At 61.1% G+C, this 52,565-nt stretch carries 36 protein-coding genes and 1 tRNA gene; 28 read left to right on the top strand and 9 right to left on the bottom strand.

Annotated elements, in window-relative coordinates; all coding sequences use genetic code 11:
* Nucleotides 1–33 precede the first annotated feature (33 nt).
* From B3C38_RS04300 to B3C38_RS04320, 5 genes are all read left to right on the top strand, one after another.
* On the top strand, nucleotides 34–3,210 hold the full coding sequence (locus B3C38_RS04300; RefSeq protein WP_286725677.1) for a SusC/RagA family TonB-linked outer membrane protein: 3,177 nt from the start codon (nucleotides 34–36) through the stop codon (nucleotides 3,208–3,210).
* A gap of 29 nt (nucleotides 3,211–3,239) precedes the next feature.
* On the top strand, nucleotides 3,240–4,907 hold the full coding sequence (locus tag B3C38_RS04305) for a RagB/SusD family nutrient uptake outer membrane protein (RefSeq protein ID WP_022332806.1): 1,668 nt from the start codon (nucleotides 3,240–3,242) through the stop codon (nucleotides 4,905–4,907).
* Between the two features lie 28 nt (nucleotides 4,908–4,935).
* Nucleotides 4,936–7,371: a hypothetical protein gene (locus B3C38_RS04310; protein WP_286725680.1), complete on the top strand. Its 2,436-nt coding sequence runs from the start codon at nucleotides 4,936–4,938 to the stop codon at nucleotides 7,369–7,371.
* Nucleotides 7,372–7,452: 81 nt separating this feature from the next.
* Nucleotides 7,453–9,519 carry a S8 family serine peptidase gene (locus tag B3C38_RS04315; protein ID WP_278808713.1) on the top strand — a complete coding sequence of 689 codons (2,067 nt, stop codon included), beginning with the start codon at nucleotides 7,453–7,455 and terminating at the stop codon, nucleotides 9,517–9,519.
* 14 nt (nucleotides 9,520–9,533) lie between these two features.
* A complete protein-coding gene (locus tag B3C38_RS04320) occupies nucleotides 9,534–10,007 on the top strand; it encodes a lipocalin family protein (protein WP_022332809.1) in 474 nt (157 codons plus the stop codon).
* Nucleotides 10,008–10,188: 181 nt separating this feature from the next.
* Here B3C38_RS04320 and B3C38_RS04325 read toward each other — a convergent pair.
* Nucleotides 10,189–10,261, bottom strand: a tRNA-Phe gene (locus B3C38_RS04325).
* A gap of 338 nt (nucleotides 10,262–10,599) precedes the next feature.
* Complete coding sequence (locus B3C38_RS04330) at nucleotides 10,600–11,589, bottom strand: NAD(P)H-dependent flavin oxidoreductase (protein WP_022332810.1); 990 nt, start codon at nucleotides 11,587–11,589, stop codon at nucleotides 10,600–10,602.
* Between the two features lie 147 nt (nucleotides 11,590–11,736).
* Here B3C38_RS04330 and B3C38_RS04335 point away from each other — a divergent pair, with 147 nt between their 5' ends.
* Entirely contained in the window at nucleotides 11,737–12,777 is a 1,041-nt protein-coding gene (locus B3C38_RS04335; RefSeq protein WP_022332811.1) for a nucleoid-associated protein, read from the top strand.
* A gap of 386 nt (nucleotides 12,778–13,163) precedes the next feature.
* A complete protein-coding gene (locus B3C38_RS04340; RefSeq protein WP_130065668.1) occupies nucleotides 13,164–13,400 on the top strand; it encodes a helix-turn-helix domain-containing protein in 237 nt (78 codons plus the stop codon).
* A 42-nt stretch (nucleotides 13,401–13,442) separates the two neighbouring features.
* On the opposite strand, the gene B3C38_RS04345 is transcribed toward B3C38_RS04340, so the two are convergent.
* Entirely contained in the window at nucleotides 13,443–14,180 is a 738-nt protein-coding gene (locus B3C38_RS04345) for a GNAT family N-acetyltransferase (protein WP_256166050.1), read from the bottom strand.
* Nucleotides 14,181–14,297: 117 nt separating this feature from the next.
* On the opposite strand from B3C38_RS04345, the gene def reads away from it, so the two are divergent.
* The 12 genes from def (at nucleotide 14,298) to B3C38_RS04405 (ending at nucleotide 37,891) form a co-directional block, all read left to right on the top strand.
* Nucleotides 14,298–14,885: a peptide deformylase gene (gene def / locus B3C38_RS04350; protein ID WP_022332814.1), complete on the top strand. Its 588-nt coding sequence runs from the start codon at nucleotides 14,298–14,300 to the stop codon at nucleotides 14,883–14,885.
* 677 nt (nucleotides 14,886–15,562) lie between these two features.
* Nucleotides 15,563–18,637 carry a SusC/RagA family TonB-linked outer membrane protein gene (locus B3C38_RS04355; protein ID WP_055203684.1) on the top strand — a complete coding sequence of 1,025 codons (3,075 nt, stop codon included), beginning with the start codon at nucleotides 15,563–15,565 and terminating at the stop codon, nucleotides 18,635–18,637.
* A 13-nt stretch (nucleotides 18,638–18,650) separates the two neighbouring features.
* Nucleotides 18,651–20,498, top strand: coding sequence for a RagB/SusD family nutrient uptake outer membrane protein (locus tag B3C38_RS04360; protein WP_286725708.1), 1,848 nt, complete (start codon nucleotides 18,651–18,653; stop codon nucleotides 20,496–20,498).
* A gap of 46 nt (nucleotides 20,499–20,544) precedes the next feature.
* The gene (locus B3C38_RS04365) at nucleotides 20,545–22,203 is read left to right on the top strand and encodes a DUF1735 domain-containing protein (RefSeq protein WP_286725710.1); all 1,659 of its coding nucleotides are present in this window, start codon (nucleotides 20,545–20,547) and stop codon (nucleotides 22,201–22,203) included.
* Between the two features lie 157 nt (nucleotides 22,204–22,360).
* Entirely contained in the window at nucleotides 22,361–23,728 is a 1,368-nt protein-coding gene (locus B3C38_RS04370; protein ID WP_141405413.1) for a M60 family metallopeptidase, read from the top strand.
* A 69-nt stretch (nucleotides 23,729–23,797) separates the two neighbouring features.
* Nucleotides 23,798–25,108, top strand: a complete 1,311-nt coding sequence (locus tag B3C38_RS04375) for a M60 family metallopeptidase (protein ID WP_055203691.1) — start codon at nucleotides 23,798–23,800, stop codon at nucleotides 25,106–25,108.
* A 5-nt stretch (nucleotides 25,109–25,113) separates the two neighbouring features.
* Nucleotides 25,114–26,142 carry a hypothetical protein gene (locus B3C38_RS04380; RefSeq protein ID WP_277092735.1) on the top strand — a complete coding sequence of 343 codons (1,029 nt, stop codon included), beginning with the start codon at nucleotides 25,114–25,116 and terminating at the stop codon, nucleotides 26,140–26,142.
* A 39-nt stretch (nucleotides 26,143–26,181) separates the two neighbouring features.
* Nucleotides 26,182–28,221, top strand: a complete 2,040-nt coding sequence (locus tag B3C38_RS04385) for a hypothetical protein (protein WP_286725720.1) — start codon at nucleotides 26,182–26,184, stop codon at nucleotides 28,219–28,221.
* 15 nt (nucleotides 28,222–28,236) lie between these two features.
* Complete coding sequence (locus tag B3C38_RS04390) at nucleotides 28,237–30,210, top strand: glycoside hydrolase family 97 protein (RefSeq protein WP_286725723.1); 1,974 nt, start codon at nucleotides 28,237–28,239, stop codon at nucleotides 30,208–30,210.
* A gap of 24 nt (nucleotides 30,211–30,234) precedes the next feature.
* A complete protein-coding gene (locus B3C38_RS04395; protein ID WP_018694915.1) occupies nucleotides 30,235–31,980 on the top strand; it encodes a right-handed parallel beta-helix repeat-containing protein in 1,746 nt (581 codons plus the stop codon).
* Between the two features lie 13 nt (nucleotides 31,981–31,993).
* On the top strand, nucleotides 31,994–33,463 hold the full coding sequence (locus B3C38_RS04400; RefSeq protein ID WP_286725727.1) for a sialate O-acetylesterase: 1,470 nt from the start codon (nucleotides 31,994–31,996) through the stop codon (nucleotides 33,461–33,463).
* Nucleotides 33,464–33,847: 384 nt separating this feature from the next.
* Nucleotides 33,848–37,891 (top strand): hybrid sensor histidine kinase/response regulator transcription factor, encoded by a 4,044-nt coding sequence (locus B3C38_RS04405; RefSeq protein ID WP_286725730.1) that lies wholly within the window; start codon nucleotides 33,848–33,850, stop codon nucleotides 37,889–37,891.
* Here B3C38_RS04405 and B3C38_RS04410 read toward each other — a convergent pair.
* Nucleotides 37,866–39,242: an MATE family efflux transporter gene (locus tag B3C38_RS04410; RefSeq protein ID WP_286725731.1), complete on the bottom strand. Its 1,377-nt coding sequence runs from the start codon at nucleotides 39,240–39,242 to the stop codon at nucleotides 37,866–37,868. The genes B3C38_RS04405 and B3C38_RS04410 overlap by 26 nt on opposite strands.
* An 80-nt stretch (nucleotides 39,243–39,322) precedes the next feature.
* Nucleotides 39,323–39,886, bottom strand: coding sequence for a Crp/Fnr family transcriptional regulator (locus B3C38_RS04415; RefSeq protein WP_286725733.1), 564 nt, complete (start codon nucleotides 39,884–39,886; stop codon nucleotides 39,323–39,325).
* 234 nt (nucleotides 39,887–40,120) lie between these two features.
* Here B3C38_RS04415 and B3C38_RS04420 point away from each other — a divergent pair, with 234 nt between their 5' ends.
* From B3C38_RS04420 to B3C38_RS04445, 6 genes are all read left to right on the top strand, one after another.
* Nucleotides 40,121–40,558, top strand: a complete 438-nt coding sequence (locus B3C38_RS04420) for an Hsp20/alpha crystallin family protein (protein WP_286725736.1) — start codon at nucleotides 40,121–40,123, stop codon at nucleotides 40,556–40,558.
* 171 nt (nucleotides 40,559–40,729) lie between these two features.
* Complete coding sequence (locus tag B3C38_RS04425) at nucleotides 40,730–41,470, top strand: (Fe-S)-binding protein (protein ID WP_130065679.1); 741 nt, start codon at nucleotides 40,730–40,732, stop codon at nucleotides 41,468–41,470.
* Nucleotides 41,467–42,858 carry a lactate utilization protein B gene (locus tag B3C38_RS04430; protein ID WP_130065680.1) on the top strand — a complete coding sequence of 464 codons (1,392 nt, stop codon included), beginning with the start codon at nucleotides 41,467–41,469 and terminating at the stop codon, nucleotides 42,856–42,858. The genes B3C38_RS04425 and B3C38_RS04430 overlap by 4 nt, the downstream gene beginning before the upstream one ends.
* Nucleotides 42,851–43,432 carry a LutC/YkgG family protein gene (locus B3C38_RS04435; RefSeq protein WP_286725740.1) on the top strand — a complete coding sequence of 194 codons (582 nt, stop codon included), beginning with the start codon at nucleotides 42,851–42,853 and terminating at the stop codon, nucleotides 43,430–43,432. The genes B3C38_RS04430 and B3C38_RS04435 overlap by 8 nt, the downstream gene beginning before the upstream one ends.
* A 124-nt stretch (nucleotides 43,433–43,556) precedes the next feature.
* Nucleotides 43,557–44,291 carry a copper homeostasis protein CutC gene (locus B3C38_RS04440; RefSeq protein WP_286725742.1) on the top strand — a complete coding sequence of 245 codons (735 nt, stop codon included), beginning with the start codon at nucleotides 43,557–43,559 and terminating at the stop codon, nucleotides 44,289–44,291.
* On the top strand, nucleotides 44,288–45,469 hold the full coding sequence (locus B3C38_RS04445) for a transglutaminase-like domain-containing protein (protein WP_286725743.1): 1,182 nt from the start codon (nucleotides 44,288–44,290) through the stop codon (nucleotides 45,467–45,469). The genes B3C38_RS04440 and B3C38_RS04445 overlap by 4 nt, the downstream gene beginning before the upstream one ends.
* Nucleotides 45,470–45,640: 171 nt before the next feature.
* On the opposite strand, the gene B3C38_RS04450 is transcribed toward B3C38_RS04445, so the two are convergent.
* Both B3C38_RS04450 and B3C38_RS04455 read right to left on the bottom strand, forming a co-directional pair.
* Complete coding sequence (locus B3C38_RS04450) at nucleotides 45,641–46,312, bottom strand: GNAT family N-acetyltransferase (protein WP_286725745.1); 672 nt, start codon at nucleotides 46,310–46,312, stop codon at nucleotides 45,641–45,643.
* A gap of 13 nt (nucleotides 46,313–46,325) precedes the next feature.
* Nucleotides 46,326–47,405: a 4Fe-4S dicluster domain-containing protein gene (locus B3C38_RS04455; protein WP_286725746.1), complete on the bottom strand. Its 1,080-nt coding sequence runs from the start codon at nucleotides 47,403–47,405 to the stop codon at nucleotides 46,326–46,328.
* 88 nt (nucleotides 47,406–47,493) lie between these two features.
* Here B3C38_RS04455 and B3C38_RS04460 point away from each other — a divergent pair, with 88 nt between their 5' ends.
* A complete protein-coding gene (locus tag B3C38_RS04460) occupies nucleotides 47,494–48,180 on the top strand; it encodes a SagB/ThcOx family dehydrogenase (RefSeq protein ID WP_286725748.1) in 687 nt (228 codons plus the stop codon).
* A gap of 184 nt (nucleotides 48,181–48,364) precedes the next feature.
* Here B3C38_RS04460 and B3C38_RS04465 read toward each other — a convergent pair whose 3' ends face one another.
* Both B3C38_RS04465 and B3C38_RS04470 read right to left on the bottom strand, forming a co-directional pair.
* Nucleotides 48,365–49,036 carry a DUF421 domain-containing protein gene (locus B3C38_RS04465; RefSeq protein WP_018694929.1) on the bottom strand — a complete coding sequence of 224 codons (672 nt, stop codon included), beginning with the start codon at nucleotides 49,034–49,036 and terminating at the stop codon, nucleotides 48,365–48,367.
* 137 nt (nucleotides 49,037–49,173) lie between these two features.
* A complete protein-coding gene (locus B3C38_RS04470; protein WP_055211016.1) occupies nucleotides 49,174–49,731 on the bottom strand; it encodes an NUDIX hydrolase in 558 nt (185 codons plus the stop codon).
* Nucleotides 49,732–49,804: 73 nt separating this feature from the next.
* Between B3C38_RS04470 and B3C38_RS04475 the strand changes: the two genes are divergently transcribed.
* On the top strand, nucleotides 49,805–51,091 hold the full coding sequence (locus B3C38_RS04475) for a serine dehydratase subunit alpha family protein (protein WP_286725754.1): 1,287 nt from the start codon (nucleotides 49,805–49,807) through the stop codon (nucleotides 51,089–51,091).
* Complete coding sequence (locus B3C38_RS04480) at nucleotides 51,085–52,374, top strand: histidine-type phosphatase (protein ID WP_414630899.1); 1,290 nt, start codon at nucleotides 51,085–51,087, stop codon at nucleotides 52,372–52,374. Before B3C38_RS04475 ends, B3C38_RS04480 begins: the two co-directional genes overlap by 7 nt.
* Nucleotides 52,375–52,565: the final 191 nt, after the last annotated feature.

Here is a 52,565-nt window from a genome sequence, read left to right on the forward strand (position 1 = left end):
TTTTATTTTAAAATTAATTTAAAATTAACGCTTATGGTAAGAAAAATTGTACTATCGTTAATTGCCGTTTTGGGGATTTGCGCCGTTGCAATGGCCCAGAACCAGCAGGTTTCCGGTACAGTTACCGATGCCGCCGGTGCTCCGGTGGCTGGAGCCACAGTCATGGTGGACGGAACGACGGTCGGAACGACGACGAGTGCTGACGGCGCTTACTCGATTTCTGTTCCCAGGGAGGGTGTTCTGCTGGTGACCTTCATCGGCTATGAGCCCCAGCGTATTGCTGTCGCCGGAAAAACCCGTGTGAACGTCGTGATGAAGGAGGATACGCAGGCGATCGACGACGTGATCGTGGTAGCATACGGTACGGCCAAAAAAGAGGCCTTTACGGGTTCTGCTTCCGTGATGAAGGCCGAGGATATCGGCAAGCGCCAGGTATCCAACATTTCGAACGCCCTGGCGGGTGCCGTGGCCGGTGTGCAGGCTGTTTCGTCGAACGGACAGCCGGGTGAGAGTGCCAAGATCCGTATCCGTGGTATTGGCTCCATGTCGGCGAGCAGTGCTCCGCTCTATATCGTGGACGGGGCCCCTTACGACGGGTCGCTCTCGTTCCTGAACAGTGCCGATATCGAGTCGATCACGGTGCTGAAGGATGCCGCCGCGTCGGCCATCTACGGTGCCCGCGGTGCCAACGGCGTCGTGCTGGTCACCACCAAGCGCGGCAAGTCGCAGGATGCGACCGTGACCTTCGACGCCAAGTGGGGTACCAACTCCCGCGGTGTGCCCAATTACGACGTGATTTCCGATCCGGGACTGTATTACGAACTGGGCTACAAAGCTTTGTACAACAGTAAGTTCTATGCCGGGAGCTCGGCGGCGGATTCGCGCGCGTTTGCCAACTCCGCCCTGTTCGACTCGACGAACGGCGGTACGGGTTACAACGTCTACACGCTTCCCGAAGGCCAGACGCTGATCGGTGCCAACGGCAAACTCAATCCCAACGCCAAACTGGGCTACTCCGACGGGCAGTATTACTACACCCCCGACGATTGGTACGACGAGCTGTTCGGCAGCGGCAACCTGCGCCAGGAGTACAACGTCTCCGTCGCGGGTGCTTCGGAACGCCTCAACTACTACCTCTCGGCCGGTTACCTCGACGATTCGGGCATCATCAAGAATTCGGGCTTCACCCGTTATTCGACCCGTATGAAGGCCGATTACCAGGCCAAGAAGTGGCTGAAGGTCGGTGGCAATATCGGTTTCTCGCACGCTATTACCAACTCCCCTACGGGGCAGACCGACTGGGGTTCGTCGGGCAACCTGTTCTACCTGGCCAACATGATTGCCCCGATCTACCCGATGTATGTGCGCGATGCCGATAAGAAGATCATGTACGACGAACACGGCAATAAGATCTACGACTCGGGTGTGAATACCAACCAGATACGCTCGTTCTCGGGCGGTGCCAACCCCATGATCTCGATCGACCTGGATCGCCACCGCACCTATACTGATGCGATCAACGGCAACTGGTTTGCGACCGTGACGCCCGTCGAGGGGCTGAACGTCACGGCCAACATCAGTGCCAGCGCCATCAACCGCCGTGCGAACCACCTTTATAACTCCTACTACGGTTCCTATATCGGCAAAGGTTCGGTCTCCGTTGCGCAGTCGCGTACGTTCGGCGTCAACCAGCAGTACCTGGCTTCGTACAAGAGAACGTTCGCCCAGAAGCACAACTTCGACGTGCTGGTCGGCTTCGAGAACTATTCGCTGAAGATGCAGTACCTCTCGGGCAGCAACACCGACCTTTACAATCCCAATGTAGGGGAGCTGGACAACACGATCTATGAGACCCCGCAGGTTTCGTCCTACACCGATACCTATTTTACAATGGGTATTCTCTCGCGTGTGCAGTACGACTACGACGGCAAGTATTTCTTCTCGGCATCCTACCGCCGCGATGCTTCGTCGCGCTTCCATCCCGACCACCGCTGGGGTAACTTCGGTTCCGTGGGTGGTGCATGGCTGCTGACCAAGGAGAACTTCCTGAAGGATGTGAAGTGGCTCAACATGCTGAAACTGAAGGCTTCGTATGGTATCCAGGGTAACGACGACCTGCTCGATCCCAGCGGTTACAGCAACTACTATCCCTACCAGGATCAGTATTCGGTAGGCCGTGTCGACGGCGATTTCTCGTTGACGCTCAACTACAAGGGTAATAAGAACATTACGTGGGAGTCCTCGCACTCGCTCAACGTGGGTGTCGAGTTCGGCCTTTGGGACGACCGCCTGAGCGGTAGCGTCGAGTATTTCTCGCGCAAGACCTCGGACATGCTCTACTACAAACCCGTACCTCCTTCGCTGGGTTACTCGCGGCAGCCTATCAACGTGGGTTCGATGCGCAACGCCGGTGTCGAGATCCAGCTGTCCGCCGGGTTGCTGCGCTATAAGAATTTCTCGTGGGATCTGGATCTCAATATGACGCACTACAAGAACAAGATCCTCTCGCTCGACGGCGACGTGCCCGAGACGGGACTGGTTTACTCGATGGCGATCCGCGAGGTGGGCGGCTCGATGTACGACTCCTACCTGAAGACCTATGCGGGTGTCGATCCCAACACCGGTAAGTCGCTCTGGTACGTAGACCCCGACAACGGCGATTATTCGACCACGGATGTTTACGACAACGCCCGCCAGGCCCGCCAGGGCAGCACGCTGGCCAAGGTGAGCGGCGGCTTCGCCACTTCGCTGAGCTTCTACGGCGTGGATATCTCGGCACAGTTCGCTTACCAGCTCGGTGGCAAACTCTACGACAACACCTACCACGAATTGATGCACTACGGCGATAACCTGGGTATGAACTTCCACAAGGATGCCCTCAAGGCCTGGACGCCCGAGAACCCCAACACGAATGTCCCGCGCCTGAACTCGTCCGACGATTCGAACCAGAAATATTCGTCGCGCTTCCTCGTAAGCTCCGACTACCTTTCGGTCAACAATGTGACGGTAGGCTATACCCTTCCCAAGAAGTGGTCGAACAAGATCGGCCTGGGCAGCATCCGCATCTATTTCTCGGGTGACAACCTCGCCGTCTTCTCCGCCCGCGAAGGTCTCGACCCCCGCATCGTATTCGGCGGTACGGGTACTGCGGACAACACCTCCTATTCGGCCCTGCGTACCATTTCGGGCGGTATTAACCTGACGTTCTAATTTTGGCACAATCAAATAACAACGTGTATATGAAAGCAATCAATAAAATATGGGTATTTGCCCTGGGGACGGCGGTTATGGTCTCCTGCTCCGACCTCGATACGTTCCCCGAGAGCGGTATTGTGACCGAGGATCAGAAAAAGGAGGTCGTGGAGGACAACCCCGAACGTCTGCAGGCGGATATCAACACCCTGTCTTCGATCTTCACGAAGCTCCTGCCCAACTGGGCCGGAGGTAGCGCCACGCCTTTCCACAACGACTTCAGCTATCCTGCCGTATGTATCGCCACCGACGGCAACGGTGCCGACATGGTATCGGACAACAGCGACTACGAGTGGTTTTCGGTTGCGTTCGAGTATTCGGATCGCAACGCCAACTATGCCGTGCCCATGTTCACCTGGAATTTCTGCTACAAGCTGAACAAGCAGGCCAACGACATCCTGGCTACGATCCCTGCGGATACCGAAAACCAGACGCTTATCCACTATCGCGGCCAGGCTCTGGTGGCGCGTGCGTTCGCCAACTTCACGCTGGCGCAGCGTTTCCAGTTCACCTACAAGGGCAACGAGGACAAACCGACGGTACCCATCGTGACGTGGGACATGCCGGCCGAGCGTGCCGGTGCGAACCCCCGTGCCACCAATGCCGAGATCTACAAGCTGATCTACGACGATCTGACGCAGGCCATCGCCGACCTCGAGGGTTTCCAGCGCACGAGCAAGGCCGCCGCCGACCGGAACGTGGCTTACGGAATGCGTGCCCGCGTGAACCTGGTGATGAACAACTGGGGCGAAGCTGCCACCGATGCCGAAGCTGCCCTGAGCGGCTACACGTTCCTCTCCAAGGACGACGTGTCGGCTCCCGGTTTCAACAGTGCCAACTCCCCGTCGTGGATCTGGGCCGGCATCTACAAGGCTGCCGACACCCCCGCCAACTACCGCAATATCACCTGGGGCGGACACCTCTGCTCCTTTGCCCGCGGTTATACCACCAGCCAGGGTTTGTATAAGCGTATCAATTCGCTGCTTTACAACATGATCCCCGATACGGACGTGCGCAAGGGATGGTGGATCAACGCCAGCCTCGAATCGCCGCTGCTCGACCACATGGACTGGGACGGCGTGACCGGCTCGGCCATCAGCTCGCTGGCGATTCCCAATGTCAAGCGTGCCTTCCAGCCCTATACCAACGTGAAGTTCGCGCCTTATGAAAATAAGTGCGGTACGGACATCAACGCGGGCGACTGGTGTATCATGCGTGCCGAGGAGATGCTTCTCATCCAGGCCGAGGCCATGGCCATGGGCGGCAACCTCGGCGGCGGCAAGTCCCTGCTCGAGAATTGGGTCAAGACCTACCGCGATCCTTCGTATTCGTGCGCCGCCACGACTCCCGAGGCTTTCCAGAGCGAGATCTGGTGGCAGCGCCGCGTCGAGTTGTGGGGCGAGGGCCATGCCTATACCGACATCATGCGTCTGAAGAAGAACCTCGTGCGGTGCACGACGGACGGCAAGTCGGACTTCCCCGATGCCTGGGCGTTCAACATCGCGGCGACGGACGGTATCCTGCTGATGCGTATCCCCACCGGGGAGACCAACGCCAATGCGGCTATCGACCCTGTCAAGGATAACAACAACGAGGGTACGTTCCCTGTTAACGGCAGCGGAGCTGGTTTGACCGACGGATGCGTAGTTAAATAAGTTTTGAACCGGATAACATCGACAAAATATGAAAACACTCAAGAGTTTATTATATGTGTTCCTGGCGGCGTTCCTCTTCGTGGGGTGTAACGACGACGAGAACTTCAACCCCGGGGAACCCGAAGATCCCGATTGTTACAGCGTCTATTTCCCTACGCAGGAGAATATAGGTTCCAAGGAACTCGACCCCGCGGCTCCGACCGAGATGACGTTCACCGTACGCCGCCTGAAGAGCGAGGGTGCGATCGTAGTTCCCGTGGCCGTAACGTCGAGTGAGGAGGGAATCTTCGTTCCCTCGCAGATCGAATTTGCCGACGGGCAGGAGGAGACGACCTTCAGCATTCAGTTCCCGCAGGCCGAAATCGGTACCACCTATAAATGCGAGGTCAATATCGAGGACAAGAAGTACGCCTCCGTCTATGGTGAAAAAGCCACGGGCTTCGCCTTCAGCGTGACCCGCGTGAAGTGGAACAAACTGACGGGCAAAGGCGGCGAGACCAAGGGCAAGTGGCGCGACGACATCATTTCGACGCTGTTCAATACCGCCAACCCCAACGCCGAGGTCGACGTGGAGATTTACGAGCGGGCCGACAAACCCGGTTACTACCGCATGAATCCCTTTACGCAGGATTTGATCCGGGCCCTCTTTAACGGAACCGCACAGGCTTGCACCGAACCCAATATCATTATCGACGCCACCAACCCCGATGCCGTGTGGATCCCTTACCAGACGACGGGCGTGACGCTCGGAGGTGACGGCGAGATCGAAATTGCTTCGAAGGTCAATGCCAACTTCTCCTCCGTGAGCGAGTCGGCCAGCCTCTACGGTACGCTCAAGGACGGTATCATTACCTTCCCGGCCACCGGCATCATGGTGAACTTCACGGTCTCCGGCGGGTGGTACGGCGCCAACGGCAGCGGTCTGCAACGGATCATGCTTCCGGGTGCCAAGGCATACGACTATACGCTCGCACTGACGAACACCGAGCCTGCGGCCGGTGTGGTCAAGGTCGGCTTCAAGTTCGGTGCGGACGTGGCCAAGGTGAAATACGCGTTCTTCAACGGCTCGATGAGCGACGCGTTGGCCGACGTCCGTTCGGGCGAGATCGAATCGGGTGAGACCCCTTCCACCGAAATCACGGCTTCCGGCACGGTTTCCGCTTCGTTCGACGATACGGGCGTTTATTCGGTCGTCGGCAATATGTACAACACGGCCGGCGAACTGGTAGGGCGTTCGTTCCTCTCGTTCGGGTACGTCAAGTCGGGTGAGGAGTCCCAGAATGCGGTTATCCTTTCGGTAAGAACCGAACTTTCCTGGGAAAAAGAGGCGTTGGGCTATACCCCCGAGAATTCGATCAAGGCGATCCTGTTCGGACAGAATATCCAGTCGGGTTATTGGGGTTTGTTCAAGACTTCCGACCTGGCAGGCCTGAGCACGGCACAGTTGGGACAGGTTGCCAAATCCTCGGGCGATGCGTTCACGGAAGAAGAGCTCGCGAAGATCAACGGCAAAGAGTCTTTGGTTCCGTTCCTCGTCGGCCTGAACAGCGGTACGAGCTATACGCTCCTGGTGTCGGCTTTCAACGGGTATTTCTCCAAGGTCTATGCCGTCGAGCAGACTACCGCCGGTAAGGAAGACCCCATGCAGCAGAAGTATAAATTCGACGACGTCAAGGGTGAGGTGAGCAAAGACGATCTCTTCAATACGACGTGGAATTACTATGCCGTGGATGCATTCGACGAAAATGATGCCACCAACCGCCAATACCTCGGCAAGGTCACGTTCAGTGAGAATGCTGACGATCCTAATTACGTCAAAGTCAAGGGACTTTCGTCCTACCTTGCTTCGAATCTGGATACGAAAGACGACACGTTCCTGGCAAAGTACAACGGACTGGTCAGCCCGATGCCGACCTGCCACATCGGTATGTTCAAGACCTATCATGTCGGCAACATGTTCACCTACGAAGAGAATCCCACGGGAATAAATGGCAGCCAGGGTTGTCTCTATGCAGGCTATGTCGATGACGGAATCCTTGCATTCGTTCCGAACCCGAATTATGTGACGCAGGGCTACACCTTCAAAGGTATCTATTGGGGTGGTTTCGGCAATTATGATCCAACCACGGGCAAATTCACGAATTTGGCTGCCGATCTGGTACAGTTCGACTACCTGATGCTGATAAATCCCGCAAACGACCCCAATGCGGTAACTGCCGCGGCTGTTGCCCGGGAGCTTGAGGTACGGCCGGCCAACAATTTCGTCGAACTGCGCGGGCCCGAATTGATTCAGGTACTTTGGAGCGAGCAGACCGGCAAACCTGTCAACCGTGCAACATTCGGCGGTTACGGTATGCAGCCCGACCTGGGCGTGGCCGATGCGGTCGCGACCTTCAGCGAGGGCAGTATGCCCCAGGCTCCGGGGGCGATCGTGATGATCGGCAAGAAGGTATCCTTGAAGTAACCGATTCCGGCAATGTTGGAATAATTATCGGGAGGAGCCGGCTCTGAGGGGTCGGCTCCGCCCTCTAAAAACCGATAGACTATGGCTGATAAAAAAATCCTACTTTTCGCCGTGCTGTTGCTGGCGGCGTGTACCGCCGATCCGGCGATGGATGGTGCCGACGGCGGGAATTCTTCTGCGAATACCGCAGCCGCCGCGAAGCTGATCAACACGCCTTACGATGCCAAGCAGGGGTCGCTGATCGTTTGTTTCGACGATGCTGCCGTGCCGACCATCGAGGCTACGGCGGCTTCCTTCGCCGCAACGCGCGGCGATGCCGGGGACGCTGCAGTACTGACCCGTTCGGGCATTGCCCCGGTCGACGAAGTGTTGCAGGGGCTTGAAATCACCTCCCTGCGCCGTGTATTCCCCTACACACCCCGCCATGAGGAGCGTACGCGTGCCGCAGGCCTGCACAAATGGTATGTCGTGACTTTCGACGAGCAGGCCGACCTCGAAGCCGCCGCCCTGAAACTGGCCGCCGTGGCCGAAGTCCGGAATGTCGAGTTCAACACGAAGCTTTATGTGACCTCGGTAGGGCCGCGCCGACCGCTGACGGCTGCCGATATGGCTGCCACCCGCGCCGCAGCCGCGGGGCGGTTCAACGATCCGCAGCTTTCCCGCCAGTGGCACTACAACAACAACGGCGACAAGACCGTTGCCTCGACGTCCCGCGCCGGGGCCGACATCAACGCCCAGGATGCCTGGGCGATCACGGCCGGTAACCCCGGCGTGGTGGTCGCCATCGTGGATCAGGGCGTGAAATATACGCACCCCGACCTTGCGGCGAACATGTGGATCAATACGCAGGAGAAAAACGGGGCTACGGGTGCCGACGACGACGGGAACGGCTATATCGACGATATTTACGGGTATAACTTCGTCACGCGCGGTGCCGTCTCCTGGGATCGCGAGGTCTGGGTCGGCGGCGAGAACAAAGGCGATTCGGGGCACGGGACACATGTGGCCGGTACGGTGGCCGCCGTCAATAACAACGGCGTCGGTGTTTGCGGCGTGGCTGGCGGCACGGGGCGCAACGACGGGGTGAAACTCATGTCGTGCCAGATATTCTCGGGCAACGACGCCACCTCGGGGGCTATCACCACTTCCGCCGAAGCCATCAAGTATGCCGCTGACAACGGAGCTGCGATCATCCAGTGTTCGTTCGGAAGCAAGGCCGGAACCTATACTTCGGACAGCGCCTATGAACGCGGCTCGGGCGTGCAGTACAATGCCATCAAGTATTTCATCGAATCTCAGAACTGCGATGCCGTCGACGGCGGCGTGGTCATCTTTGCCGCCGGCAACGATGCTACTGCCATGTCGGGCTACCCGGGGGCTTACCACGATTATATCTCCGTGACCTCCTTCTCGCCCGATTACCTGCCGGCCTATTACACCAATTACGGCCCGGGCTGCAATATCTCGGCTCCCGGCGGCGACTATAAGATCAGTGCCGATGCGGCCAAGACCTACGCCGAAGTCCTGTCGACGGTTCCTTCCGAGTTGTCGGAATACAACGGTGCCGATTACGGCTTCATGCAGGGTACGTCGATGGCCTGCCCGCACGTTTCGGGCGTCGCGGCGCTCGGGCTCTCCTATGCGCTGGAAAAGGGAAAGAAATTCACGCTCGACGAATTCAAGACCATGATCCTCACCTCGGTGAATGATATGGAAACCTATCTCGATGGTTCGAAAACCGGCCTTGTACTGGCCGACTACCGCAAGAAGATGGGTACCGGGTCGATCGACGCGTACCAGCTGCTCATGCAGGTCGAAGGGACACCCTGCCTGCGGGCCAAGGTCGGCACCAAGCAGCTCGTGGCCCTGACCAAATATTTCGGCGGCTCGGCTTCGAACCTGACCTATCTGCGGGTCGAGATGACGCGGGAGAATATGGATAAGCTCGGCATCACCGAGGCTCCTTCGATCTCCTACGGCAAACTGATGATCCACTGCACCAAACCCGGTGTCGCCAAGATCTCCGTCACGGCTATTGCCGGCGGCGGGAGTGTGGGCGGCGGCAGTTCGATGGGCGGTCAGGAGATCACCAAGGAATTCGCCGTCATCGCCCGCGCGACGGAAAATGCGAACGGAGGTTGGTTATAATAAACGATAAGATCATGAGAAAAACTCTTTATACCTTATTCGCCGTGCTCGGTTTGTGCATGTTCGCCGGCTGCGGCTCTTCGTCGAAAGGCGACGACGCTTCGCCGCTGGCCAAGCAGCTCGTGGGCGAATGGCACCTCGTTTCGTGGAACGGGGCAGCCCCCGGCGTATTCGATGCTTACGTGTCGTTCGCTTCGGATAAGACCTTCGAAATCTACCAGCAGATCGAGCAGGTCGGATACCAGAAATACACGGGTTCCTACCTGATCGGCAACAAGATGCTTTCGGGTAAATACAGCGACAATACGCCCTGGGGCAGCTCTTACGAAGTGTCGTTCGATGAGTCGGGCAATACGCTCACGCTGGTGAGCGATCCTTCGGTGGGCGAAGTGAGCGTCTATACGCGCGCTTCGATACCCGTGTCGGTCAAGGGCGGAGCCACGGTCATGAAGGCCTCTTCCCGCGCCGCCGGCCCGCTGCTGTTCTGACGACCCGGTTTTTCTGTAAAACTTTCTGGAAATGCCTTCTGCAATTCGCAGAAGGCATTTCCCATGTTGCGGACTTGTGCGGGTTTTACTTGAAAATAGGCACCGAAACATCGCTTGTTTTGCCCTGGGAGAAACAGAAACCCTTGATTCCAAACGGAATCAAGGGTTTCTGTTTCTTTTGTGGTACCACCAGGAATCGAACCGGGGACACAAGGATTTTCAGTCCTTTGCTCTACCAACTGAGCTATGGCACCATCCCGATAATTGCGGTCGGAAGCACTTCTTTCCCGTATTATCGTGGTGCAAAGGTAAACAAAATTTCCAAACGTGCAAAATATTCTCCGAATTTTTGCGCATTATTACACTTCCAGGCTGATCCTGGGCACATACAAATGTCCTGTACTCCTGCCTGCCGAGTCTTGTCGGACAGGGTCTGATTGAAAATATTGCCGGGACTTGCCATTTCCATCCTTGGCTGCCCCGATTCCGGAGGGCTGGACCGATAATAAACCATTTTCATTCGACCTCACTTACGGGGCATTCGGAGTCTGGATGCCGGTTCTGAAACCCGGTCCGGCGGGAACCCACCGGATTACCGGGCGTACCCTTGCTCATCGGCCGCAAGGGCTGCTCCCTGCCCGGCTTGCCTTACAAGTCCCTGCAGCCCGGCCTCGTATTCCGCAATGGTTTCGCGGACGATTTGTCCCGCCGTCGGCAGCTCGCGGATCAGCGAGGCTGCCTGCCCGATTTCCAGTTCGCCGTCCGTCAGGTCGCCTTCGAAGATGCCCCGTTTCGAGCGTCCGCGTCCAAGCAGCTGCTGTAACTCTTCGGCCGTCGCACCCCTGTTCTCCGCCTCCTCGACCGCACGGAAAAAGTCGTTGCGGATCAGGCGTGTCGGACTGAGTTTCTTCAGCGCGAGCATCGTGTCGCCCTCCTGCAGTCCGATACAGAGTTTCTTGAATGCGTCGCTGGCGGAACTCTCCTCCGAAAGCGCGAACCGCGTTCCCATCTGGATGCCCTCGGCTCCCAGCGCGAACGCCGCCAGCATACCGCGCCCGGTGGCGATGCCGCCTGCGGCGATCAGCGGTATCGCCACGGCCTGCCGCACCCGGGGTACGAGCACCATCGTCGTGGTCTCCTCGCGTCCGTTGTGGCCGCCGGCCTCGAAGCCCTCTGCTACCACGGCATCGACCCCTGCCTGCTGGCTTTTCAGGGCGAACTTTGTGCTCGAAATCACGTGCGCCACCTTGCATCCCGCTTCGTGCAGGCGGGCCGTCCATGTTTTCGGGCTGCCCGCCGAGGTAAACACTGCGGGTACGCGTTCCTCCATGATGACGCCCATGATCTCTTCTGCGTAGCGGTACATCAGCGGGACGTTCACGCCGAACGGTTTACAGGTCGCCGCGCGGCATTTGCGGATATGCTCGCGCAGCAGGTCGGGCGTCATCGAGCCGGAGCCGATCAGCCCCAGTCCGCCTGCTTCGCTTACGGCTGCGGCCAGCCGCCAGCCGCTGCACCAGATCATGCCGCCCGCGACGATGGGGTAGCGTATGCCGAACAGCGAAGTGATTCTGTTTTCCATGGTTTCAGGTATTTGTCGTCCTGCAAAAATAGGCAAATTATCGGGAGTGCAAACGGCCTGCCACGGGAAATAACGGCCGTATTCCTTGGCCGGGGCTGAAAATTTTGCCACCTTTGTCCCGCGTTTTACGAATAACCGTTCACAGCCATGTTATATACGGAAGATACCCGGATCGCGGCGCTGGCCGTGCATATCGTCGGGAACAAGGCCAAGGACGAGCCCCTGCTCGTCGCCCCCGCATTGTCCGGCCAGGTCGGCGACACCGGCCTGATGCAGACCCTGACCGCCTATTTCGCCGGAGGTTTCAAATCCGAGGAGTACTACAACCTCCACCACGAAACCGACCTGGCTTGCAACGAGGTCTATAATTTCGTCTGCAAGGTGTTCGACGACCGGGAGACGTTCTACGACAACTCCGTGGGCCTTGCCCGGCACCTTTACGAGACGGGCACACACCCGCAGATCAAGGGCGGCGAATTTTACGTCGTCTATTTCACCGGCTGCCGTTTCGGGGGCGAGGCGGTCGATGCCGTCGGGCTTTTCAAGTCCGAGACCCGCGATACGTTCCTTGATGTCGGGGAGCAGGACGGGCAGCTGCATATCTCCTCCTGCCAGGGAATCAACGTCGACAAACTGGACAAAGGGTGCCTCGTGTTCGATACCGAGCGCGAAGAAGGCTTCGCCGTCTGCGTCGTGGACAACACCAACCGGGCGGAAGCGCGTTACTGGATCGACGATTTCCTGCATGTCCGCCCGCGGCAGGACAACTACCACAACACGCACAACGTCCTGGCCATGTGCAAGAAATACGTGACCGGGCACCTTCCCTCGGAGTTCGACGTGTCGAAGGCCGACCAGGCCGAGATGCTCAACGAGACGATGAAATACTTCCGGGAGCAGGACTGTTTTTCGCTCGACGACTTTTCCGAAAAGGTGATCCGCCAGCCCGAGGTCATGGAGAGCTTCTCTCGCTACAAACAGGAGTACGAGCAGGAGCGCGAGATCCGTATCGAGGATGAGTTCGCCATTTCCGATTCCGCCGTCAGGAAACAGGCGCGCGCCTATAAGAGCGTCATCAAGCTCGACCGCAATTTCCATATCTATGTCCACGGCAACCGCAATCTGCTGGAGCAGGGCGAGGACGAGAAGGGCAAATTTTACAAGGTCTATTACCAGGAGGAGCAATAACATTCCTTCCCGGGCGGGATTGCCGCACCGGCAAGGCGGGTTGCACGACGCAGCCCGCTTTTTTTGCGTTGTGCCGAATAACCGGATTTTGAATTCCCGTCGCCGGGATCAAATAGTCGCTTATTGTGTATATTTGTATAGGAAGTGGGGATTCCGAAAGGTACGATAGGTTGCTGCGTTATCTTGCACGGCTTGATTTTTTGGTACATTTTAACCTGGTGAAGGCCGGGGCATCGGTTACGGGATATTCCGAAACGGTGCGATTGTGGTGCATTCGGGCTGAAATCGGCGGATTATCCGTCACAGGACTTCAGTGGAAACGGTATCATCCTGTCAACTACTTATTTGTAGTTATAAATCAGGGTATAAATGCGGTAATTTGCACTATGAAAAGGCAGCGGCAAAATGACTTTTTTGTCGGGCAGGTTGCAGACAGGCTGGCCAAGGCCAGACGGAGGCTAAACCTGACTCAGGAAGTCGTGCGTTTCGATACCGGACTGAATGTCGGCCGGATCGAAGCCGGATATACCGATATCACGCTGTCGACCTTGGCTGACCTATGTGATTATTATGATATTTCTCCCGGGGAGTTGTTACAGGGTATAGTGACGCACTCATCCTGAAGAGGGAACCGGCCGTATGGCCGGTTCCCTCGTTTTATGCCCTCATGTCCCGAGGGGTTTCTCGAATGCCAGCCGTTCGCCGCTCCGGTAGCGTACCTTGCCGCAATAGACGAACCCCAGCCGTCCGAGCATGCGCAGCATGTAACGGTTGTCGAAATTGGTGTCGACGCGCATACTGCCCGTGCCGCGCCCGTGCGCCATCGCTTCGACGCGCCGCATAAACTCCGTCGCCACCCCGCGGCCTTTCTCACCGTCGGCCACCGCCATGCGGTGCAGTACGACATACTCTCCGTCGGTGAGCCATGCCCCTTCGATGGCGTCGTAAGCGGGTTCCCCGTCGAAAACCACGGCCCCGTAGGCGATGACGTTGCCCTGTGCCGCGGCCGCTTTTGCAGGCTCTGTTTCTCCTCGTCCTCCCGCTTCTCCCGCTTTTTCCGCCTCTTCCGCCGCCGCTGCCGTTTCGTCAGCGCCGGATACTCCTGTTTTGCCGGCCGCCTCCGTGCCCGTTGTTTTCCCCGCGGCAGCCGTTACAGCCCGGAACCCCGCAGCCCCCGTGCCGTCGGTTCCCCGTGCATCCGTGCTCTTTCCCGCCTCCGGTTTCTCGAAGACCCATCCGTAGCCGCAGGCGATATCGTGTCCGATATCGGCCGTTGCCGGGTAGCCGTCCTGCCATTGCAGGCTTCCCAGTGCCCGCATCTGCGCCTGCGCCTGCCGGATGATCTCCATGATGCGCTCCGTGTCGGCGGGGCGGGCGCGCCGGAACAGTAATTTTTCGTTCATACGGCAAATATAGGATAAAATGCCGTGATACGCTACTGCACGGTAGAATATCGGTGCGGCGGAATTTCCGCCGTACTGCATTTTTCGCTACCTTTGATCTGCCATAACATACCTTCCATGAAGAATCTGCTTATCGTGTGCCTGTGCCTTGCGGCCTCATGCAGTGCCCTGCGGGGCTTTACCGATGCCGAATGCGGCGTGATCGCCTCGCAGCAGGGGCACATCATGCGCCTGTGGACGGTCGCCGACCCCGGCGATTCGCTGTTCCTGCGCCGCAAGGCTGTCCCGCTGGGGCGCGAGGAGTTGCAGTCCGCCCATTTCCGGATGCTCAAGGAGGGGATGCTGGCTACGGTGTGCGACACGACCGACCGGGGCGTGGGGATCGCCGCGCCCCAGGTCGGGGTGTCACGCAGGCTGATCGCCGTGCAGCGTTTCGACAAACCCGGTGAGCCGTTCTGCTTCTATGTCAACCCCGAAATCGTCTGGTATTCCCAGACCCGGCTTCCGGGTTCCGAAGGGTGCCTTTCCATCCCCGGTGTCTCGGGCAGTGTCCTGCGTTCGGAGAGGATCGTCGTCCGGTACCTGGACGAGGAGTCCCTGCGCATGGCCGCCGATACGGTCGAAGGGTTCACGGCCGTCATTTTCCAGCACGAGGTCGACCATCTGGACGGCGTGCTGTTCATCGACAGGCTGCTGCCGCGGTAGTCCCTGCCCGGTTGTTGCCCGGTCTATTCCGGTAGCCCTCGTCTGTCCCCTGTTATCCCCGTTCGCTTCCGGTACTCCTCGCTTGCGCTCCGGTTATTCCCGGCTGTTTCCGGGAACCTTCGGTTGCCCTCTTCCTCCACACACTCGCTCTTCTGTTATCCCTGTATAGTTCCCGGCAGCCGTGCAATCTTTTCCCGGCTGTCGCCCGCAGGACACGCCGATGGGGTAGCGATGGCCGCTCCGTTGGCCGCCTGACCGTCGGGGACGAATAATACCGCAGCGGGCGGAGCGGAACGCTTCTTCCGCTCCGCCCGTTTTTCGCTGCCCTGCCGGGAATTTCCGGCAGCCGGTTTCGCACCGTTTTCCGTGGTGCGGCTTTTTTGTCCCTCCCGCCGCCCGGACGGGATGCCTTCCGCACCTTTTTTTACGATGCTCCGTGCGTATCCTGCAAAAAATTCCGGGATAAAATCGTACATAATAGGCAAAAATCGTAGCTCCAGACCCCTGGTTGTGTCCTGCGGACTTTTATCCCGATACCCCGTCCTAAATTCGCTATTAGCGGGACAGCCCTTCTGCGGGGCGTCCCCCGGGATACCAACCAAACCTATTTTTTAACCTTAAAATTAGTGTGTATGAGTTTTTCTACTAACCGTTTTTCCCGGAAAGCACTATTACTTGTGACAGCCGTGTTCTCTGCGTCGTTGCTGTGGGCGCAGACCACCGGCATCTCCGGACGTGTGCTCGATGAGACCGGTGCGCCGGTCATCGGTGCGACGGTCATGGTCAAAGGTACCACGATCGCCACGGCGACCAATGTCGACGGTACCTTCAACCTGAAGAATACCGACCGCAACGTCACGCTCGTCGTGTCGTATGTCGGTTACGAGGCGCAACAGGTGTCGTCCAAAGGCGCCGGGTCGGTGACGATCACGCTCAAGCCCGAGGCCATCGGCATGGAGAGCGTCGAAATTGTCTCCGTGGGCTACGGTACCCAGAAACGCGAATCGGTCGTGGGGGCCATCTCCACGATCCGGCCCGAGGAACTGCGTGTCCCCGTGCGGTCGCTGAGCCAGACGCTGGCCGGTAACCTGGCGGGCGTCGTCGCACTGCAAACCTCGGGCGAGCCGGGCAAAGACGACGCCCAGTTCTGGATCCGCGGTATCGCCACCTTTACGGGCAGCCCCGATCCGCTGATCCTGGTCGACGGCATCGAGCGTCCGCTCAACGATGTCGACCCGCTGGAGATCGAGTCGTTCAGCGTCCTGAAAGACGCCAGCGCCACGGCCGTATACGGCGTACGCGGTGCCAACGGCGTTATCCTTGTCAACACGCGCCGCGGTTTCGACGGCCCGGCCCGGATCGACCTGCGTTACGAGCAGGGCTTCTCGTTCGCCAGCAAACGCCTGTCGTTCGTCGACGCCGCTACCCGCTCCGAAATGTTCAACGAGGCGGTGGATGCCGTGAATGCCTCGGCGGCACTGAAATACGGCGCCGACGAGATCAAGGCCATGCGCATGCAGACCGACCCCGAGGTCTATCCCGATGTCGACTGGCAGAAGCTCCTTATGAAAAAGGTGTCTCTTTCCGAGAAGGTGAGCGCCAACATCTCGGGCGGCGGCAAGTTCGCCCGCTACTTCACGGCCCTCTCCTTCTACAACCAAGAGGGGCAGTATGCTGTCAAACCCGGCGAATATTCATGGGTGAGCGACAAGATCGGCCGTTACGGCGAGAATGTCAACTACAAGCGCTATAACTTCCGCTCCAACGTCGACATGGACATCACCAAGACCACGGTGGTGAACCTCGGCGTGCAGGGCAACGTGACCGAGAACATGGAGCCCGTCGAGGGGTCTGCAGCCATCTACCGCGACATCATCAACGCGGCGCCGAACGCTTTCCCCGTCCGCTTCAAGGACGGCGAGCTGGCCGGCCGCGACGGCCTGAACAACCCCTATAACATGCTCACGCAGCGCGGTTGGAAGAAGACCACCGGCAATACGCTTCGCGCCAACCTGACGATCAATCAGGATTTCTCGTTCATCACCCCGGGTCTTTCGGCCAAGGTGAGCTACGCCTACGACGCCGTGAATTATTCGGTGGAGGAGCGTGCGCGCAACATCAACTTCTTTGAGGCCACGGGACGCGATCAGGACGGCGAACTGATCCGCACCGAGTGGCAGGCCGACCAGAAACAGGAGTACCTGAATTACAAACAGTCCGGCAACGGTTCCCGTACGCAGTATGTCGAGGCGGCGATCAATTACAGCCGGACGTTCGGCGAAAAGCACGAGGTCGGCGGCCTGCTGCTCGGCTTCGCCAAGGATTACCGGTTGCAGGAGGCTACGAGCGATTACCTCAAGTCGCTGCCCAACCGTTCGCTCGGCCTTGCCGGCCGTCTTACCTATGCCTACGACAAGCGTTACCTGATCGAGGCCAACATCGGTTTCAACGGTTCGGAGAACTTCGCCAAGGGCAAGCGCATGGGCGTATTCCCCGCCGTGGCTATCGGCTGGGTGGCCTCCGAGGAGAGCTTCCTGCGCAACAGCGAGGTGCTGACGTGGTTCAAGATCCGTGCGTCGGTCGGGCAGGTCGGCAACGACCAGATTCCCAGTACGCGTTTCATCTACCTGGCTACGATCAACAGCGGCGCCAACGGTTACGGCAACCTCGGCGTCAACTTCGACCAAGGAGCCGGCGGTATCGGCGAAGGTCGCATGGCCAATCAGGACGTGACGTGGGAGGTGTCGACCAAATACAACGTCGGTATCGAAACCGGGTTTTTCAACGAGTTGAAAATCAATGCTGACTTCTTCTACGAGCGGCGTGAAAACATCTTCCTCGCACCCCAGTTCTCGGAGATTTCGGGGCTTCCCAAGGATTATACCAACTACGCCAACATGGGTCTGATGGAGAACCGCGGCTTCGAGGTTTCGGCCGAATACGTCAAGCGTTTCAGCAAAGACCTCACCGTCTCCGTCCGCGGAAACTTCACCTTTGCCCGCAACAAGGTGATCGACGACGGCAAGTACTATGCCTATCCGTGGCAGGATCAGCGCGGCGTGCGTTACGGACTGACCATGGGCTACCGTGCCATGCACCTCTTCTCGCAGGAGGAGCTGGACAACATGCCCGACTACTATACGCAGTTCGGCCTGGACAAGCAGCAGCTGCGTGCCGGCGACATCCGCTACGAAGACCTCAACGACGACGGCAAGATCACCGAGGCCGACATGACGTGGATCGGCAACCCCGCGATGCCGGAGATCGTCTACGGTTTCGGTGCGTCGCTCAACTACAAGGGCTTCGACTTCTCGTTCCTCTTCCAGGGCGGAACCAACCGTTCCTCCTACCTGAGCGGCGGCTGGTATTTCTACCCGTTCCAGGCAGATCGCGGCCCGAAGTTCATGGGTAACGTGATGACCATGTTCAAGGATCGCTGGACGGTGGACAACCCCGATCCGCACGCCTTCTCGCCCCGTCTCTCCTACGGCGCCGATGCCAACAACTACAAGACTTCGACCTGGTGGCAGCGCGACAGCGGCTACCTGCGCCTGAAGAATGTCGAGATCGGCTATACGCTGCCCTCGGCCTGGGCCAGCAAGCTCCGGTGCAGCTCGCTGCGCATCTATGCCACGGGTGTGAACCTGTTTACGGTCAGCAAATTTATCTCCGACTACTGGGATCCCGAGACGGGTGCCGATGCCTATCCCATGCAGCGCCAGGTTTTCGTCGGTGTGAATTTAACCTTCTAATACAGCCTAAAGAATGAAAAAGAATATCGTATATTTAATGCTCGCGTCGCTCCTTTTGTTTACCGGCTGCGCCGACTATCTGGATCAGGATCCCGAAGACCTGAACTCGATGGACAAGATCTTCTCGTCCAAGATCGAGACCACCAAGTGGTACAACCGCATTTACAGCGACGATTTCATGGTGCAGGAGATGCATTACAGCGGCCAGATTCCCTATTTCTGGTGCACCGACGAATCGGCCTACATTCTCGAATCGCACGTGCGCAATATCGCCGAGGGGAAGATGAGCCCCGACAACTACTACGGCTATACGGGCTACAACCTCTATTTCTTCGTGCGTTACTACCAGGCCATCCGCCATTGCAACCTGTTCCTTGAAAACGTGGACAAGTGCGCCGAACTGGGCGAGATCGACCGCCGCACGATGCGTGCCGAAGCCCGCTTCATGCGTGCCTATTACCACTACCTGCTGCTGCGCCTCTACGGCCCGATCCCCATCGTAGAGACCAGCCGTTCGGCCGACCAGATCGGGGCTTCGCAGGCGCGCAACACGCTCGGCGAATGCGTCCGCTGGATCAACGGCGAGATCGACTGGGCCTGTGAAAACGGCATGCCCGCCGCCCGCGACGAGAAATTCACGCTGGGGCTCCCCACCATCGGTGCCGCCCGGGCCATCCAGTCGCGCATGCTGCTGATGGTCGCCAGCCCGCTCTTCAACGGCAATTCGGCCTACAAGAACTGGACGAATCACGACGGCACGGTGCTCATGCCCCAGACCTATGACAAGGAGCTGTGGAAGGATGCCGCCGATGCCGCCAAGACGGTCATCGACATGACCGAATACCAGTTGCTCAAACCGGCCGCTGACGCTACGTTCGATGAGATCGTGGATAACCTCCGCGCCGTGACGACCACCTGGGGCGCCGGCAAGAATACCGAGATCATCTGGGGGCACCCCAACTCGGTGCAGTGGTACGGCATGTGCGCCCTGCCGGCGCGCTGGTACGGCTGGAACGGCCGCTATTCGCTGGCCATCGGCATGATCAACGATTTCTTCATGGCCGACGGCAGCCCGAGCCGCCCGCTCGAAGAGTGGTTCGCCTCCAAGAAGTTCTCGGCCGAAGCCGGCAACGGCACCATCGCCAATACGTTCTGGATGTTCGTCGACCGCGAGCCGCGGTTCTATGCCTCGGTTCACTTCCCCAACCAGCGCCTGTCGTACGCCTACGAGAACAAGACCGACAGCTACCAGGATGCCGACGGCTACGGCGTGGTCGATTTCTGGTACTCGGGGCTGAGCGGCAACGGCAGCACCCCGGGCGACAAGAACACCTCGGGATTCTCCGTGCGCAAGAACCTCCCGCTGGATTACCGCAGCAACAAGCAGACCAGCGAGGCGACGCGTATGCTCAACGTGCCTTTCCCCATCATCCGCCTGGGTGAGGTCTACCTCAATTATGCCGAGGCCCTGAATGAGTACTACGGCACCTCCCGGCAGGACGAAGCGCTCTATTACCTCAACGAAATCCGCACCCGTGCCGGCATCCCGGCCTATGAGGGCACCTATTCGCAGGACGAGATGCGCGGGATGATCCGCCACGAGCGCAAGATCGAGCTGGCGTGGGAGTGCAACCGCTATTTCGACGTGCGCCGCTGGTTCACGGCCCATGGCCCCGACGGCGAGTTCAACCACGACGAATACGGACTGGACATGTCGCGCGGTACGGGTGCCACCGACCCGGCGTTCTTCACCCTGACCAAGGTGGCCAACAAGCGCTTCGACATCCAGCACTACTTCCTGCCCATCAAGTCTTCGGAGATCATGCTCAACACGCAGCTGGTGCAGGCGCCCTACTATTGATGGCCGCAGCCGGACACATGTTAAACTTAAAAATGGAAAATTCGCTATGAAACAGTTTTTTAAGATACTGGCGCTCGCGGCCCTGGCGCTGCCTTTCACCGGCTGCGACGTGGAGTATTCGGACATAAATATTCTGCCCGACCCGGTTTTCGAACAGAACGGGCTGTACACGGTCAATACCATATCCATCTATGACGACTACGAAACCGTCATCAATGTTTCGAGAACTGCCGGTCTGTCGAAAGAACTGGAATTGGATATCGTGGTGGACGAAACGCTGCTCGCCGAATACAACGAATTGTACAACACCGACTATAAACTGCTGGAAGCACAGTTCTACGACATTCCGAAGAATGCGCAACTTGCAAGTACGGTCAAGTCCGTCGATATTTCCGTGCGGATACATCCCAAAGCCCTGATTGCGGCCAAAGGCATGGCTGCGGCCAACAACATGCTGCTCCCCATCCGTATTTCCAATGCCTCCACGCCCGTCGAGGACGGCGGTTCGATGATGCAGGCGCTGTTGCGTTTGAGCATCGTCGAGCCGATTGTGCAGGTGGAGATGCCAGAACAGATGCCGCAGCTGGAGTTCATTCCGACCATTCCGCTGCCGCAGGAAATTACGCTGAACGCCACGGCCAATTTCAACACGCTGGAGGTGGCGAAAATCGGCTATCGGGTCAATGCATCGAAAGTCGATGCCTATAACGAGGAGCACGGCACCTCTTACCAGCTGTTGCCCGAGCAGTATTATAAAATCAAGGAATCGGATTTCGATACGGAAACGCTGGAAATCGAGAGCCGCATCGAATTCGATTGCGCTGCAATCGGCGGTGAGGGCACCTACCTGCTGCCGCTCGAAATGCATTCCGACGACTATTCGGTCGTCCAGCGGGAGCCGGTTTATGTCTTGATTCAGATGTCCGAACTCAAAATATGGGTAACGAACGTCGCTGACCTCGCAAAAACGTCGGGCAAGGGAAAAATCAGGGTACAGATGAACTCCCCGATGACTGTCGGCCAGCCTGTCGACTTCGTATTCGAACCGGAGAAGGTCGAAACCTACAACACGGAGCACGGGACTGCATTCAAGACGCTGGATGCCGCCAAGGTGGTCGTTACCCCGACTGAAATTCAGGCCGGCAGCCAATACGGCGAACTCTCGTTCGAGCTCGATCTGTCGGAATTGGATTACGACGGCGCCGATAAATACATGGTTCCGCTGACCCTCAAGAGCAGCGAACTGGTGGACGGCACGATCGTAACGGGCCCGTCGACATTCTACATCGAGGTGAACAAGACGCTCAAGGGCACCTACGACAAGGAAGTCTGGGGCGAAGAAAAAAGCAACCGCGTTCTGAAACCGGCTATTTTCATCGCAGGACAGGACGGCTATGCCGAGTCGCGGAATGCGAAGAAGCAGAAGTACATCATCAATTACAACCAGACGTGGACAGGCGGCCTGATTTACTTCAATATTTCGGACGAAACGGTCGCAGGACATCCCAATCGGCGGGTACTCGTCGATTTCTCGGATCGTCCCAACGAAAGAGCTGACGGTTATGACCAGATTGTCGATTCCGGCAGTTATCTGGACACTGACACGGGGGATATTTATTTCAACCTCCGGGTTATGGACGGTGCGTACGGCGCGACGGGCGGATTCGGTATCGAAGTGGTACTGTCCAACCGTGCAGACCTTTGACGGTCTGGCAGGGCCGATGGCCGGGGGTACACAGGGTATCCCCCGGCCATCGGCAACCGCTGCCCTGCTGGCAGGGGGCTGCTCCGGCCTGTAACCTTTCCGGCACAGATCGCCGCGCTGAAAACCCTGAAATGATTGAATTTTAAATATACCGATTATGAAAAAAATGCGATTCTTTTTGTGCGTAGTCCTGTCGGCCGCGGCGCTTTGGTCGTGCGGCGGCGACGGTGACGGCGAGCCCGGGCCCGAACCTCCCGTGCCGCCCGTCGTGGATCCCAATGCCGTCGAGGTCGTCAACAGCGGCTTCGAAAAGGGGCTCGAAGGCTGGACGCGCGTCGATTTCCACAACGGCGGCAAGGTGACGGTCGAGGTGGTCGAGGGTGCCGGCGTCAACGACAGCCGCTGCATCAAGATCCAGCAGTTCCCCGAGAACGGCCGTTGCGGCGTGGGCATCAAACAGAAGCTTACGGGGCTGGAACCCGACCAGATGTACCGCATGTATGCCAAGGTCAAATATTCGGACATTCCGCAGGACGAGGGGCGCGGCGCCATCCTGTTCGACATGTCCCAGAAGCAGTTCTGGGGCGCCTCGAAATTCCTCTACGGCACCAACCTCAGGAACTGGACGTCGCTCCATTTCGACTTCCTTTCGCAGGACGACGGGACTGCCGAGATCGTCTGCTCGCTGGGGTTCCGTTACGGCGGGACGACCAACGGCGGCTATTCGACCGGCACGGCCTACTTCGACAACGTGAGCGTGGTGAAGGTCACCGACGAACTTTTCATGCAGGAAGGCGAGCATATCCGCCTCTTCGTCGAACCCTCGCAGGTCTACGCCTCGGCGTCGCAGATCACCGAGTGGATCGCCAACCTGGACAGGATGTACGAGTCGTATGCCGACCTGGTGGGGGCGACCCCGCACGAGGGGCGCAAGCTGGCGATCCTTTCGTCGCGCGGGCTCGAAAGCGGTTATTGGGCGCTGGCGGGCTATCCCATCCTGTGGAGCAGCAACTATTCGGCCGTCACCTCGACCTTCGAGGAGCTGGCGCAGCACGGCACCTGGAGCTTCGGCCTGATGCACGAACTGGGGCACGTCTTCAACCTGGGCAATTCGAGCTGGAACTGGAACGACGAGATGTTCGCCAATTTCCGGATGCAGTACGGCCTGGAACAGAACCAGGGCAAGGTCTGGATGGACGAACGGGTCTACACCGGGCGCGAGATTCTCGACATGTACAAGAAGGATTACGACAATACGGTCTACACGCAGGTCAACGACAACGGCATCCATTACATGCTCGGTCGTCTGGCCGGCCCGGGCGGCATCGGCTGGGAACCTTTCAAGGCCGCTTTCCGCGAACTGACGACCACGGGCGGCGCGCCCTCGGGTAAATACGACAAGTTCGAATACCTGCTTTCGCTGCTTTCCAAGCACGCTACCCGGCTGACCGGGCGCGACGTGGATGTCAGAGCGCAGTATTTCACCGAGGCCGAGCTGGCTTCGATCCGCAAACAGTTGCAATAATAACCGCCGTATCCCGTCGCGGGGCGATGCGTCGCCTCTGCCGGGCGGCAATTAATACCCAATGCGAAAATGAAGAGAGTGGTATTTCTACTCGCCGCCGTCGCAGCGTGCGTGCTGTGTCTGTGCGCCTTCGGCTCGAAGGTCAAGGTCTTCTCCGACAATTTCGACCGGCCCGAAAGGTTCGCGCGCTACTGGAACCATAACGCCGGGGAGGTGCCCGGCACGGTCGAATACCTGCCCGAAGGCGGTGCCGACGGCAGCGGATGCGTGAAGATCGCCAGCGCCGAAAAGACCGCCCTGGCCATCAAACACAAACTTACGGGGCTGCATCCCGGCAAGCTCTACCGCCTGAGTGCGCTGATGAAGTGCGACAGCGTGCAGGACGGCCGCGGCGCCGTGCTCTACCTCGACCCCGAGGGACTGGAACAGTCGTGGAATGCCTCGGAGTTCGCCTACGGCACCAACGACTGGACGGAAGTGTATCTGGATTTCGTGCCCGACCGGCAGGGCGAAGCCGTCGTCTGCTGCGGCCTGGGATTCCCCTGGGGCACCTACAACGGAGGCAAGGCCTCGGGGACGGTATGGTACGACAACGTGAAGGTCACGCCGGCGCCCGAGGAGGCCCTCTATACCCGCGAGGGCGAACACATCGTGCTGAAACTCGACCGCGACAAGGTGACCGTCTCCGATGCCGACATCGACGCCTGGCTCTCGAAGCTCGACCGCACGTACGAGGCTTACCGCGACCTGGTGGGCGACGTGCCCTTCGACGGGCGCAAAATCATGATCCTCAACACGCCGGGCATCGAACCCGGTTACTGGGCGCTGGCCGGCAACCCGATCCTGTGGAACAGCCACGTCGCCGTGTCGAAGCTGCTCGACCGCACGGTCGAGTTCGGCGACTGGGGCTTCGGCATCATCCACGAGATCGGCCATGTCTTCTCGCAGGGAAACATTTCGGGTACGGGACGCTGGAACTGGAACGACGAGATTTTCGCCAATTTCCGCATGTCCTATGCCCTCGAAGCGTGCGACGGTACGATGTCGCAGCGCGACATCTGCTACCGGGGTGCCGATGTAATCAACTACTACAAGATTTTCTACGACGAAACCATCGGCGCCGGCATCCCCAAGAACAACGGCGATGCCCTGCATTACACCTTCCTGCGCATCAAGGAGCGTTACGGGTGGGACGTCTACAAAAAGGCGTTCCGCGAACTCTACGCGCTCGGCGACTCGGGGCAGGAAGGGCTCGAGACGCCCTACGACAAATTCCTCTTCTTCCTCTCCTACGTTTCGAAGGCCGCGGGCGAAGATGTCGTGGCGGCGACCTATACGCCCGGGGAACTGGCCCTGATCGAGGAATCGCTTAGAAACTGATGCCGATGAATACCTTGCGAACAGCCCTCCTGGCCCTGGTCGTGGCCGCCGCGTTCCGCGCTGCCGCACAACCGGTCTATACCTTCCGCGTCAAGGTCGGCATCGACCGCGAATCGGTCGATTCGCTGGGCGGGCGCGACCGGGTCGTGCAACTGACCGAAGATATGTTCCGGCGCGTCAACCGTGCTTTCAACTACGGGGCGCAGCTGCGTGCGGTCTACGATTTCGTGGTGGATTGGGACGCCTTCTACATCTACGACGGCGTGTCGGCCGACCAGATCCGCAAGCCCCATCCCGACCACGATTATCTGGTGGTGATGGACGGTTACAAGTCCGATCCCCGCGAGACGGGCGGCGGCTGGTACGGCGACGGGATCCAGGCCATCTACCATTCGCGCACGCACAACGACCGTTTCAACAGCCCGTTCGAGAAGAACGCCATCGACGGCATCATCCACGAGTTCGGTCATGCGCGGGGCGTCCCCGACATCTATGCCATGAAGGTCGACGCGGACAAGAACCCCGTCAACGGACAGGCGTTTTCCGGCGTGCGGTGCATCATGAATTATCCCTATGGCGAGGAGCTCTGGAGCGACTATGCCGTCCACATGATCGACCATGCCGCCGACCGCAACGTAGACATCGACGACCTGGTGGCGGGCGTGTTGCCCGACCGTATCCGGATCGAGGTGGCGGATGCCGACGCAAGCCCGGCCAAAGGGGCTGTCGTGCGGTTCTATCCCGTGCGGTGGTACACCTATACGGTGACCGCCGAGCCGCAGGCCGGGGCCGCGACCGACCGCCGCGGACGCTGTACGGTTCCCGTTGCGCGAATTTTCGAACCCGAGGAGGAGTTTGGCGTGCGTTATTGCAACTGCCTGGTCGAGGCGGAATACGACGGCGTGAAAGCCTATGGCTGGCTGCCGCTCTACGAGTTGCAGAACGCCCGTTTTGCCGGGCAGCGGGAGCATACGCTCCGGTTGCGGCTCAAACGCGGCTGCGGACTGGTGCGCACCGTAGGAATTGACGAATAATTGCTATCTTTAGGGCTCTCAATCACTAAACACCGAACTATGACCCGAAGAACCTTACTGACTTGCATTTTCATGCTGTCCGCAGTTGCCGTATGCGGACAACGCTGGCAGATCGCCCCTGACGGACGGGGCATCGTGTGGAAGGTCGGCAGCGATATCCCGCACGACGACCACATCGAGATGAGCGGCGAGCGGATGGCCTTCGTGCTCCGCTGGGGCGTCGACTCGCGCGGGGCGTTCCGCCAGGAACGTTCGCTCGTCTTCCCCCTGCTGCGCACCCTGCCCAACAACACCCACGCCAGCCTGATGTACCGCATGGCCGCGGACATCCCTTCGCTGCTGGGCGTCAACGGCCTGGCTTTGCAGGACGAACGGGTCGGGCAGGTGGCCATCGACGGTGCGCTGGAGGTACGGAGCCTCTGGGGCGTGGGCAAGATGAACGTCGGTTCGGCGCGGGACATGAAACCCGAGCCCGTCGTGGAGATGACGCGTACGATCTTCCCTTCGCGCACGCTGCCGCTCATGTGCGAGCGCTATATGCTGCGTAACGTCGGGGCGAAGCCGCTGACGGTTTCCGTACCCGAATTCTCGCAGGTCATAACGACCGACCCGGCCAAGGGCGTCACGGGCAGCTATGTTGTGCGGGGCGACATCGCGGGCAGCGGCACCTTTACGCTTGCCGCGGGGGACTCGCTTGCGTTCGACGCCGTGTTCCAGGCCTACCCGGGCGGCGGAGAGCCCCTGCACCCCGACGTGGCGGCCGAGTTCGCCGCCCGGAAGGCGTTCGTCAGGGAGTGCATCGACGCGAACCTCGTGCTCGAAACCCCCGACCCGGTGATCGACACCCAATTCCGCTATGCCAAGCTGCGGGCCGCCGAGAGCATCGTTGCGACCAGGGGCGGCTACATGCACGCCCCCGGCGGCGAATCCTACTATGCGGCCATCTGGGCCAACGACCAGGCCGAATACGTCAACCCCTTCTTCCCCTTTCTGGGCTACGGGGTGGGCAATGCCTCGGCGCTCAATTCGTTCCGCCATTTCGCCCGCTTCATGAACCCCGCATACGAACCGCTGCCCAGCTCGGTCATCGCCGAGGGCGACGACATCTGGAACGGCGCGGGCGACCGCGGCGACGCCGCGATGATCGCCTGCGGGGCGGCACGCTACGCCCTTGCGCGCGGCGACCGTGCCGAGGCTGCCGAGCTGTGGCCGCTCGTCGGGTGGTGCCTCGAATACTGCCGCCGCCAGCTTACGGCGGACGGCGTCGTGGCTTCCGACACCGACGAACTGGAGGGGCGTTTCCCCACCGGCGATGCCAACCTCTGCACCTCGACGCTCTATTACGATGCACTGCTGTCGGCCGTGTCGCTCGGCCGCGAGCTGGGCGTGGAATCCGCCAAGACCGCCCGCTATGCCGCACAGGCCGGGGCGCTCGCCCGAGCTATCGACGCGCACTTCGGCGGCGAGGTCGGCGGGTACGACACCTACCGCTACTATACAGGCAATACGCTGCTGCGCTCGTGGATCTGCATGCCGCTGATCGTGGGGCTGAAGGAGCGCAGCGAAGGCACCGTCCGGGCGTTGCTCGGCCCCGAGCTGATGACCGACGACGGTCTGCTGACCCAGCAGGGCGGTTCGACGTTCTGGGATCGCTCGACGCTCTACGCCCTGCGCGGGATCTACAACGTGGGGCAGGCCGACCGTGCGACCGAACTGCTGCACCGCTATTCGCAGCGGCGCCTGCTGGGTGACCATGTGCCTTATCCCATCGAGGCGTGGCCCGAAGGCTCGCAGCGCCACCTTTCGGCCGAGAGCGGGCTCTACTGCCGCATCATCACCGAGGGCCTGTTCGGCATCCGCCCCACGGGGCTGCGGTCGTTCGACCTCACGCCTTCCATGCCCGCTGCCTGGGAGAGCATGTCCCTGCGCCATATCCGGGCGTTCCGCTCCGATTTCGACATCACTGCCCGGCGCGAGGCGGACGGCAGGCTCCGCATTACGGTGGCCCGGCCCGGCGCAAAACCGAAAATATACCGCGCGGCACCCGGCGCGACGATACGGGTGAAACTAACCGATTAACAATCCGATTTACCTATGAACCTTTTCCGCTGCTTCGCCATTTCGTTTGCATTGTCCTTCGCGGCCGCCTGCTCGTCCGGCCCCGGGACTGATTTCAAAGTCACCTCGCCCGACGGGACGCTCTGCGTCGGGATTCGTGCGGCCGACTCGCTGACCTATACCGTGACCCGCCACGGTACGCCCGTGCTGCTGCCTTCGGCCATCGGGCTGCACTTCGCCGACGGTACGGTGCTGGGACGCGGTGCGAAGGTGACCGATGCGCGGCGCGAAACGGTGGAACGGGTCGTCGAGGCCCCCTTCTACCGGCAGGCACGCTTCACGGAGCATTACAACCAGCTGCGGCTTACCTTCGAAGGCGGTTATGCCGTGACTTTCCGGGTCTTCGACCAGGGGTGCGCCTACCGTATCGAAACGCATCTGCCGGGCGAACGAACCGTGGCCGGTGAAGTGGCCGAGTTCAATTTCGCGGGCGACCCCGGGTTGTTCGCCGCCTATTCCGACGGCCTGTGCAACGCCTACCAGAGCCAGTATGAGAAGTGCCGCCTGAGCGCGCTGGGAACGGAAAAACCCGTCCTGCTGCCGCTGGCCGCCGACTGCGGCGCCGCCGGCCGCGTGTTGGTCTGCGAAGCCGACCTGGAAGCCTATCCCGGCATGTTCCTGACGCCCTCGGCGGGCGGCCTGCGGGGGCTGTTTGCCGCCGTGCCCGACAGTTGCTACCTTCACGAGCGCCGCTGCCAGGAGAAGGTCGCCACGCGCCACGACTATATCGCCCGCGTCGAGGGCACGCGGACATATCCGTGGCGTATCCTCGCCGTGGCCGACCAGGACCGCGAACTCCCGACCAACGACCTGGTCTATGCCCTCGCCGCAGAGAACCGCATCGGCGACTGCTCGTGGGTGAAGCCCGGCAAGGTGGCCTGGGAGTGGTGGAACGACTGGGGGCTGACGGGCGTGGACTTCGAGCCGGGCATCAACACGCGAACCTATAAGGCCTATATCGACTTCGCGGCCGACTACGGGCTCGAATACGTCGTGCTGGACGAAGGGTGGTCGAATCCGAAGGCCGGCGACGTGATGTCCGTGGTCGAGCAGATCGACCTGCCCGAACTGGTGCGTTATGCCGACGCCAAAGGTGTCGGGCTGATGCTGTGGGTCGTGGGCAACGTGCTCGACGCCAAGCTCGAAGAGGCGTGCAGCTACTATGCCGGATTAGGTATCCGCGGCTTCAAGGTCGACTTTATCGACCGCGACGACCAGAAGGCCGTCGAGCTGGTCTACCGCCTTGCCCGGGTCGCCGCCGCGCACCGCCTGGTGCTCGATATCCACGGCGTTTACAAACCCACGGGTCAGAACCGCACCTATCCCAATATCGTCAATTTCGAAAGCGTCTTCGGGCTGGAGGAACTCAAGTGGAGCAATCCCGACATACCGCTCTACGACGTGACCTTCCCCTTCATCCGCATGGTGCAGGGCCCGGTGGACTACACCCCCGGCGCCTACCGCAATGCCACGCGCGAAGGCTTCCGGATAGACTACCGCAACCCGATGAGCCAGGGCACGCGGGCGCACCAGGTGGCGGCTTACGTGGTTTTCGACGCACCGCTGGTGATGCTCTGTGACTCTCCGACGCGCTACATGGCCGACGAGGCCTGCACGCGCTTCATCGCTTCGCTGCCCGTCGTGTTCGATACGACGCGGGTGCTCGCGGGCGAGATCGGCGAATATATCGTCACGGCACGCAAACGGCAGGATTGCTGGTATGTGGGCGGGCTTACCGGCTGGACGCCGCGCACGCTCGATGTCGACCTGTCGCTGCTCGACCCCGGGCGGGAGTATACGGCCACGCTGCTCGCCGACGACCGCTCGGCTGCGGAGCCCGCCCGCTATGTGCTCTCCACGCAACGGGTGACCTCCGCGACACGGCTGCAAATACCCGTGGCGCCCGGCGGCGGCTTCGCGCTGAAGATCGAACCGGCTGATAACAAATAACCCTATCCGAAAAATACGACCCTTATGAACCGAACCCTGAGAAAATGCTGCGCCGCCCTGCTGGCCATCCTGGCCGTATATGCGGCACCTGCGGCGGAAAAAACCGTCTACCTGAAAGATTTCCTCGCGCCCGGCGCTGCAGGGACGGATGCCGTGCCCGCCGTGCGGGCCGCGCTGGAACACTGTGCCGAGGTCGGCGCCTCGCGGCTCGTGCTGCCCGGCGGCCAGCTCCGCATGCGCCCCGACCGGGCGGTCGAAAAGTACCAGTTCATCAGCAACAACGACGAGAGCCTCAAGCGCATTGCGTTCGACCTGGTGGGTATGCGCGACTTCGAGATCGACGGCAACGGCACCGAACTGCTCTTCACGGGCTTCATTTCGCCGTTCAGCCTCGAAGACTGTGAGAACATTACGGTGCGCGACCTGACGATCGACTTCACCCGTACGTTCAATTCCGAGGGCACCGTTGTGGCGAAGGGCGACGGTTGGCTGGAAATCGAGTTCCCCGAAGATTACCTCTGCGACATCGTCAACGGCTGCCTGCGTTTCCGCGATGCCGAGGGTACGGTGTACCCCTTCTCCAACCTGCTGGAGTTCGACGCCGTGCGGCGCGAACCGGCGTTCCGTGCCACGGACTACTGGCTGTCGAACCGGACGATCCCGGCCGAAAAATGCGCCAACGGCAACATCCGCATCCTGCGTAAAGACCTGACCGCCACGGTCGGCAACGTGATGGTATTCGGCGCGGCTGCGCGTTACAACCCCGGTTTCACGCTCGCCGACTGCCGGGGCGTTGCCATCCGCGACGTCAACCTCTACCACTGCGGCGGCATGGGTGTGATCGCGCAGCGCAGCCGCGACATCGAGCTTCGCAAGCTGGTGATCGTCCCCTCGCCCGGCAAGGGGCGCATGATCAGCATTACGGCCGACGCCACGCACTACGTCAACTGCGGCGGCTACATCCGCATGATCGACTGCACGTTCGAGAACCAGAAAGACGACGCAACGAATATCCACGGGCTGTACATGGCCGTCGAAAAGGTCGGGGGCGCCGACAAACTGCTGCTCCGCTGGCGCAACTCGGGGCAGTACGGCGTGGATTTCATCGTGCCGGGGATGACCCTCGAACTGGTCGACAACAACAACGTGGAGACCTATGCCCGCCGGACGGTGAAGTCAGTCAGGCGCCTCAACAAGGTTTACACCGAAGTCACCTTCACCGAGCCGCTCCCCGACGGGGTCGAGCCCATGCATGTCGTGGCGGCCGACGATGAATATCCCGAGGTGCTCATCAAGGGCTGCCGCATGCGCGGCAACCGGGCGCGCGGCCTGCTGCTGGGCTCGCGCAACCGCATGGTCATCGAGGATAACTACTTCCACATCGCCGGGGCGGCCATTCTGATCGAAGGCGACGCCAACTACTGGTACGAGCAGTCGGGCGTGCGCGACGTGGTGATCCGCCGCAACCTCTTCGAGAACGGCAACTACGGCAGTCCCGGTTGGGGCTCGGCATGTATTGCCGTGGGCAGCGGCATCCCCGACCGCGAGACCAGCCGCTACCACCGCAACATCCGGGTCGAGGGCAACACCTTCCGCGTGTTCGACCCGCGTATCGTCAACCTCTACTGTGTCGACGGGTTCGTGTTCACGCGCGACAACGTCATCGAATACACCGACGATTATCCCTATGTACTCGACGAAAAGCGCAATTTCATCACGCGGAATTGCGACCGCGTGGTCGTCGATAAGAAACAGACCGATAAAAAATAAACGACTTTTTCCGATGAAACGGCTCTTTTCCGTCGTGCTGGCGCTATTGCTGGCCGTGCAGCTCCCGGCGCGGGTGAAACTCCCCGCCGTGCTGGGGAGCAATATGGTGTTGCAACGCAATGCCGAAGTGAATTTCTGGGGCGAAGCATCGCCACGCAGCCGGGTACGGGTCACTGCCTCGTGGGACGGCCGCACGCATGAAACCCGGGCCGATGCCTCGGGCCGCTGGGCGCTGAAGCTCCCCACGGGCGAAGCCGGAGGCCCCTATACCGTGACTGTCAGCGACGGCGAACCGCTCGTGCTTGACAATGTCCTCGTGGGCGAGGTGTGGGTCTGCTCGGGACAGTCCAACATGGAGATGCCCGTGAGCGGATTCATGTTCCAACCCGTCGAGGGGGCGGTCGATGCCATCGCCGATGCGGGCATGTACCCCGGCATTCGGATGTTCACCGTCCCCAGGGTCTCGTCCAAGACGCCCCTGGACGATTGCGATGCGGCCTGGCAGACCGCGACGCCCGCCTCCGTCGGCCAGTTCAGCGCCGTGGGCTATTTTTTCGGGCGTATGCTCTACAAGGCGCTGGGCATTCCGGTCGGGCTCATCACCTCCAACTGGGGCGGTTCGACCATCGAGGCGTGGATGACCGTCGACGCCATCGACGCGACGCCGGGCATCGACCACGCCGTTGCCAAGTCGGGAACCTACGACAACAGCATTCCCCAGCGGCTCTACAACGGAATGATCCTGCCCGTCTGCCGCTATACGGCCAAAGGGTTCATCTGGTACCAGGGTGAGTCGAACCGCAAGAACTGGTACGATTACAAGGCGTTGCAGGTCTCGCTCGTCAAACTCTGGCGGGAAACCTGGGGCGACGGGAAGATGCCGTTCTACTATACGCAGCTGGCGCCTTACCGCTACGAGGGCGACACACTGCGTTCGCTGCCGCTGGTGATCGAGGCGCAGTACCGTGCGCTGGCCGAAATCCCGCACTCGGGGATCGCTGCCACGACCGACCTGGGCAACCCGACCTGCATCCATCCGGCGCGCAAGCGCGAAGTGGGGGAGCGGCTGGCGTTCCTCGCCCTGGCGAACGATTACGGGGTGACGGGGCTGCCCGCCCCGGCGCCGGTATACAAGTCGATGGAGCGCGACGGCAATAAACTGGTGCTGACTTTCGACAACCTGCCCGTCCGGGCCCAAAACGGCGTCGACAGCTTCGTGGCCTTCGGCCCGGACGGCTATCTTCGTCCGGGCGGCTTCGAGATTGCGGGCGAAGACCGGGTTTTCCACCCTGCCGTTGCGAATTTCAAATATTGGGACAACCGGATCGAAGTGAGCTCCGATCGGGTGTCTGACCCGGTGGCGGTGCGCTACGCCTTCCGCAATTACTGCTCCGAAGCCAATGTCATGACGACGATGGGGCAGCCCCTTGTCCCGTTCCGCACCGACGACTGGCCGCTGGACGATATCGGTGAGATCAGGTAAACATCCGGCGGCCATGAATCCCGAATTCCCCCCCCCTCTTCCCGGCTCATTTCCGGGTACTCCCTGTTATTCACGGGGATAGCGACCCGTATCCTGTGTCTGTATTGCGGATGGCATCGGCCGTCCGCCCGGGGGCGGCATGTCTTCGGGGCGGGGCGGCGGATTGCGGCGCGTAAGGGCGGTGCCCCGACGGATAATGCCTTCCGCTTCGGAGCCGGACGGCGCATTTCTGCTGCCCGAAATAGGTATAATGGTGCCTTGTATTTGTATATATTAAGGAAAGAAAGTATTTTTCCCATCGGATGCTTCCGCCCCGGGAAAGGTTGCGTCGGTTTTGCGGGATGGAATGATAAAGATTATAAAGTTCTCTAAAGGGTCGGCGCTATGGAATCGAGGGTGAAATGTGCGGTATGTGCGGTCGTGATGTGTCTGGTGTTGCGTGCAGGGAACGGTATGGAGCACAAATTCAGGTATTATACCGACAACAGCGGGTTGTCGTCGAACACCATCCAGTGCCTCTATCAGGATGACAAGGGGTATGTCTGGGTCGGCACGGCCGACGGCCTCGACCGGTTCAACTCCTACGATTTCACCAACTACCGCTCCGATTACCGCCGCCGCAATACGCTCGAAAACAACTGCATTTACAGCCTTTGCGGCGAAGGGTTCCCCAACGGCGACCGCATATGGGTCGGAACCAGCGACGGGGTCTATATCTTCGACTCGAAGGACGAGTCGTTCGTCCACCTGCCCATCCTGGGCAGCGATGGCCGGGAGCGCCGCAACCTGCTGGTCTATTCGCTTGCGGCGGACGTCGCGGGCAACATGTGGATCGGGACGCTCGGCGACGGCCTCTACCGTTACAGCCTCAAGAGCGGCACGTTCGAACACTATAACGCCGCGAAATACCCCGAGGCCTTCTCGTCCGACGTCATCGTGAAGATCCTGCTTGACCACGACAACAACATCTGGGTGGCTTCGGGCGGCGGTTCGCTGCTGAGCCGCTACAACCCCGAGAACAACCGTTTCTCCACTTTCCGGGTCGAGGACACGCTCACGCGCGAGCCGATTTCGCGCATCAGTACCATGTGCCAGGATTCGTTCGGCGACATCTGGATCGCAGGGTATGCCTGCGAGCTCTACAAGTTCGAACTTTCGCGGCTGACGTTCACCTGCAACCGCCCGGAGGACGGCGAGGCGTACGGCCGCGTGCGGAGCATGATCGAATACGCCCCGGGGATAATCATGCTCGGGACGGATCACGGCCTGGTGAATTTCAATACCAAGAACCGCAGTTTCGAGCATGTCGACAACGGCACGACCAACCGGAATGGACGGCTCAACGACAAATTCATCCACTCCATCCTCAAGGATCGTGACGGCGGCGTGTGGATCGGAACCTATTTCGGCGGCATCAACTACCTCTCGCCGCTCAGTTCGCTTTTCACGCTCATCGAGGCCGGCGAGGGGTGCGGGCATATCATCAGCAAATTCTGCGAGGATCCCGAGGGGAATATCTGGATCGGCAGCGACGACGGGGGGCTGAGCCTTTACAATCCGCGTACGGGCAGCTATACGCCCGTGGCGGTCGACCCGCGCGACCGGGCGCTCAACATCCATGCGCTCACCATCGACGGCGGATGGCTGTGGGTCGGGACGTATGGCGACGGGCTTTACCGCATCGACCTGCGCACGCGGCAGATGAAGCACTTCACGCAGGCCGGCACGGGACTCGACAATCTCGACGTCTATTCGGTTTTCCGCGATTCGCGGGGGCAGTTGTGGATCGGCACCAAAATGGGCATCTGCCGTTACGACGACGTTTCGCAGACCATCACGTGCGCATTCGGCCTGGGACATAACAGCGACGTGGTGGACATCTGCGAGGATGCCCGCGGGCACCTGTGGTTCGCGTCGCTGGGCAAGGGGTTGATCCGCTACGGGTTCGACGACGGCAGGTTCACCCTTTGCTCGCACGATTCCGGGGGCGGGCTTTCCGATTTCGTGAGCTGCCTGGCCGTCGAGGGGGACAACCTGTGGATCGGCACCCACGGCTGCGGGCTTTGCCGTTACGACATCGCGGCCGACACGCTCTCCAGGGAGTTCGACATGCTGCCCTACGGCAACTGCGCCGTGTTCCAGATCGTGCAGAACGGCGGCGAACTGTGGCTCACGACCAACCGCGGGCTGCTGAAATACAGCCCCGGGAACGGCCCGCAGTCGATCTACAAGTTCACCTCCGACGACGGACTGCTGGCCAATATCTTCAACGCCAATTCGGGCATCAAGTCCTCGACCGGGCATATCTACATCGGCTGCAACAACGGCATCAACAAGTTCTATCCCTATGATTTCACGCGCCGCGAGAATTCGGCCAAGCTCAGCGTCGTCTTCCCCGATTTCAAGCTCTTCAACCGCAGCGTGCCCGTGGACGGCCGGCTGCTGTCCAATACCATCGACTGCCAGCGCTCGGTGCGCCTGCGCGGACGGAAGATGTCGTTCAGCCTCGATTTCATTGCCCTCAACTTCTCCTCGCCGCTAAGGACGGTCTACCGTTACCGGCTGGAGAACTTCGACGACAAATGGATCACCACCGGCCTGGACGAAGGGGCCGGGGTGCAGCATGTCTCCTACACCAACCTGCCGCCGAACCGTTACCGCTTCGTCGTGAGCGCCTCGACCGGCGGCGAGCAGTTCGGCGAGGAGGCCGTGGTCGAGATCCTCGTGTTGCCGCCGTGGTGGATGGCTCGCGCCATGGTCGTGGCCTACGGCGTGCTGGCTCTGCTGGCCGTGGCGGGCGGCGGCCTGTGGCTGCGCCGCAGGATCGGCCGCGCGCACCGCGAGCAGATCGCCTCGATCACCCGCAAGAACAAGCTCGACCTGCTCGAGGCCAAGGTGAGCCTCTTCACGGAGGTGGCCAATGAAATACGTACGCCCGTTGCGCTGATTGCCGCACCCGTCGAGGAGATCGCCAAGCGCGCCGGGGATTTGCCCGGGTTGCGCGACGACGTGGACATCATCCGCAAGAACTGCGAGCGGCTGCGGACGCTGGTCGACCAGATCCTGAACCTGAAAAGCGCGGAGGAGGGCGAGCATGCCGCTTCCCGTGCCCCGGAGCGCGTCGACGTACGGGAAGTATTGCGGACGGTGGTCGCGGCGGTGGGGGATGCCGTCCCGCGGCGGGGTATCGCGGTGCACCTCGGGCTGCCCGGCGAAGCCCTCACGGCCGAGATGTGCTGCGACCACTTCTCGAAGATCGTGGGCCAGATACTCGGTAATGCCTACCAATTCGCCGAGAGCCGCATCGACGTGACGCTCGAAGGCCCCGGCGGGGAGGTGCCCGGCGATGTGTTCCGTGTGCGTGTCCGTGACGACGGCGCGGGGATAGACCGGGCGGAGAAGGCACGGATATTCGAACCTTTCTATACGTCGGACAAGTGTGTCTCCGGCAGCGGGCTGGGGCTGGGGCTCGCCGTGGCGAAGAGCCTGGCGACCCGGATGGGCGCCGTGCTCGGGGTCGAAAGTGCCGTGGGACAGTGGACGGAGTTTACGGTGACGGTTCCGCTCGGTGCACCCCGTCCCGTCCCCGGGGCGGATGGCGATTCCGGAGTGCCTGCCGGGCAGCCGGCCGTGGCGGCCGTGCAACCCGAGGTGCAGAAACGGCTGCCCGACATCCTGCTGGCCGAGGATAATGCCGACTTCGCGGACTTTTTCGTGCGGCATCTTTCCGGCAGCTATACGATCCATTGTGTGGCGGACGGGCGTGAGGCGCTCGACCTGCTCCGAAGCCGGGGCATTGCGGCCGTCGTGAGCGACGTGGCGATGAAGGGGATGGACGGCGTGGCGCTCTGCGCGGCGATCCGCAACGACCCGGCGCTGGATCACCTTCCCGTGGTGCTGGTTTCGGTGGACTCCTCTTCGGCGGCGAAGGTGCGTGCGCTGGAGGCGGGTGCCGACGCCTACCTCGAAAAGCCGCTGTCGGTGGACTACCTCGACCGCCAGATCCGGGCGCTTATCGACATCCGGGGCCGGCTGCGCCTGAAATTCTCGAAGATGCCCTACCTGGTCATGGACGGGGACGCGGCGAGCCCTTCGGGCAACCGTTTCATGGCGCAGGTGAACCAGTATGTCATGGACAACATCTCCAATTCGAACCTTTCGGTCGAGGATATCGCCGCAGCCGTGAATGTCAGCCGTACGCTCTTTTTCTCGCGCATCAAGTCGCTGACGGGAACTACGCCCAACGAGTTCCTGCGTTCCACGCGCCTCAGGGTGGCCGCCGACTTGCTTTCCAAACCCAACGACTTGCGTGTTACGGAGATATGCTATATGGTGGGCTTCACGTCGACCTCCTATTTCGCCAAGTGTTTCCATGCGCAGTTCGGGATGCTGCCCACCGAATTCATGGAGAAATACCGCCGGGAATAGGCCGCCTCATCCCGCGGTCGAGGCGCAGCAGTACGAGCAGGAGCAGGGTCGTGGCCAGTTCGGCCGCCGGTACCGCGAGCCAGATGCCCGCGACGCCCGCCAGCCGCGGCAGTACGAGGAAGCAGAAGGCCATCAGCACGATGCCCCGCAGCACGGTGAGGCCCGTCGCAAGCCGTCCCCGCTCGATGCTCTGGTAGTAGCCGATCGTGGCGACGTTGATCCCGAAAAAGGGATACCCGGCGGCGAAGAGCGGCAGGCCGCGCACGGCGATTGCATAGGCCGGGGCGTCGGGCGTCAGGAACAGCCCCACGATTCGCGGGCTGAACAGCCACGTGAACCCGAATACCGCCAGCCCGCAAACGAACGCCGTGCCGAGTGCCATCGCGAACGCATCCCTGCCGCGCCGCATCAGCCCTGCGCCGTAGTTGTAGCTGATGATCGGCTGTGCCGACTGGATGATGCCGTTGTAGACCATGAAGATGATCGGGAAGATGTAGCAGGCGATGCTGTACGCCGCCACGCCGTCCTTGCCGGTGTAGCGGATGAACGTGTAGTTACCCACGACCATCAGGCACGAAATGGCCAGCTCGCTCAGCAGCGCCGGGAACCCGATGTAGGTCATGTAGCCCAGATTGCGGGCCGTGAGGCGCAGGCTCTTGTAGCTGGTTTTGAACTTCATGAAGTGCAGCGTCCGGCTGTGGCGCAGCATGTACCGCAGCATCACGCCCGAGCCTACTATGTAGCCGACTCCCGTTGCGATGGCCGCGCCCGCGAGCCCCCACCCGAATTCGAAGATGAAAAGATAGTCGAGCACGATGTTGATCGAGGCCGCCATGATGTTGCACGCCATGGCGAACCGGGGCGCGCCGTCGAGCCGCACGATAAACATCAGGATGTTGAATACGGCCAGCGGCGTGAGGAAGAGCGTGAACCACACGAGGTATTCGCGCGCGGGAACCATCAGTTCGGGCGGCGTGCCCAACAGCAGCAGCAACGGTTTGTGGCAAAGGATCAGTAGAGCGCTGAGCAGCACGATCAGCAGTGCCGGTACGAAGAGCGACTGCGTGATGTTGATCTGGGCCACGCGGCGTTTGCCCTGCGCCAGGTTCACCGATGCCACCACCGAGCCGCCCATGCCGAACATCAGCCCGAGCCCCGTGCCGAGCGTGAAGAGCGGGGCGGTGAGGTTGACTGCCGCCAGTGCGTCGCTGCCGATGCCCCGGCCTACGAATATCCCGTCGGTGATGACGAACACCGCCGAGAAGACCATCCCCATGACCGTGGGAAAAAGAAAGCGGCGGAAGAGTTTGCCGACTGCCGTGCCTTTGTAATCGATACTGTCGCGTAACATAATTGCACCTCTTTTTATTGAGGTGGTGCAAAAGTAAGGCATTCTGCGCCGGGAAAAGTTAACTTATGGTAATTTCCGTATTATTTGACCCCGGCGCGGATGCGGCTCAGGCTTTGGGGCGTGAGGAAGAGGTAGGCCGCAAGGTCTTTCAGGGCGATGCGCTGCAGCAGCTGGGGATATTCGCGCAGCATGCGGCCGTACTGTTCGCGTTTGCCGCGCCAGGCATAGTCGGCGAAATAGTCCTCGTGGCGGCGCAACTGCTCCTCGGCCATGCGCCGTCCCCAGTCGGCCAGTTCGGCGTTCCCGGCGAAAAGCTCGTCCATGCGGGCGCGGGGGATGCGTACCAGCGTCGCGGGCTCCATCGTTTCGATCGTCTGGCGCGATAAGCCGCCGGGCTGTGTGCCGAGTGTCGAGGTTGCCGGGTCGCCCTCGAACGAGAAGGAGAAGATGACGCACTTGTCCTCGCGCATGACGTACGTGCGCACCGAACCCTCGGCCACAAAGCAGACGTCCGGGTCGCGCTGCCCCTCCTCGATGATGACCTCCTTGCGGGCGTGTTGCGTCAGCGTGGCGGAGTGCATGAGCAGACCCGTGCCCTCGTCCGAGAGCGCGTAGCGTTCGGTCAGTATCCGTGCGAAATCCATGCGGCAAAGGTAGGCTTTTTTCCGCAAATGCGAAAAGGGCGCCTGTTCCGTCGCTGCCGGAAGGTTTTTTTGCCGGTTTGTCATGTCGGAATAGCAGGATGTGTGACAATTTGTGACATTTTTTCGTTTTCATGCGGCTGGCACAGGATTTGACCTGTTACGGATGAAACCGCTCCGGAAGGGGCTGCGAAAGAAAATAAAGTTAAACCAAAATAAAACAAGGAGGACAAGATTATGACACCTGCAAGAACGAATCAAAACTGGCTGCCGAGCATTTTCAACGAATTTCTGGATAACAACTGGCTCGCCGAACGCCGCAACGCCACGGCTCCTGCCGTCAACATCATCGAAGACGAAGACGAGTACAAGGTGGAGGTCGCTGCTCCGGGCATGACCCGTGAGGATTTCAAAGTCCACATCAACGAGGACAACGAGCTGATCATCTCCCTGGAGAAGAAATCCGAGGAGAAGGAGGAAGACAAGAAACGCAAGGGTACCTACCTGCGCCGCGAATTCTCCTATACGCAGTTCCAGCAGAACCTGCTGCTGCCCGACAACATCGAGCGCGAGAAAATTTCGGCCAGGGTCGAAAACGGCGTGATGACCATTGACATTCCCAAGAAGAAGGTCGAGGAACTGGCCGCCGCCACGCGCCAGATCGAAGTGAAATAGGGCTTGCGAGCCCGACGTGGGAGGGGAGTGCCTTACGGGGTACTCCTTTTTTCGTGGCATGTCTCGGCATAATAATAGCCCTTTTATACCTAAAAACGTCCACGGGCGGACAATTCATCCGTAAATCCGCTATCTTTGGGGCATACGCGACAGCATACTAAACCGACGAACATGAAAGTAGGATTGTTCATACCCTGTTATATCAACGCCGTCTACCCCGGGGTGGGACGTGCGTCGTACGAACTGCTCTCGCGGCTGGGCTGCGAGGTGGATTATCCCCTCGGACAGACCTGCTGCGGGCAGCCGATGGCCAATGCCGGGTTCGAGAAGGACGCCCGGGCGCTGGCCGCGCATATGGATGCGCTTTTTGCGCAGTACGACTACGTGGTCGGGCCTTCGGCCAGCTGCGTGGTTTTCGTGCGCGAGGGCTATCCGCGGTTGTTGGACAATTACCGCGAGCATGCCTGCGTCGATTCGCGTATCTGGGAGATCTGCGAGTTCATCCACGACGTGGTGAAGCCCGCGAAGCTGGATGCACGTTTCCCGCACCGGGTGAGCGTGCACAACTCCTGCCACGGGGTGCGCAAAATGGGACTGTCATCGCCCAGCGAGCTGAACGTGCCCTATATGTCGAAGCTGCGCGACCTGCTCTCGCTGGTCGGGGACATCGACATCGCCGAGCCATCGCGCCGCGATGAATGCTGTGGTTTCGGCGGCATGTTCTCCGTCGAGGAGAACGCCGTGTCTGTCTGCATGGGGCGCGACAAGGTGCGCGACCACATGGCTACGGGTGCCGAATACATTACGGGCGCCGACTCTTCGTGTCTGATGCACATGCAGGGGGTTATCGACCACGACAAACTCCCAATCCGCACCATCCATGCCGTTGAAATCCTCAATTCGAAGTTATGAGCACCCACTCCAAAGCCGCCGCGAAATTCATCGCCGACGCCGATCGCACGGCGTGGCACGACAAGGCGCTTTACGCCGTACGCGAAAAGCGCGACAAGATGGCACGCACGGTGCCCGAATGGGAAGACCTGCGGCGCATGTCGTCCGAGATCAAGCGCCATACGCTGAGCCATCTGGGGCATTACCTCGAAGAGTTCGAACGCAACGCCACGGCCAATGGCATGGCGGTGCACTGGGCCGCCGACGCCGACGAGATGAACGCCACGGTGTGGCGTCTGGTGCAGGAGCACGGCGGGCGGAACCTCGTCAAGAGCAAGTCGATGCTCTCCGAGGAATGCGGGCTTACGCCCTACCTGCGCGAGCGGGGCGTCGATGCCGTCGAGAGCGACCTGGGCGAGCGGATCATGCAGTTGCTGGAGCTGCCGCCCAGCCACATCGTGCTGCCCGCTATCGGCGTACGCCGTGAGGAGGTCGGCGCGCTTTTCGAACGTGAGTTCGGCACCGAGCACGGCAACAGCGATCCCACCTACCTGACGCACGAGGCTCGCCGCCAGTTGCGGCCCAAATTCCTGGGTGCCGACATCGCCATGACGGGCGTCAACTTCGCCGTGGCTTCCACGGGGACGCTGGCCGTCTGTACCAACGAGGGGAATGCCGACATGGGAACGTCGTTCCCCGACCTGCATATCGCCATCATGGGGTTGGAGAAGGTCATCCCCGACATGCGGGCGCTGGCGGTCTTCACGCGCCTCTTGGCGCGTTCGGGGACGGGGCAGCCCGTCACCTCCTACACGTCGCTCTACCGCAAGCCTGCACCGGGCAAACGGATACACGTCGTGATTGTGGACAACGGCCGCTCGGAGTGGCTGGCCGATGCCGCGCACCGCAACATGCTCAAATGCCTGCGTTGCGGCGCCTGTATGAATACCTGCCCTGTCTACCGGCGCTCGGGCGGCTATTCCTACTCCTATTTCATCCCCGGGCCGCTGGGCATCAACCTGTCGATGCTGCGTTCGCCGAAGCTCCACCACGGCAATGTCTCGGCCTGCTCGCTGTGCTACTCCTGCTCGGACGTATGCCCGGCGATGATCGACCTCGGGGAACAGATTTACGCATGGCGGCAGGAGTTGGCGCCCATGCATCTGGCCGACCCGGTAAAGAAACTGACGGTCAAAGGCATGGACTTCATCATGGGAGGGCGACGACGATTCTACGGCGGCATCGCGCTGGCCCGCGTCGCGGAGCATCTCCCGCACGCCGTGCTCAACAACCGGTTCAATCCGTGGAGCGCCCCGGGCCGCGACATGCCGCCGTTTGCCCCCAAGACGTTCAATGCCCTGTGGAAGCGGGGCGAGGTAAAATCCGGAAAAACGAGTAAAGATGAATAACAGCAAGGAAAACATACTGAAACGGATCGCCGCGGCGGGAATGCCCGAATACGCATACCCCGACTTCGGCTACGAACCCCAGCATTTCGACGACCCTGCGGCGATGTTCGCCCTGCGGCTCCGGGCGGCTGGGGGCGAGGCCGTATGGCTGGACGGGGCAACGACGCTCGATGAGGTCGTACGCCGCTGCTACCCCGATGCGAAGAGTGTTGCTTCGGCATTGCCCGAAGTGACCGTCGCCACGGTGAATCCCGACCGGGTCGAAGACCCGCGCGAGTTGGTCGACATAGACCTGGGGGTCGTTTCGGGGGCGTTCGGTGTCGCCGAGAACGGTGCCGTGTGGATCCCGCAGGATATCCGCCACAAGGCGCTCTATTTCGGCGCCACGGCGCTGATGGTCGTCATCCCGCGCGATGCGCTGGTCGATACGATGCACGAAGCCGTCGTGCGCCCCGAAGTCGGGGACTTCGCCTACGGGTGTTTCATGTCGGGCCCTTCGAAGACTGCCGACATCGAACAGGCGCTGGTGTTCGGCGCCCACGGGCCGATGTCCGTCACCGTCGTGCTGCGCTGACCGCCTGCCCCGGGAGCGGGGAGTATGCCATGTGCCGGTCGGGATTTCCCGTGCCTTTTTCTGCCGCGGCAGCCGGCTTTTTCGCGGGCTTGTTTTTCCGGTGCGGATTTTTTACCTTTGCCGTATGACGACCGAACTTTGCGCATACAGCGTCGAGGCGTGCGAGGCTGCCCGCCGTGCGGGTGTCACGCGCGTGGAATTGTGTGCCTCCCCTTACGAGGGCGGCACGACCCCTTCGGCTGCCGCCATCCGTATGGCGCGCCGTATCGGAGGGATGCAGCTCAGCGTGATGGTGCGTCCCCGCGGCGGGGATTTCCTCTATTCCGATACCGAATTCCGCCAAATGCTCGAAGAGGTGCGCTTCGCCCGCGAATGCGGCGCCGACGGCGTGGTCTTCGGCGTGCTCACCCCCGACGGGCGGGTCGACGTGCAGCGTACGGCTGCCCTGGTCGCCGAGGCAGGGCTGATGCAGACCACCTTCCACCGGGCGTTCGACATGGCGTGTGACCTGGAGGAGGCGCTCGAAGCGGCGGTGGCTGCCGGATGCCGCCGGATCCTGACCTCGGGGGGCCGCAATACGGCCGTCGAAGGCATCGACACGCTGCGGGCGTTGGTGGCGCAGGCCGCCGGGCGCATCGAACTGATGGCCGGCAGCGGCGTCAACCCCTCGAATGTGCGGCAGCTGGCGGCCACGGGCGTCGATGCCGTGCATTTCAGCACTCGCAGCGTGCGTCCGGGCGGCATGGTTTTCCGCAACCCGCATGTTTCGATGGGCGGCTGCGGCGATGTTTCCGAATACGATCTTCTTTGTGTCGACGAACGGCTCATCCGACAAATACTTACCCTGCTCGAACCATGAAACGCATCATCTTCCTTTTGCTGGGGGCGTGTCTCTGTACCTGCGGCCGTTACGGCTGCGGCGTCCCTGCCCGATACGAACCGCTGCTGGATTCCGCGCTGGCCGGCTGCCCGCGCGCCGACAGCCTGCGGCAATTGCTGCGGCAAACTCCGCGCGAGCAGCGCGAAGGGATGGCCTTTCTGATCGCTCACATGCCCCGGGGCGACCGCGACACGATGCGCCTCGACCTGCTGCGCGAGAATGTGGAATATGCCTACCGTGCCCGCCGCGAATACCCGTGGACACGTGCGCTGCCCGATTCCGTCTTCCTGAACGAGGTGCTGCCCTATGCCGCCGTGGACGAGGTGCGCGACAGCTGGCGGGCGGATTTCTACCCGCGCTTCGCCCGGCGCGTGGCGCTTTGCCGCGACATCCGCGCGGCGATCGACTCCGTGAACCGGAATATCGCGGCCGACGTCGGGGTGGAGTACAACACCGCCCGCGAAAAGACCAACCAGAGCCCTGCCGAGTCGATGCGGCAGCATATGGCCTCCTGTACGGGGCTTTCGGTGCTGCTGGTCGACGCCCTGCGCGCGGCGGGAATCCCGGCGCGTTTCGCCGGGACTCCCGCGTGGCACGACGACCGCGGCAACCACAGCTGGGTCGAGGTATGGATCGGCGGCCGCTGGTATTTCACGGAATATTACCCCTCGGGGCTCGACCATGCCTGGTTCCTTTCGGATGCCGGGCGGGCGCTCGACGACCGTATGCACGGCATCTTCGCCGTGTCGTTCCGGCCCACCGGCGACTGGTTTCCGATGGTGTGGAGCGAGGACTCGCGTGAGGTGCACGGGGTGGACGTCTCGCAGCGTTACCGCGACCTTTATGCGGCCTACGAGCATACCCTCGTGGCGCAGGGAAGGCATACGACGGTGACTTTTGTGATGTACGACAGTGCGGCGCACGAAGGGCGCTCGGACGCCCGCGTGGCGGCCAATGTCGATGTCTTCTGCGGTGCCGAGCAAATGGGCGGAGGCCGCACGGCCGGGCCGAGGCAGGACATGAACGATGCGTTGAGGTTCCTGCTGGAAAAAGGCAAGTCCTATACGTTCCGCTACGAGAACGCCCGCGGCGAAACGACGGAGGTCACGGCCGAGGTGGGCGATGCCCCGCTGACCGTTACGGGATACATGCGATAGCGCCGTTAGCTGCGTCCTCTTCATCCGGGAATCCCACTCTTTCCCGCTTCCCCGCCGATGGTGCGGGACGGGCTGTCGGCCTGCTCCCCGAAAATGGAAATCACCCCTGCCGGAGATAACTCGGGTGGGGGTGAAATCGTAAGAACCGGGCTTGTCGGACAGCACTTTCCGTCAGGGCTGCTTTTCCGTATCCGTGTCGGACACTTCGGCCCGGAAGCCGATGTCGATCCGGTCGGTCAGCAGGCTCGGAATCGGTACGAGCCCTGTGTGCGGGGCGTGTCCGAGTTCCATATGCAGGATGGGGTAGGGCCGGCCCGACGGGTCGGTCGCGTCGCGCCCGGCGGTGCGGAATCCCATCCGTTCGTAGAAACCCGCGGCCTGCGGGTTCTGCTCGTTGACGTCGACCCGCCGCACGCCGCAGTGCCGTGTGACGTGGTTCACGAGTTGCCGGCCGAATCCCTTGCCCCGCGCCCCGGGGGCGACGAACAGCATTTCGAGCATATCGCCGGCGACGCCTGCGAAGGCGGTGAACCCGCCGAACTCGTTTGCCCGGCTGTCGCGTCCGGTTTCGCCCGTTGGGCTTGCCGCGGTCGATCCCCTGTTCCCGTCCGCCCCGTCTGTCCCGTCTGTCCCGCCAGACCCGCAGGCCCGGTCTGTCCTGTCGTCGGTGTCCCGTATGACATACAGGTCTACGGCCGCAAGTGCTTCGTTGCGAACCATCTGCCGGAAGAAGGGGATGTCCTCCTCGCTGAGAAAATCGTGCGTCGCCCGCACGGAGGCCTCCCAGAGGGCGGTCAGTGCGTCCAGCTCTGTGGGCGAGGGTTGCGAGAGGTGTTCGATCATACTGCCGTAAGGGTTACAATAAGGTTACGGGCGGTTTCCGCCGCGCGAAGTTCCGGGCCAAGGCGGCTGCAAAGGGCGTGCGGAACGTGCGGGCACCGAAGGCGCACCCTTTTACGCAGGCGCAGCAGCGGATGCAGCGTGCCGGGTCGGTGTGCAGCTCGTCGCCGTGTGCGATGGCCTGCGTGGGGCACAGTGCGACGCAGCGGCCGCATTGCGTGCAGCGTGCGGCATCTCCCTCGGGCAGCAGGACGACGGGGTTGCGTTTCTGCCGGCGGCGGTAGCCCAGTACGAACCGGATGAAGCGCAGCTTCGGGAGGAGCGGCGTACGCGGTTCGCGCAGTTTCGCGGGGTCGATGGGGACAAGGGCGCCCGTTGCGGGGGCCTTGGCTGCATCCATGCTGCCGGTTTGGGTTGCCCGGGTGGTTGCTGCGGTGTCGGATGCCGTTTCCGGGTTCTTGCCGGGGGAAGGCCCTGTTTTTGCTAATTTTTCGCGCACCTGAGCCCCGAATGCCGTGGCGGCAATCAGATCCCGTGCGTCGGGGCGTCCCTGTGCGATCGGGGTTGCGGGCGTGCTGTACGAATGTTCGCCGACGAATGCCCCTGCCGCTACGGGCACGAATCCCCGTCCCGCGACGAACGAGGCGAGTTCTGCGACGGCCGTGCCGAACGAGCGGTTGCCGTAGACGGCCAGAACGACGGCTGGGGTGCCTTCGCCGCGGATCTCCCGCAGGCGTTCCAGGGCTACGGGCGCCACGTGCCCTCCGTAAACCGGCACGGCGAATATGGCGACGGCTTCGCCCGGCAGCGGGGCGGGGTACCCGGCGGGATGGGTCAGGTCGATGGCCGTGACTGTCGGTTCCCCGTGCATGCTTTTCGTTTCGCCCCTGTTCCCGGCGGCAGGCTCTGGTGTCGCCGCTGCGGTTCCCGCTTCCGGGGTTTGCCCGGCAGGGGATTCCGGTGCCGTGTTGTCTCCGGCGGACGCCCGTGTGGCTCTCCCTTCCGTCCATGCCATCCCCTGCGCCACGGCCGCGGCGATTTTCCGCGATGTCCCGGTAGGCGAGAAAAAGAGGGTGTAAATGCTTGTCGTTTTCATGTTCCCGGCAGATTTTTTTCGGTGTAAAGATAGCGTTTTTCCGGCTGAATTTTTATATTTGTCCGGAAACCTGTAAAATTGAGAAGAGATGACTATGAAGATTTTTGCATGTGCGGCCTTGCTGCTTGCGTCATGCGGCGGCATGCAGACGGCCGGGGAGCAGGCACAGACCCCCGAAACGAAGACCGCGGTGAAGCACGGGCCGGAGATCGCACTCCTGAAGCCCGACCCGAAATCGGGCATGACGGTCAACGAAGCGTTGCAGAACCGCCGTTCCTGGCGTGAATATGCTCCCGAAGCCCTTTCGCTCGAGGAGTTGTCGGGCGTGATGTGGGCGGCCGGCGGCATCAACCGCCCGCAGGACGGACGGCTCACGGCACCTTCGGCACTGGCGTTGTATCCCATCCGCATTTATGCGTTTTTCCCCGAGGGCGTTTACCGTTACGATGCCAAGGGGCAGAAACTGGTGCGTGTGGCGGAAGGCGACCGCCGGAGCGTCGCAGGGGCACAGCCGTTCGTGTTCACGGCGCCGCTCAATCTGGCTTATGTGGCCGACATGTCGGTCTATGAAGGTAAGAATATTCCCGCCGGGCATGTCCGCTACCTTTGCGGGCAGGATGCCGCGGGCTATGCCGAAAACGTCAACCTCTACACTGCGGGCCATGGCCTGAAGTCGATCACGCGCGGCAGTGCCCCCGAGACCGAGCTGCTCGAGACCCTCGGCCTCGACCCCGGCCGCTACTTCCTTGCGCTGGTGCAGACGGTGGGCAAATAGCGGTGTGCCCCTGGAATGGAAAAGGGACGGCTTTTAGGCCGTCCCTTTTTTATTTGTCCGCAGATGCGGCTAAGGCCGGTCGGATGGCGCGCCCCGGCTTTGGTTCGGTCACGGCCTTTCGCCCGGGTTGTCCCGGGCGCGTTCCCCGGTGTTGTCCTGAAGACCGTTTCCGGCTGTTCCGTCCTTAGTCTGCCGAAAGCGTCTCCTTTGCCGCATCCCGGCCGTCGGGTTCCTCCAGCGGGACGATATAGAATCCGCGTCCCGGTGTCCACTCCACGCAGAAAAGTTTTTCCGCATCGGGGTACCCCGCCTGCCGGAGGTGGCGCAGGAGCCACCGCTTGCCCTTGCCGCTGCGTTCGAGTGCGTCTTCCATGACCTTGCCCCCGTTGACGAGCAGGTACGATTCTGGCGGTTCGTTGCGGCGCGATATGGTTATCCGTCCGTTGGTTTCGAAACGCACGTCGTCGACGTCGAACATCGAGAAGATGCCGTTTTCGCGCAGCATGGTGCGGAACTGTTCCATTTCGAGCCCGTTGCGGCGGAATTCGCGCATCACCAGCCGGCGGTCGCGGACGAGCATCACCGAGTCGCCCTTGATCGCCCTGCGGATGCGGTGGAAGCGCATCAGGTAGCGCAGCGAGACGTTGGCCGCCGTCCACACCGCGAAGGCGAATACCAGATACCATACCGGGGTGTCGGGGTTGTAGATAACGCCGCCGACCAGCGCCCCGAGTACGAACGAGTTTACCGAATCGAGGGGTGTGAGCTGTGCCATCTGGGTCTTCCCCGATATGCGCAGGAAAAAGATCACGCCCAGCATTCCGACCAGCAGTTTGATGGCGATGGATAGATACATGGTGTGCAGGTTTTATTTTTCCGTTTCCCCTCAGCCTGCAAATTCCGCGCAAATCCGGAAAAACCTGCCCGGGCGGTGAGGAGCCCGTCCTGCGAATAGCGTGGTACGGCCGTATCTCCGGCCGCCTTCCTCGGGGGCTAAAGGCCGTATTCCGCGGCGTAACGCCACAGGGGTGCGGCCATCAGCGCCTGCCGGATGCGGCCGCTTTCGAGCAGCTCGCGAACCTCGGCGCCCGAGAACAGATGTACGCGGATGTCCTCCGTAGCATCGAGGTGCTGTTCGCCCAGGCGTTCCACGCCCGTCGCCAGGTAGCAGTACGTCAGGTTGTTCTGCGTCGAGGGGTTGGGCGCCACGACCATTAGCTCGCGCCACTGGCCGCCGCCGTACCCCGTCTCCTCGGCCAGTTCGCGCTGTGCCGCGGCCAGCATCGAGGCGTCGTCGGGCTCGGCCACGCCCGCCGGGATTTCATAGTCCGTTTCGCCCAGCCCGTGGCGGTATTGGTCGATAAAGACGAATTTCCCCTCTTTCGTAATGGCGATGACGTTCACCCAGTCGGGATATTCGAAGACGTAGTAGTCGGGTATGAGGCGCCCGTCGGGCAGTTCGATGCTCTCGTGGCGTACCGTAAACCAGGGTTTGCGGGCGAGGTATTCGCTGGTGAGAACTTTCCAGTTGCGTTTTTTCGGATTTTCCATGGCGGCGTCTTACTTGTCGGATGCAAAAATAGCGAAAAATAGTTATCTTTGTAACATCCGAAAAAAAACATCCATGTTGTCCCAGAACGAACGAAAGCGTATTATCGCCCTCATCAACCGCGAAGTGGTGCCCGCCATCGGGTGTACCGAACCCATCGCCGTGGCGCTGTGCACGGCGCGTGCCGCCGAACTGCTCGGCTCGCGTCCCGAAAAGGTCGCCGTGCGCCTGAGCGCCAATATCCTCAAAAACGCCATGGGCGTTGGGATCCCCGGTACGGGGATGATCGGCCTGCCGATCGCTGTGGCGCTCGGGACGCTCGTCGGCCGTTCGGAGTACCGGCTGGAGGTATTGCGCGATGTGACGCCCGGGGCCGTGGAGCAGGGCCGCCGCTATATCGATGAAAAGCGCGTATGTATCGACCTGAAGCAGGGTATCGCCGAGAAACTCTATATCGAGGTTGAAGCCGAAGGCGCCGGGCACCGGGCCGTAGCGGTGATTGCGGGCGGGCATACCTCGTTCGTATACCTCGAGCGCGACGGTGAGGTGACGCTCGACAAACGTACGGCCTCGGCGGCCGAAGAGGATGGGGGCGAAGTGCCCCTCACGTTGCGCCGGGTGTGGGAGTTCGCCACGACGGCACCCCTCGACGAACTGCGCTTCATCCTCGAAACACGCCGTCTGAACAAGGCTGCCGCCGAGCAGGCTTTCGCCGGGGAGTTCGGCCACTGCGTAGGGCGTACGCTCCGTTGCGAGCGCGAACGGAAGATTATGGGCGACAGCATCTTCTCGCGAATACTGTCCTACACCTCCGCGGCGTGCGACGCCCGCATGGCCGGGGCGATGATCCCCGTGATGAGCAACTCGGGAAGCGGCAACCAGGGCATCGCGGCGACGCTTCCCGTGGTGGTCTACGCCGAGCAGACCGCCGCCACCGAGGAGCAGACGATCCGTGCGCTGGTGCTGAGCCACCTCACGGTGATCTATATCAAGCAGAGCCTCGGCCGCCTGTCGGCCCTGTGCGGCTGCGTGGTGGCCGCCACGGGGTCGAGCTGCGGCATTACCTACCTGATGGGCGGCGCGTACGGGCAGGTCGCGGCGGCGGTGAAAAACATGATCGCCAACCTTACGGGCATGATTTGTGACGGAGCCAAGCCGAGTTGCTCCATGAAACTCACGAGCGGCGTTTCGACCGCCGTGATCTCGGCCATGATGGCGATGGACGGCCATTGCGTGACGCCCGTCGAGGGAATCATCGAAGAGGATGTCGACAAGTGCATCCGCAACCTCACGGCCATCGGCCGCGACGGCATGAACGAGACCGACAGGGTCGTACTGGGAATAATGACACATAAATGCTGACTATGAATAAACTGACCATGAAAATGAGGCTCCTTGCGGCGTTCCTGCTGCTCGGCCTCTGGGGCGCCACGGCCCAGACCGCCCGTGAGCAGATCGCCGCCATGCCCGAGCGGGCGGGCGGGATTTACCACTCGTACGAGTACCTGCCCGGCCCCGCCGTACCCGCCCCGAAGGGCTATGTTCCCTTCTACATCAGCCACTATGGCCGCCACGGCAGTCGTTGGCATACTTCGGAAAAGATCTATGCCGAGCCGCTGGGTATCCTGCGCAAAGCCGACTCGGCCGGGGTGCTGACCCCGAAGGGGCGCGACCTGCTGGCTAAGGTCGAGGTCATCGCAGCCGATGCCCGGGATCGTTACGGCGACCTCTCGCCCCGCGGCGTGGCGGAACACCGGGGCATCGCCGAACGCATGTATAAGGCCTATCCCGAGGTCTTTTCGACCGGGGACGGCCGCGAATGCTTTGTCCAAAGCCGTTCGACGCTCGTGCCGCGCTGCATCCTGAGCATGGCGGCCTTCAACGAGCGCCTCAAGGAGCTGAACCCCGAAATCCGGATGACCCGCGAATCGAGCCAGCGCTACATCCCTTATATGAGCAACGGCGCAGGGTTGAATTCCCAGCGAAAGGCATCCGGTGCCGTGGCCGACAGCCTGCAGGATGCCCGCACGCATCCCGCCCGTCTGATGGCGTCGCTCTTCTCCGACCCCGCCTTCGTGGAACGCGAGGTGAAAAGGCCGGCGAAACTGATGAACCAGCTGTTGGCGCAGGCCGCCATCATGCAGGACGTCGAATACCTGGGCATCTCGCTCTACGACCTCTTCACCGAGGAGGAGATATACGCCGCCTGGGAAGCCGAGAATTTCCGCCGCTACGTGATGTTCGGCCCGTCGAAACGTTTCGGCGACCCGATCATCGCCGATGCCAAGCCGCTGCTGCGCAATATCGTAGAGACTGCCGAACGGGTCGTCGCGGGGGAGGAGAACCTCTCGGCTTCGCTGCGTTTCGGCCACGACGTGAACGTCATTCCGCTGGTGGCGCTCCTGGGCGTCAGGGAGGCTTCCGGGCGCGTATGGACAGCCGAGGAAGCTGCCGGGGTGTGGCAGATACACCGCGTATCGCCCATGGCGACCAACGTGCAGTTCATCTTCTTCCGCAACCCTGAGACCGGCGACGTGCGGGTGCGGGTGCTGCACAACGAGCGCGATGCCGAACTGCCGGTTGGCGGCGGCCCCTATTATCCCTGGGAGACCCTGCGCGACTACTGCAAGTCGCTCTATGAATGACATGCCCCGGTGCCGGGCATAAAAATAAAGGGGCTGCCTGCCGGTTCCCGGAATTAAAATCACCCTCGCCAGAAATGCTTCTGGCGAGGGTGATTTTTTAAGCCGGCTTGCCGGGCAACCTTTTCCGCGGCCTTTCCGTGGCTTTTTCCGCGGCTTTTTCCGCGGCTTTTTCCGCGGCTTTTCCGCGGCTT

Source organism: Alistipes sp. UBA1686, assembly GCF_002320215.1.
GTDB classification, from domain to species: Bacteria; Bacteroidota; Bacteroidia; order Bacteroidales; family Rikenellaceae; genus Alistipes; species Alistipes onderdonkii.

What these genes read in the sequence shown, in the direction of transcription:
- B3C38_RS04340 (WP_130065668.1), top strand. Translation starts at nt 13,164, where the DNA reads ATGAAAAGGCAGCGGCAAAATGACTTTTTTGTCGGGCAGGTTGCAGAC.
- B3C38_RS04335 (WP_022332811.1), top strand. Translation starts at nt 11,737, where the DNA reads ATGTTATATACGGAAGATACCCGGATCGCGGCGCTGGCCGTGCATATC.
- B3C38_RS04360 (WP_286725708.1), top strand. Translation starts at nt 18,651, where the DNA reads ATGAAAAAGAATATCGTATATTTAATGCTCGCGTCGCTCCTTTTGTTT.
- B3C38_RS04395 (WP_018694915.1), top strand. Translation starts at nt 30,235, where the DNA reads ATGAACCGAACCCTGAGAAAATGCTGCGCCGCCCTGCTGGCCATCCTG.
- B3C38_RS04320 (WP_022332809.1), top strand. Translation starts at nt 9,534, where the DNA reads ATGAGAAAAACTCTTTATACCTTATTCGCCGTGCTCGGTTTGTGCATG.
- B3C38_RS04480 (WP_414630899.1), top strand. Translation starts at nt 51,085, where the DNA reads ATGCTGACTATGAATAAACTGACCATGAAAATGAGGCTCCTTGCGGCG.
- B3C38_RS04410 (WP_286725731.1), bottom strand. Translation starts at nt 39,242, where the DNA reads ATGTTACGCGACAGTATCGATTACAAAGGCACGGCAGTCGGCAAACTC.
- B3C38_RS04450 (WP_286725745.1), bottom strand. Translation starts at nt 46,312, where the DNA reads ATGATCGAACACCTCTCGCAACCCTCGCCCACAGAGCTGGACGCACTG.
- B3C38_RS04305 (WP_022332806.1), top strand. Translation starts at nt 3,240, where the DNA reads ATGAAAGCAATCAATAAAATATGGGTATTTGCCCTGGGGACGGCGGTT.
- B3C38_RS04430 (WP_130065680.1), top strand. Translation starts at nt 41,467, where the DNA reads ATGAGCACCCACTCCAAAGCCGCCGCGAAATTCATCGCCGACGCCGAT.
- B3C38_RS04440 (WP_286725742.1), top strand. Translation starts at nt 43,557, where the DNA reads ATGACGACCGAACTTTGCGCATACAGCGTCGAGGCGTGCGAGGCTGCC.
- B3C38_RS04345 (WP_256166050.1), bottom strand. Translation starts at nt 14,180, where the DNA reads ATGAACGAAAAATTACTGTTCCGGCGCGCCCGCCCCGCCGACACGGAG.
- B3C38_RS04405 (WP_286725730.1), top strand. Translation starts at nt 33,848, where the DNA reads ATGGAATCGAGGGTGAAATGTGCGGTATGTGCGGTCGTGATGTGTCTG.
- B3C38_RS04300 (WP_286725677.1), top strand. Translation starts at nt 34, where the DNA reads ATGGTAAGAAAAATTGTACTATCGTTAATTGCCGTTTTGGGGATTTGC.
- B3C38_RS04425 (WP_130065679.1), top strand. Translation starts at nt 40,730, where the DNA reads ATGAAAGTAGGATTGTTCATACCCTGTTATATCAACGCCGTCTACCCC.
- B3C38_RS04315 (WP_278808713.1), top strand. Translation starts at nt 7,453, where the DNA reads ATGGCTGATAAAAAAATCCTACTTTTCGCCGTGCTGTTGCTGGCGGCG.
- B3C38_RS04455 (WP_286725746.1), bottom strand. Translation starts at nt 47,405, where the DNA reads ATGAAAACGACAAGCATTTACACCCTCTTTTTCTCGCCTACCGGGACA.
- B3C38_RS04445 (WP_286725743.1), top strand. Translation starts at nt 44,288, where the DNA reads ATGAAACGCATCATCTTCCTTTTGCTGGGGGCGTGTCTCTGTACCTGC.
- B3C38_RS04435 (WP_286725740.1), top strand. Translation starts at nt 42,851, where the DNA reads ATGAATAACAGCAAGGAAAACATACTGAAACGGATCGCCGCGGCGGGA.
- B3C38_RS04365 (WP_286725710.1), top strand. Translation starts at nt 20,545, where the DNA reads ATGAAACAGTTTTTTAAGATACTGGCGCTCGCGGCCCTGGCGCTGCCT.
- B3C38_RS04330 (WP_022332810.1), bottom strand. Translation starts at nt 11,589, where the DNA reads ATGGAAAACAGAATCACTTCGCTGTTCGGCATACGCTACCCCATCGTC.
- B3C38_RS04460 (WP_286725748.1), top strand. Translation starts at nt 47,494, where the DNA reads ATGACTATGAAGATTTTTGCATGTGCGGCCTTGCTGCTTGCGTCATGC.
- B3C38_RS04465 (WP_018694929.1), bottom strand. Translation starts at nt 49,036, where the DNA reads ATGTATCTATCCATCGCCATCAAACTGCTGGTCGGAATGCTGGGCGTG.
- B3C38_RS04390 (WP_286725723.1), top strand. Translation starts at nt 28,237, where the DNA reads ATGAACCTTTTCCGCTGCTTCGCCATTTCGTTTGCATTGTCCTTCGCG.
- B3C38_RS04375 (WP_055203691.1), top strand. Translation starts at nt 23,798, where the DNA reads ATGAAGAGAGTGGTATTTCTACTCGCCGCCGTCGCAGCGTGCGTGCTG.
- B3C38_RS04380 (WP_277092735.1), top strand. Translation starts at nt 25,114, where the DNA reads ATGAATACCTTGCGAACAGCCCTCCTGGCCCTGGTCGTGGCCGCCGCG.
- B3C38_RS04385 (WP_286725720.1), top strand. Translation starts at nt 26,182, where the DNA reads ATGACCCGAAGAACCTTACTGACTTGCATTTTCATGCTGTCCGCAGTT.
- B3C38_RS04470 (WP_055211016.1), bottom strand. Translation starts at nt 49,731, where the DNA reads ATGGAAAATCCGAAAAAACGCAACTGGAAAGTTCTCACCAGCGAATAC.
- B3C38_RS04420 (WP_286725736.1), top strand. Translation starts at nt 40,121, where the DNA reads ATGACACCTGCAAGAACGAATCAAAACTGGCTGCCGAGCATTTTCAAC.
- def (WP_022332814.1), top strand. Translation starts at nt 14,298, where the DNA reads ATGAAGAATCTGCTTATCGTGTGCCTGTGCCTTGCGGCCTCATGCAGT.
- B3C38_RS04415 (WP_286725733.1), bottom strand. Translation starts at nt 39,886, where the DNA reads ATGGATTTCGCACGGATACTGACCGAACGCTACGCGCTCTCGGACGAG.
- B3C38_RS04475 (WP_286725754.1), top strand. Translation starts at nt 49,805, where the DNA reads ATGTTGTCCCAGAACGAACGAAAGCGTATTATCGCCCTCATCAACCGC.
- B3C38_RS04400 (WP_286725727.1), top strand. Translation starts at nt 31,994, where the DNA reads ATGAAACGGCTCTTTTCCGTCGTGCTGGCGCTATTGCTGGCCGTGCAG.
- B3C38_RS04310 (WP_286725680.1), top strand. Translation starts at nt 4,936, where the DNA reads ATGAAAACACTCAAGAGTTTATTATATGTGTTCCTGGCGGCGTTCCTC.
- B3C38_RS04370 (WP_141405413.1), top strand. Translation starts at nt 22,361, where the DNA reads ATGAAAAAAATGCGATTCTTTTTGTGCGTAGTCCTGTCGGCCGCGGCG.